Source organism: Mesobacillus zeae (assembly GCF_003570705.1).
Taxonomy (GTDB): Bacteria; Bacillota; Bacilli; order Bacillales; family Cytobacillaceae; genus Mesobacillus_C; species Mesobacillus_C zeae.
Genome location: NZ_QWVT01000016.1, coordinates 1 through 57,671, shown reverse-complemented (window position 1 = coordinate 57,671; position 57,671 = coordinate 1). Strand labels below are relative to the sequence as shown.

The 57,671-nt window shown below is 43.4% G+C and carries 59 protein-coding genes, 2 pseudogenes and 1 riboswitch; of the genes and pseudogenes, 25 read left to right on the top strand and 36 right to left on the bottom strand.

The window, feature by feature from the left end:
- The first annotated feature begins 87 nt into the window (after positions 1-87).
- Positions 88-672, top strand: a complete 585-nt coding sequence (locus D1970_RS10485; RefSeq protein WP_119112813.1) for a hypothetical protein — start codon at positions 88-90, stop codon at positions 670-672.
- Positions 673-802: 130 nt separating this feature from the next.
- Here D1970_RS10485 and D1970_RS10480 read toward each other — a convergent pair whose 3' ends face one another.
- Together D1970_RS10480 and D1970_RS10475 are read right to left on the bottom strand one after the other, a co-directional pair.
- Positions 803-1,120, bottom strand: coding sequence for an HAD family hydrolase (locus tag D1970_RS10480; RefSeq protein ID WP_119112812.1), 318 nt, complete (start codon positions 1,118-1,120; stop codon positions 803-805).
- 272 nt (positions 1,121-1,392) lie between these two features.
- The gene (locus tag D1970_RS10475) at positions 1,393-2,685 is read right to left on the bottom strand and encodes an AbiJ-related protein (protein WP_119112811.1); all 1,293 of its coding nucleotides are present in this window, start codon (positions 2,683-2,685) and stop codon (positions 1,393-1,395) included.
- 216 nt (positions 2,686-2,901) lie between these two features.
- Between D1970_RS10475 and D1970_RS22985 the strand changes: the two genes are divergently transcribed.
- Genes D1970_RS22985 through D1970_RS22970 form a run of 4 tightly spaced genes read left to right on the top strand, consistent with a single transcriptional unit; the run spans position 2,902 to position 4,311 of the window.
- Positions 2,902-3,129, top strand: a complete 228-nt coding sequence (locus D1970_RS22985) for a recombinase family protein (RefSeq protein ID WP_259339660.1) — start codon at positions 2,902-2,904, stop codon at positions 3,127-3,129.
- Between the two features lie 35 nt (positions 3,130-3,164).
- Positions 3,165-3,494, top strand: a complete 330-nt coding sequence (locus tag D1970_RS22980; protein WP_259339658.1) for a recombinase family protein — start codon at positions 3,165-3,167, stop codon at positions 3,492-3,494.
- Positions 3,495-3,498: 4 nt separating this feature from the next.
- Positions 3,499-3,642, top strand: a complete 144-nt coding sequence (locus D1970_RS22975; protein WP_259339657.1) for a recombinase family protein — start codon at positions 3,499-3,501, stop codon at positions 3,640-3,642.
- 12 nt (positions 3,643-3,654) lie between these two features.
- Positions 3,655-4,311, top strand: a complete 657-nt coding sequence (locus D1970_RS22970; protein WP_259339656.1) for a recombinase zinc beta ribbon domain-containing protein — start codon at positions 3,655-3,657, stop codon at positions 4,309-4,311.
- A 47-nt stretch (positions 4,312-4,358) separates the two neighbouring features.
- On the opposite strand, the gene rlmD is transcribed toward D1970_RS22970, so the two are convergent.
- Complete coding sequence (gene rlmD / locus D1970_RS10465; RefSeq protein WP_119112837.1) at positions 4,359-5,747, bottom strand: 23S rRNA (uracil(1939)-C(5))-methyltransferase RlmD; 1,389 nt, start codon at positions 5,745-5,747, stop codon at positions 4,359-4,361.
- Positions 5,748-5,859: 112 nt separating this feature from the next.
- Positions 5,860-6,726 carry a DNA-3-methyladenine glycosylase family protein gene (locus tag D1970_RS10460; protein ID WP_181213451.1) on the bottom strand — a complete coding sequence of 289 codons (867 nt, stop codon included), beginning with the start codon at positions 6,724-6,726 and terminating at the stop codon, positions 5,860-5,862.
- A 196-nt stretch (positions 6,727-6,922) separates the two neighbouring features.
- On the opposite strand from D1970_RS10460, the gene dsdA reads away from it, so the two are divergent.
- Positions 6,923-8,260, top strand: a complete 1,338-nt coding sequence (gene dsdA / locus D1970_RS10455; RefSeq protein WP_119112810.1) for a D-serine ammonia-lyase — start codon at positions 6,923-6,925, stop codon at positions 8,258-8,260.
- Between the two features lie 22 nt (positions 8,261-8,282).
- On the opposite strand, the gene pdaA is transcribed toward dsdA, so the two are convergent.
- The 10 genes from pdaA to D1970_RS10405 form a co-directional block, all read right to left on the bottom strand.
- On the bottom strand, positions 8,283-9,083 hold the full coding sequence (gene pdaA / locus D1970_RS10450; RefSeq protein WP_119112809.1) for a delta-lactam-biosynthetic de-N-acetylase: 801 nt from the start codon (positions 9,081-9,083) through the stop codon (positions 8,283-8,285).
- Positions 9,084-9,187: 104 nt separating this feature from the next.
- A complete protein-coding gene (locus D1970_RS10445) occupies positions 9,188-10,744 on the bottom strand; it encodes a fumarate hydratase (protein ID WP_119112808.1) in 1,557 nt (518 codons plus the stop codon).
- 198 nt (positions 10,745-10,942) lie between these two features.
- A complete protein-coding gene (locus D1970_RS10440; RefSeq protein WP_119112807.1) occupies positions 10,943-11,908 on the bottom strand; it encodes an NAD(P)H-dependent flavin oxidoreductase in 966 nt (321 codons plus the stop codon).
- A 372-nt stretch (positions 11,909-12,280) separates the two neighbouring features.
- Complete coding sequence (locus D1970_RS10435) at positions 12,281-12,466, bottom strand: SE1561 family protein (protein ID WP_119112806.1); 186 nt, start codon at positions 12,464-12,466, stop codon at positions 12,281-12,283.
- A 171-nt stretch (positions 12,467-12,637) separates the two neighbouring features.
- Positions 12,638-14,326 carry a gamma-glutamyltransferase gene (gene ggt, locus D1970_RS10430; protein ID WP_119112805.1) on the bottom strand — a complete coding sequence of 563 codons (1,689 nt, stop codon included), beginning with the start codon at positions 14,324-14,326 and terminating at the stop codon, positions 12,638-12,640.
- A 496-nt stretch (positions 14,327-14,822) separates the two neighbouring features.
- Positions 14,823-15,695, bottom strand: a complete 873-nt coding sequence (locus tag D1970_RS22370; protein ID WP_181213448.1) for a hypothetical protein — start codon at positions 15,693-15,695, stop codon at positions 14,823-14,825.
- Positions 15,696-15,852: 157 nt separating this feature from the next.
- The gene (locus tag D1970_RS10420) at positions 15,853-16,674 is read right to left on the bottom strand and encodes a YfkD famly protein (protein WP_119112804.1); all 822 of its coding nucleotides are present in this window, start codon (positions 16,672-16,674) and stop codon (positions 15,853-15,855) included.
- A gap of 86 nt (positions 16,675-16,760) precedes the next feature.
- Positions 16,761-17,378, bottom strand: a complete 618-nt coding sequence (locus D1970_RS10415; RefSeq protein WP_181213453.1) for a YczE/YyaS/YitT family protein — start codon at positions 17,376-17,378, stop codon at positions 16,761-16,763.
- A gap of 103 nt (positions 17,379-17,481) precedes the next feature.
- Positions 17,482-18,537: a calcium/proton exchanger gene (cax, locus tag D1970_RS10410; protein ID WP_119112803.1), complete on the bottom strand. Its 1,056-nt coding sequence runs from the start codon at positions 18,535-18,537 to the stop codon at positions 17,482-17,484.
- Positions 18,538-18,626: 89 nt separating this feature from the next.
- Entirely contained in the window at positions 18,627-19,019 is a 393-nt protein-coding gene (locus D1970_RS10405; protein ID WP_119112802.1) for an OsmC family protein, read from the bottom strand.
- Positions 19,020-19,201: 182 nt separating this feature from the next.
- Between D1970_RS10405 and D1970_RS10400 the strand changes: the two genes are divergently transcribed.
- Together D1970_RS10400 and D1970_RS10395 are read left to right on the top strand one after the other, a co-directional pair.
- A complete protein-coding gene (locus D1970_RS10400; RefSeq protein WP_119112801.1) occupies positions 19,202-20,383 on the top strand; it encodes an MFS transporter in 1,182 nt (393 codons plus the stop codon).
- Positions 20,384-20,575: 192 nt separating this feature from the next.
- Complete coding sequence (locus D1970_RS10395; RefSeq protein WP_119112800.1) at positions 20,576-22,495, top strand: heavy metal translocating P-type ATPase; 1,920 nt, start codon at positions 20,576-20,578, stop codon at positions 22,493-22,495.
- Positions 22,496-23,249: 754 nt separating this feature from the next.
- Here the strand turns inward: D1970_RS10395 and D1970_RS10390 are convergent.
- Genes D1970_RS10390 through D1970_RS10380 form a run of 3 tightly spaced genes read right to left on the bottom strand, consistent with a single transcriptional unit; the run spans position 23,250 to position 24,937 of the window.
- Entirely contained in the window at positions 23,250-24,065 is an 816-nt protein-coding gene (locus D1970_RS10390) for a YihY/virulence factor BrkB family protein (protein WP_310648618.1), read from the bottom strand.
- 26 nt (positions 24,066-24,091) lie between these two features.
- The gene (locus D1970_RS10385; protein ID WP_119112798.1) at positions 24,092-24,445 is read right to left on the bottom strand and encodes a YtxH domain-containing protein; all 354 of its coding nucleotides are present in this window, start codon (positions 24,443-24,445) and stop codon (positions 24,092-24,094) included.
- Positions 24,446-24,466: 21 nt separating this feature from the next.
- Positions 24,467-24,937, bottom strand: coding sequence for a low molecular weight protein-tyrosine-phosphatase (locus tag D1970_RS10380; RefSeq protein ID WP_119112797.1), 471 nt, complete (start codon positions 24,935-24,937; stop codon positions 24,467-24,469).
- Between the two features lie 243 nt (positions 24,938-25,180).
- Here D1970_RS10380 and D1970_RS10375 point away from each other — a divergent pair, with 243 nt between their 5' ends.
- Entirely contained in the window at positions 25,181-25,405 is a 225-nt protein-coding gene (locus tag D1970_RS10375; RefSeq protein WP_119112796.1) for a DUF1128 domain-containing protein, read from the top strand.
- 488 nt (positions 25,406-25,893) lie between these two features.
- Here D1970_RS10375 and map read toward each other — a convergent pair whose 3' ends face one another.
- Positions 25,894-26,652, bottom strand: coding sequence for a type I methionyl aminopeptidase (gene map / locus D1970_RS10370; protein WP_119112834.1), 759 nt, complete (start codon positions 26,650-26,652; stop codon positions 25,894-25,896).
- Positions 26,653-26,850: 198 nt separating this feature from the next.
- Positions 26,851-27,366, bottom strand: a complete 516-nt coding sequence (locus tag D1970_RS10365; RefSeq protein WP_119112795.1) for a type 1 glutamine amidotransferase domain-containing protein — start codon at positions 27,364-27,366, stop codon at positions 26,851-26,853.
- Between the two features lie 234 nt (positions 27,367-27,600).
- Between D1970_RS10365 and D1970_RS10360 the strand changes: the two genes are divergently transcribed.
- A complete protein-coding gene (locus D1970_RS10360; RefSeq protein ID WP_246370301.1) occupies positions 27,601-27,876 on the top strand; it encodes a late competence development ComFB family protein in 276 nt (91 codons plus the stop codon).
- A 73-nt stretch (positions 27,877-27,949) separates the two neighbouring features.
- Here D1970_RS10360 and D1970_RS10355 read toward each other — a convergent pair whose 3' ends face one another.
- Complete coding sequence (locus D1970_RS10355) at positions 27,950-29,638, bottom strand: methyl-accepting chemotaxis protein (RefSeq protein ID WP_259339659.1); 1,689 nt, start codon at positions 29,636-29,638, stop codon at positions 27,950-27,952.
- 345 nt (positions 29,639-29,983) lie between these two features.
- Here D1970_RS10355 and D1970_RS10350 point away from each other — a divergent pair, with 345 nt between their 5' ends.
- Positions 29,984-30,310: a helix-turn-helix domain-containing protein gene (locus D1970_RS10350; protein ID WP_119112793.1), complete on the top strand. Its 327-nt coding sequence runs from the start codon at positions 29,984-29,986 to the stop codon at positions 30,308-30,310.
- Between the two features lie 88 nt (positions 30,311-30,398).
- On the opposite strand, the gene D1970_RS10345 is transcribed toward D1970_RS10350, so the two are convergent.
- A complete protein-coding gene (locus tag D1970_RS10345) occupies positions 30,399-30,554 on the bottom strand; it encodes an anti-repressor SinI family protein (RefSeq protein ID WP_119112792.1) in 156 nt (51 codons plus the stop codon).
- Between the two features lie 27 nt (positions 30,555-30,581).
- Positions 30,582-30,665: riboswitch (cyclic di-GMP riboswitch) on the bottom strand.
- Positions 30,666-31,331: 666 nt separating this feature from the next.
- Between D1970_RS10345 and srtD the strand changes: the two genes are divergently transcribed.
- The gene (srtD, locus tag D1970_RS10340; protein WP_119112791.1) at positions 31,332-31,949 is read left to right on the top strand and encodes a class D sortase, LPxTATN-specific; all 618 of its coding nucleotides are present in this window, start codon (positions 31,332-31,334) and stop codon (positions 31,947-31,949) included.
- A 263-nt stretch (positions 31,950-32,212) separates the two neighbouring features.
- Here the strand turns inward: srtD and D1970_RS10335 are convergent, their stop codons facing one another.
- The 9 genes from D1970_RS10335 to D1970_RS10300 form a co-directional block, all read right to left on the bottom strand.
- Positions 32,213-33,430: an MDR family MFS transporter gene (locus tag D1970_RS10335; protein WP_119112790.1), complete on the bottom strand. Its 1,218-nt coding sequence runs from the start codon at positions 33,428-33,430 to the stop codon at positions 32,213-32,215.
- 168 nt (positions 33,431-33,598) lie between these two features.
- Positions 33,599-34,354: a flagellar motor protein MotB gene (motB, locus tag D1970_RS10330; protein ID WP_119112789.1), complete on the bottom strand. Its 756-nt coding sequence runs from the start codon at positions 34,352-34,354 to the stop codon at positions 33,599-33,601.
- Positions 34,347-35,141 carry a flagellar motor stator protein MotA gene (motA, locus tag D1970_RS10325; RefSeq protein WP_119112788.1) on the bottom strand — a complete coding sequence of 265 codons (795 nt, stop codon included), beginning with the start codon at positions 35,139-35,141 and terminating at the stop codon, positions 34,347-34,349. Before motA ends, motB begins: the two co-directional genes overlap by 8 nt.
- A 904-nt stretch (positions 35,142-36,045) precedes the next feature.
- Positions 36,046-36,420 (bottom strand): DnaJ family domain-containing protein, encoded by a 375-nt coding sequence (locus D1970_RS10320; RefSeq protein ID WP_119112787.1) that lies wholly within the window; start codon positions 36,418-36,420, stop codon positions 36,046-36,048.
- Between the two features lie 123 nt (positions 36,421-36,543).
- The gene (locus tag D1970_RS22965; protein WP_259339655.1) at positions 36,544-36,783 is read right to left on the bottom strand and encodes a GNAT family N-acetyltransferase; all 240 of its coding nucleotides are present in this window, start codon (positions 36,781-36,783) and stop codon (positions 36,544-36,546) included.
- The gene (locus tag D1970_RS22960; RefSeq protein ID WP_246370302.1) at positions 36,771-37,049 is read right to left on the bottom strand and encodes a hypothetical protein; all 279 of its coding nucleotides are present in this window, start codon (positions 37,047-37,049) and stop codon (positions 36,771-36,773) included. The genes D1970_RS22965 and D1970_RS22960 overlap by 13 nt, the downstream gene beginning before the upstream one ends.
- 132 nt (positions 37,050-37,181) lie before the next feature.
- The gene (gene cydB, locus D1970_RS10310) at positions 37,182-38,210 is read right to left on the bottom strand and encodes a cytochrome d ubiquinol oxidase subunit II (RefSeq protein WP_119112786.1); all 1,029 of its coding nucleotides are present in this window, start codon (positions 38,208-38,210) and stop codon (positions 37,182-37,184) included.
- A complete protein-coding gene (locus tag D1970_RS10305; protein WP_119112785.1) occupies positions 38,200-39,555 on the bottom strand; it encodes a cytochrome ubiquinol oxidase subunit I in 1,356 nt (451 codons plus the stop codon). The genes cydB and D1970_RS10305 overlap by 11 nt, the downstream gene beginning before the upstream one ends.
- Before the next feature lie 230 nt (positions 39,556-39,785).
- A complete protein-coding gene (locus D1970_RS10300; RefSeq protein ID WP_246370310.1) occupies positions 39,786-40,388 on the bottom strand; it encodes a redoxin domain-containing protein in 603 nt (200 codons plus the stop codon).
- 138 nt (positions 40,389-40,526) lie between these two features.
- Between D1970_RS10300 and D1970_RS22365 the strand changes: the two genes are divergently transcribed.
- Positions 40,527-40,688 (top strand): hypothetical protein, encoded by a 162-nt coding sequence (locus D1970_RS22365; RefSeq protein ID WP_181213449.1) that lies wholly within the window; start codon positions 40,527-40,529, stop codon positions 40,686-40,688.
- Positions 40,689-40,800: 112 nt separating this feature from the next.
- Here the strand turns inward: D1970_RS22365 and D1970_RS10290 are convergent, their stop codons facing one another.
- Positions 40,801-41,205, bottom strand: a complete 405-nt coding sequence (locus D1970_RS10290; RefSeq protein ID WP_246370312.1) for a GNAT family N-acetyltransferase — start codon at positions 41,203-41,205, stop codon at positions 40,801-40,803.
- A gap of 84 nt (positions 41,206-41,289) precedes the next feature.
- A pseudogene (locus D1970_RS10285) lies at positions 41,290-41,715 on the bottom strand (NUDIX hydrolase); the annotation flags it as partial.
- Between the two features lie 146 nt (positions 41,716-41,861).
- Here D1970_RS10285 and D1970_RS10280 point away from each other — a divergent pair.
- The gene (locus D1970_RS10280) at positions 41,862-43,958 is read left to right on the top strand and encodes a DNA topoisomerase III (RefSeq protein ID WP_119112783.1); all 2,097 of its coding nucleotides are present in this window, start codon (positions 41,862-41,864) and stop codon (positions 43,956-43,958) included.
- Between the two features lie 644 nt (positions 43,959-44,602).
- On the opposite strand, the gene D1970_RS22360 is transcribed toward D1970_RS10280, so the two are convergent.
- Positions 44,603-44,758 carry a hypothetical protein gene (locus D1970_RS22360; protein WP_181213450.1) on the bottom strand — a complete coding sequence of 52 codons (156 nt, stop codon included), beginning with the start codon at positions 44,756-44,758 and terminating at the stop codon, positions 44,603-44,605.
- A gap of 196 nt (positions 44,759-44,954) precedes the next feature.
- Here D1970_RS22360 and D1970_RS10275 point away from each other — a divergent pair, with 196 nt between their 5' ends.
- The 9 genes and pseudogenes from D1970_RS10275 to D1970_RS22955 form a co-directional block, all read left to right on the top strand.
- A complete protein-coding gene (locus D1970_RS10275; RefSeq protein WP_119112782.1) occupies positions 44,955-46,226 on the top strand; it encodes an MDR family MFS transporter in 1,272 nt (423 codons plus the stop codon).
- Positions 46,227-46,331: 105 nt separating this feature from the next.
- Positions 46,332-47,564: an aminopeptidase gene (locus D1970_RS10270; RefSeq protein ID WP_119112781.1), complete on the top strand. Its 1,233-nt coding sequence runs from the start codon at positions 46,332-46,334 to the stop codon at positions 47,562-47,564.
- Between the two features lie 166 nt (positions 47,565-47,730).
- The gene (locus tag D1970_RS10265) at positions 47,731-48,003 is read left to right on the top strand and encodes an acylphosphatase (protein WP_219915766.1); all 273 of its coding nucleotides are present in this window, start codon (positions 47,731-47,733) and stop codon (positions 48,001-48,003) included.
- A 111-nt stretch (positions 48,004-48,114) separates the two neighbouring features.
- Positions 48,115-48,504, top strand: a complete 390-nt coding sequence (mscL, locus tag D1970_RS10260; protein ID WP_119112780.1) for a large conductance mechanosensitive channel protein MscL — start codon at positions 48,115-48,117, stop codon at positions 48,502-48,504.
- Positions 48,505-48,565: 61 nt separating this feature from the next.
- Positions 48,566-49,201: a Bax inhibitor-1/YccA family protein gene (locus tag D1970_RS10255; protein ID WP_119112779.1), complete on the top strand. Its 636-nt coding sequence runs from the start codon at positions 48,566-48,568 to the stop codon at positions 49,199-49,201.
- Between the two features lie 850 nt (positions 49,202-50,051).
- Positions 50,052-50,534: a DUF2975 domain-containing protein gene (locus D1970_RS10250; RefSeq protein ID WP_119112778.1), complete on the top strand. Its 483-nt coding sequence runs from the start codon at positions 50,052-50,054 to the stop codon at positions 50,532-50,534.
- Positions 50,535-50,545: 11 nt separating this feature from the next.
- Positions 50,546-50,761, top strand: a complete 216-nt coding sequence (locus D1970_RS10245) for a helix-turn-helix domain-containing protein (protein WP_119112777.1) — start codon at positions 50,546-50,548, stop codon at positions 50,759-50,761.
- A 47-nt stretch (positions 50,762-50,808) separates the two neighbouring features.
- Positions 50,809-52,056, top strand: coding sequence for a DUF4153 domain-containing protein (locus D1970_RS10240; RefSeq protein ID WP_119112776.1), 1,248 nt, complete (start codon positions 50,809-50,811; stop codon positions 52,054-52,056).
- A 698-nt stretch (positions 52,057-52,754) separates the two neighbouring features.
- A pseudogene (locus tag D1970_RS22955) lies at positions 52,755-52,844 on the top strand (hypothetical protein); the annotation flags it as partial.
- Positions 52,845-52,901: 57 nt separating this feature from the next.
- On the opposite strand, the gene D1970_RS10230 reads toward D1970_RS22955, so the two are convergent.
- A complete protein-coding gene (locus tag D1970_RS10230) occupies positions 52,902-53,840 on the bottom strand; it encodes a magnesium transporter CorA family protein (protein ID WP_119112829.1) in 939 nt (312 codons plus the stop codon).
- A gap of 258 nt (positions 53,841-54,098) precedes the next feature.
- On the opposite strand from D1970_RS10230, the gene D1970_RS23595 reads away from it, so the two are divergent.
- Both D1970_RS23595 and D1970_RS10220 read left to right on the top strand, forming a co-directional pair.
- A complete protein-coding gene (locus tag D1970_RS23595; protein WP_119112775.1) occupies positions 54,099-54,374 on the top strand; it encodes a YbyB family protein in 276 nt (91 codons plus the stop codon).
- A 59-nt stretch (positions 54,375-54,433) separates the two neighbouring features.
- Entirely contained in the window at positions 54,434-55,135 is a 702-nt protein-coding gene (locus tag D1970_RS10220) for a TrkA C-terminal domain-containing protein (RefSeq protein ID WP_246370303.1), read from the top strand.
- Between the two features lie 89 nt (positions 55,136-55,224).
- Here the strand turns inward: D1970_RS10220 and D1970_RS10215 are convergent, their stop codons facing one another.
- The gene (locus D1970_RS10215; protein WP_119112773.1) at positions 55,225-55,674 is read right to left on the bottom strand and encodes a DUF1284 domain-containing protein; all 450 of its coding nucleotides are present in this window, start codon (positions 55,672-55,674) and stop codon (positions 55,225-55,227) included.
- Positions 55,675-55,740: 66 nt separating this feature from the next.
- The gene (locus D1970_RS10210; RefSeq protein ID WP_119112772.1) at positions 55,741-57,072 is read right to left on the bottom strand and encodes a polysaccharide biosynthesis protein; all 1,332 of its coding nucleotides are present in this window, start codon (positions 57,070-57,072) and stop codon (positions 55,741-55,743) included.
- Positions 57,073-57,671 lie beyond the last annotated feature (599 nt).

Genomic DNA, 57,671 nt, shown 5'->3' with positions numbered 1-57,671 from the left:
AAAGGAAATTATCCATTGTTCCATCCTTTATACTTGCATGGTTTTCAAAAACTGATTACAAATTCAAAAGGAAAAGGAGGACTATAAATGAAAGAAATCTTAAAACACCCAACTGTTTCTGCAATAATTGGAACAGTGGTTGGAACCCTGATAGTAGCATATATAAATAAGATAAATGTAATTGAAGCACTTATTTTAATCTTTAATTGGCTAAAGGAAATATTAACATCTGTTTTATCCTTTGAAATTCAATTTTGGATAATCTTGGTTGTATTATCCATTTTTTTATTTAGTAAGAAAATCGTTGAGAAAGTAAATTCGAATAGTTCAGATTATATCGGGCAATCTATAGTAACTCATTACAGAAAAGATAGAATAGATAACATTTTATGGATATTCGAATGGTATCGTGGGTTTGACGGGAGGTTAACTTTAACAAATAGTTCACCACATCCCATTTGCCCAGATTGTATGAATGATCTTGTACTTTCAAATAAATCACCAGAAGGCTTTTATTCAAACCGTCCTACAAGATTTGTATGTGAGAATTGCAGTTTCTCCCAGAGGTTAGAAAATGATCCTGAAGATTATATATTAAAAATTAAACGGGAAATCGTTCGAAGAATAAGAACAGGTGAATGGCGTAAGTCGCAACAAGAGCATTCTTCATAGCCATCCTTTTTGAGTAAGGGACGAGGGTATTCTGTTTTGAAATTAAATTATATGTTGTTTCCGTTACTATCCCTCGTTCCCTTATGCTCTTACGATTTGTTCTTTTTATTTTTACAACGGGGTGTAACCGCTAAACTAGAGAGAGCAGTTTATCACAATTAAGATAGAGCGCTTTTCCACAAATAAGATTGACCAGTTTCCCGACAAAATATGACACTTTTGACAATAGTACCTTAGTGGCATAAGGTCGTGGAGAATTTGTAACTATTCCTAACTTTAAATTTTTATCCTCTATAATAGATGATAGTTCTTCACCAAAAAGAGCAAAGGTTTTAGTAGGAATATATCTATAACATTCGCTCCAGGGCCTTCTGCGTAGTTGTTTTATTTGAGCAGTATCTATAAGTGTATCATCAAGATCAAAAATAATTGCTTCAATACTCGACATCAAACTCCCCCTTTACTACTAGGTTAATTTTACCATATATCCCGAGTCAATAGTCAGATTTTATTCAATAAATACAACAATTGTATAATTATAGTTAGGTTTATTGTGTTTATTGAATAGTGTAGATAATGGAACTAATGGATGTCTCACAAAGGGTTGTAAAAATAAATATAAGTTTGACTTTTGCCATAGGATATAGCGCCCGTACAAATAATGTATATTTAAAAGGCAATCTCAATGTAATAACTTGAGATTGCCTTATTTAATATATATTAAATTACTCCTCCATTATCCAAGTATTGAATAGCAGTCGTGACTAAAGAAAGGCAGCGTTTATAAAAATAATCGTAATGTTTATTATCTTCTATATCGACTTTTGTGGTTTCATGATGACGGATTCTAAAGTTGTTTCCGATTTTTGTAAGCTCGTAGAATTCTCTATCGAATAATTCTTTAAATGGCTCATTGTTGCCACTCATACTTTCAGTGATTCTATTTACTGATTTTTTCTTATCTAGCGTTGGCGAATAATATGTTTTTAGTCTTTCAAAAGCATCCCAGAGTTTCTCAACAGCAATATTCAAATTCTCTTTTTCGTAGTACCTACTAGCTTCCTGAAGTAGTTCTTTCAGTCCTACCTCGCCAATCGAAGCCAATGAACTGTTTGTTATATGACTAGTTACTATGCTTTCAATTTTTCCATTATTTAATTTCAGGGAAATACCATTTAGATTAAATATTGTATTAATATCTGCTGCTAAGTCATTATTACAATACTTACCGAAAAACTCTATCGCATCTATCACATTATAAGGCAAAGTGAACAAGATAAAATCCTTGAGACTATCAGTTTCAACAAATTTATTCTCTTTATTAAAGCACTTGGGAGTATAAAACATCTTTATATCTTGAAGAATTTCTTCACTTACTAAAACATCATCCACCCATCCTGTCTCGCTTGTTTTTCTAAATCTAAAATCATATTTTTTAAAGATTTGATAAATTTGATTTCTTACTTCACGCTTAATTCTAAGTACTATTTCTTTCTGTTTTATCGCTTTCTTATTTCTTTGAGAAAAAGGAACAAACATCTCATTTTCTGGTTGATATAATCTCCAACTATACACATCACGGTTGGAAATTTTCTCTGCAGGATATAGTTCATATCCATCATGCTGTAATAGTTTATTTATCTCGGTAAGAAATTCCATCCAGTATCCTTTTTCTGATCTAACTGCCGGATGAAATATCTCACAAATAAATCTCAAGTATATTTCATCGTTTCCATTTTTCAAATGAAATCGTTCGTCTTCAAATACCCAACAATATGGGTAATCATCATTGTTAATCGTGTGCTGCCATATATCACCTTCAGCATTTGAGAATCTACAATCAGAACTTGGCATACTTTCTAAATCATATAATCTCTTAAGAAATTCAAGCTCATCCATTTGTCCAAAATAATAATAACTTACTTTTTTCGTTTCAAATACTTCTTCTAAATCCATACCGTTTTGAAATAGATCAAGAATATCACGCTTTGTAATCTCGCTAATTCGGTTCACGATTCCAAATCATTCTCCTTTCAATAATATCCAATAGAAAACCACTTATAAGAAAACAACTTCAAACAATATCTTCTAATAACCTTTACAGAGAGATTTTCAAAAAAATCATGCTCGAACCTTATAACTTTGATTTTTTAGTAATAGCTTCTGTACAATTATATTACAGTCCAAGCAAGCACAAAACCTTTACCTCGTGCTCCCCCATTGGATTGAATAAAACATCAGGATAAAGAAGAACAAAAACAATCTTTCTATTTAGATATCCAATCTGGTACAAAAACAAAAAAACACCCCCAATTAAAACGAATGATTGAGGATGCAAAAAACAATAAGTTCGATATCATCCTAGCAAAAGAACTGTCACGGTTAGCCCGAAACGGACAACTTTCTTATGAGATTAGAAATTTAGCTGAAAACCGTGGTATTCATATCTTACTTTAGATGGTGCCATTGATACTTTAACCGGAAATACTCAAATGTTTGGTTTATATGCATGGATGTATGAACAAGAATCACAAAGAACAAGCGATCGTGTAAAGTCAGCATTATCAGTAAGAGCAAAGAACGGAAAATTCAAAGGATCAAACCCACCTTATGGCTACTATGTAGAAAATGGGCATTTAAAAGTAAAAGATAATTTTTCACCTAATGTAGTTCGTCGAATATTTAGTTCTTATCTTTCTGGTCAAGGGTTTGACAGCATTGCTAGAGAGCTTTTAGAAGAACACATACCTACTCCGTCTATTGTTGCAGGAAAAAAATGCTACTTCTATCTGGCATGGCTCTTCCGTATGAAAAATACTTAAGAATATGCATTATATCGGTGATCTTGTCCAACAACGTGAAATAACAATAAGTGTAGCTACTGAAAAACGCAAAAAAAATAATCCTGCTGATTATGTAGTTATTGAGTCTACACATAAAGCCATTATCTCCAAGGACGATTTTTATTAAGCTCAACAACTAATGAGTGAAAGAAAACGAAAACGACCACATGTTAAAAGGCACTTGTTCTCAAATATTGCGTTCTGTGCTGATTGCGGTAAGAGCATGCACTACAAATCAAGTCGTAGAGGCTATATTTGTGGAACATTTAATAAGCATGGACGTACACAGTGCTCAAACCACCATATAGAGGAGAATGAATTGATTAAGATCATTCAGATTAGCATTAATCAAATGGTGTCAAACTTGTATTTAAAGTCTGTCCAAAGAGATATCGAAAAGAAGATAACAAAAGATATGAAATGTGATCAGAAAAGGCTTGATATGGTTTTCAAAGAGATTGAGAGTTTAAAAAATGATAAAACAGCAGCACTTCGGCTAAAGATTCGTGGTGAAATTCAAGATGAGGAATACAAAATGCTTATAGATGACAACAGTGTTCAGATTACGGAGCTCAACGAAGAAAGAGTCACGTTAGAAAAAAGGTTGCTTCATCAAAGAAAAAACGAGGACCTCCAAAAGCTGATTCAGCAGATTAAAGAATTCACCCAAAAACCTGTCTTAGATAAAAAAATGGTTCAAAAACTTATAGAACGAATAGAAATAAAAGAAGATGGGAATCCGAGATTCTATTACAGATTCTCGGATCACTATATGTCTTCTTTTTTTGCCCAATGATTCTCACAGATTCTGGTTCTTCTGTAAGTTTTTTTATTTAATATTGATCATTCGTCGTTTAGTACAAGCAACACACAGCACTCCACATGTGCAGTATGCGGGAACATATCCACGGGCTGGATGTACTCTACTTTGTATTGCTTGCTCAAGGTGTCGATGTCTTTTGCCAAGGTTGACGGGTTGCAGCTGATGTAGACGATCTTGGCTGGCTTCACCTGCTGGATGGTTTGGAGAAGCGCGTTATCAAGGCCGGTCCGCGGCGGGTCGACGATGATGACGTCCGGTTTCCAACCTTTTTTGACCCATTTCGGCAATACTTCTTCTGCTTTTCCGGGCACGTATTTGGCGTGAGTGATGCCGTGACGCTTGGCGTTTTTCTTGGCGTCTTCAATGGATTCGGGGATGATGTCCATCCCTCGGATTTCCCCTGCCTGGTCTGCGAGCCAGAGGCCGATTGTTCCCACCCCGCAGTATGCGTCGAGCACTTTTTCCGTTCCCGTTAGCGCAGCGGCTTTTTTTGCCTCGTTGTACAGCTTCACGGTCTGCTCAGGGTTCAGCTGGAAGAACGTACGGGCTGAGAGCTCGAATTGCAGGTCTCCTAGTGTTTCCTGGATGAAATCATTTCCTTCGAGCGTTTCTGTCTCTTCGCCGAAAATGAGTGATGTTTTTTCGCCATTGATATTCTGTACAATTGAAACCACTTCAGGCAATTGCTCTTTGATATCGGCAATAAGCTCTTCCATGTTCGGCAGCTCTTTTTTCGTCGTGACGAGAACGATCTGCACCTCTCCAGATGTGACACCAGTACGCGCAACAATTGTCCTGACAAGGCCTTTTCCTGTCTTTTCATTGTAAACTGTGATGTTGTGTTTTTGCAGGATTCCTTTAATCGCTTCTGTCGCCTTCACCGTTGCTGGGTGCTGGACTGCGCACTGCTCGATATTGATGAGTTTATGCGAGTTCATACCGTAAAGGCCAGCAAGGATCTTGCCTCCCCGCTCGCCCACCTGGAACTGGCTTTTGTTCCGGTAGCCCCACGGGTTGTCCATGCCAATCGTTTCCCTGATGTCCATTTCTGCTACAGGCAGCTTTGTGTGCCGCTCGAGCGACTGGATAACGATATCCCGCTTTTCCTTCAGCTGTTGAGAGTAGTGCAAATGCTGAAGCTGGCAGCCACCGCACTCTTCATACACAGGGCAGACAGGCTTGATGCGGTGCTTCGAAGCCTTCCGGATCTTCTTGATTCTCGCCTCGGCGAAATTCGGGAGCACCTTTGTAACCTCTACCACTACTTCTTCTTCAGGCAGAGCACCAGGTACAAACACGACACGGCGCTTGAAGTAACCTACACCTTCCCCATTGATCCCAAGCCGCTTGATCGTCAGCGGAAAAGTTTGGCCCAATTCTATTATGACAGGCTTGCTTTTTTCTTGAATCCCGCCTTGTTTTCCCGCCCTTTTATGATTTTCAAATTTTCCTTTAGGCTTGTTTGTTCTTCCGTTCAATATGGTTCACTCCAATTTATATCGCTGCCTGCAAAAGGCAGCATTATTCAATGCTCCTCCACAAATAGAGGGAGGCATAGCTTAAGTAAGGTTCCCACGGCTTGCTCCATTGCTCCATTTCCGGAACGGCCGGTTTTTGTTCGAGCCCATAAACCTTTTTGAGGGCATTTTGAATCCCAATATCCGCCACCGGGAACAGATTATTCCGCCCGAGCCCGAACATGAGGAAGTTTTGGACCGTCCATGGGCCGACACCCCGGATTTTGATCAGCTGCTTTTCGATTTCAGCATCACTGCTGTTCTTCATTTTTTTAAAGTCGAGCGCTCCCTCGGCAGCAAGCTTGCCAATCCCGATCACATACTCCGCTTTCCGGCCGCTGAACTGCATCTCCCTCAGCTGCTCCACAGTCAGAGCTGCAACGGTTTCAGCATCCGGGTAAAACCAGACTCCATCCACTTCCTCGCCGTACGCATGAACAAACCGCTCTGTCAGCCTGATAGCAAAAGCCATGTTCAGCTGCTGGTGGATGATGCATTTTAGCAGACAGCCAAGAGGCTCAAAATCAAGCACGAGCGGCGTTCCGTAATGTTCATCGAAAATTGGCTTTAGGTCGGTTGTCTGGAAATGGGCATGAATATTGATGAGCTCATCGTCCCAGCGGAAAATTTCAGCCACCCGCCCGATTGCTGCCTCTTTCAGCTGTTCATCCCTTCCCCTTACAACAAAGGAAGGATTCTCAAGTGTCCCGATACTTTTCACTTCAACCGCGAGCCTCTGTCCGTCTGTCACAACCGGAACTTTGACCGACTTATTTTCCAAATCTACGGCATGCAGCGGATCGAGCTGCAGCCTGTCCAGCGCAAGATCAAAATCATAGGGTCCCGGAACGGAAACCGTCTCCTGCCACACAAGCATCCCGCCTTTTACATAAAAAATAATTGTAGGCACTCTAGATGATTTCCCCGTATTATAGCAGATTCCCTGCCTTTTTACTAAAAGAGGGCGCCTGGCCATTGACGATGTTTTTGCAGGAATTCCCGGGCCCTTTAGCAAAGAAGATAGAATGAACCCTACAGAATCATTGCGGCAAAGGAGGAGAATCACGATGAAAACTGTTCAAGATTGGATAAACGACAATCCTTTAATAGAAAAATTAGTACAAACAAAGGAGGTATTCTGGGTTAATCCTAAATATCAAACATCACAGACTGATGTAAAACTTCCGCTTAACGAGGAGAATGTAAAAGATGCCGAGGAAAGATTGCAGCGTTTTGCCCCTTACATTGCCAAAGTTTTTCCCGAGACAAGAAAACTAGAAGGAATTATTGAATCACCTGTCATACCAATTCCGGCCATGCAGCAGCAGCAGCTGTCACATATGCATGGGAACACATTGGAGGGCAGATTTGTATTGAAATGCGACAACGACCTCCCCATTTCCGGCTCCATTAAAGCACGCGGAGGCATTTATGAAGTGCTGAAACACGCAGAGACTTTGGCTATTCAGCATGGGCTGCTGGCGGAAAATGATGATTATTCCATTTTCGCCAGTGAGAAATTCAGGACCTTCTTTTCACAATACTCGATTGCGGTTGGTTCGACCGGCAATCTGGGATTAAGCATCGGGATTATGAGTGCAGTATTAGGCTTTCAAGTAACGGTTCATATGTCTGCTGATGCAAAGCAATGGAAAAAAGATCTTCTGAAGAGTAAAGGAGTAGAGGTAATCGAGTACCAGGATGACTACAGCCTAGCCGTCAAAGAAGGACGAAAGCAGGCGCAAAGTCAAAAGAATTGCCACTTTGTCGATGACGAAAACTCCCGCGATTTATTTTTGGGCTATGCAGTAGCGGCTTTTCGCCTGAAGAAGCAGCTGGAAGACCAGAATATTATCGCAGACGATGACCATCCGCTATTTGTGTATCTCCCATGCGGGGTTGGCGGCGGTCCTGGTGGAGTCGCTTTCGGCTTAAAACTCGTCTATGGGGACAAAGTCCACTGCTTTTTTGCCGAGCCCACCCATTCCCCGTGTATGCTGCTCGGACTGGCAACAGGGCTGCATGATTCCATCTCCGTCCAGGATTTTGGGATAGACAACCTCACAGCCGCAGACGGTCTTGCCGTCGGAAGGCCCTCCGGATTTGTCGGCAAAACGATCGAGGCCTTATTGAGCGGAAGCTATACAATAGATGACAATGAACTATTCAGGCTATTAAGCGTCATGGCCGATCATGAAAACATCCATCTTGAGCCTTCTGCAACAGCCGGACTCATCGGCCCAGTTAAACTGATGACCGAGAACGAAGGTAGACAATACATCCAGCATCATCACTTGGCAGATAAAATGAAAAACGCCACACATCTCATTTGGGCAACCGGCGGAAGCATGGTGCCGGGAGACGAGATGGAGAAGTATTATAAGAAAGGAAAAGCATTGCTATGAAAAACCACCCCAAATGGAGTGGTCAATAAAGCATCGGCTCTTTCAATGTTTCGCCAAGCATGTACTGGTCAAGACTTTTAAACGTGTAGCCCTGTTTTTTCAGATCTTTGATTACTTTTTCAAGGGCATCTGCATTGTCTTTTGAAACAGAATGAAGGAGAAGGATGGCACCAGGATGGATCTGTCTCATGATATTTTCGTACGAATAGCGCCAGCCCTTTTGGGAGTCGGTGTTCCAGTCGACATACGCGAGCGACCAGAACACATGGGTATAGCCGAGCTCCTTCGCAAGGTTCATTGTCCGTTCACTGAAAACGCCGCGGGGCGGGCGAAGATAGACCATCTGCTTGTTTCCCGTCAGCTCCGCGGTCTTTTCCCGGACGCTTTCCAGCTCTTTCTTCAGCTTGGCATCGCTTGTTCTTGTCATGTCCGGGTGATGCCACGAATGGTTCCCGATAATATGGCCTTCTTTTGCCATCCGGTAAACCTGTTCCTCCGCCGTCTCCAAGTAATGGCCCGTCACAAAAAAGGCCGCAGGCACTTTTTCTTTTTTCAGCACATCAAGCACTTTGTCGGTATAGCCATTCTCATAGCCGTTATCAAAGGTTAAATAAATTTCCTTTCGTTCCGGGGACCCTTTGTATACAGCTCCGTGCTTTTCAAGTATTTTTTCAAGCGGTTTGCCGGCATCTGCCTGCCTGCCTTCCTTTGCTTTTTTGAAACCCCAGTGGATCGGCTTATTGGAATATTCCGCATGGGCCTGAGTGGAATAACCAGGGACTATCATGGCGATTGCAGCAATCAATACTATCATCAGTCTCATGTTGTCTTTTTCCTCCAAGGATTTTTCCTTAGTGTTTGTCTTTCAGTGAAAAATAATCAAAAAAAAGCAGGGAAACTTTCGCCCTGCTCTCCTTTGCTGCTTATTTAAAATACACGATCTTTAAAAGTTGAGAGTTTTTCAAGTGAAGTCATTTCCACATCCCTGTGCAGGCTGTTTCCATGCGAATCCATTGTTACGACTGCGGTAAAATCCTGCACCTTCAAATGCCACATCGCTTCCGGAATCCCGAAGTTCATCAAGTCGACTCCTTCGACACCTTTGATACAGTCAGCATAGTACTGTGCCGCTCCGCCAATTGCATTCAAGTAAACCCCCCCGTGCTCCTGAAGGGCAGCAAGCGTTTTTGCGCCCATTCCGCCTTTGCCGATGACCGCACGGATGCCGAATTTCTTCATGATATCGCCCTGGTAAGGCTCTTCGCGGATGCTTGTTGTCGGGCCAGCAGCCTTCACATGATATTGACCTTCATCGTCTTTCAGCATGACCGGGCCGCAGTGGTAAATGACCTGCCCGTTCAAATCTACAGGCGCATCGTTGTCCGTGAGGTATTTATGGATCGCATCGCGCCCTGTATACATCATGCCGGTAATCTTCACGACGTCGCCGACTTTCAGCTGGCGGATTTGTTCTTCTGTAATCGGTGTAGTCAAAGTGATGGCTTCCTGTACTGAGGGTGCTTCAACAGCCGCAGCAATTTCCGCTCTTGCAGGCTGCGCTTCTTCAAAACTGATTTTCTCACCTTCCTGGTAAAGCCAGTCCATCACTTCGCCTGTTTCTGGAGAGATTTTCACGCCAAGACGGCGGAAAGCCCAGCAGTTATACGCTACCGACACAAAAAAGCTTGCCGGAATCCTATTCATCACGCCAACCTTGCAGCCAAGAAGGGTGGTTTCCCCGCCGAAGCCCATCGTTCCGATTCCGAGCTCGTTGGCATTGTCCATAATATAATCTTCAAGCTTGCGAAGATCCTCATGCGGGTTGATATCGTCAACCGACCGGAATAGCTGCTCCTTCGCCAGCTCATAGCCTGAGGAACGGTCCCCACCGATACCGACACCGATGAAACCAGCACTGCATCCCTGCCCTTGTGCCTGATAGACTGAATGCAGGACACACTTGCGGATACCGTCAAGGTCCCGTCCAGCACGGCCAAGGCCTTCCAGCTCGCATGGCAGGCTGTACTGGATGTTCTTATTTTCACAGCCGCCGCCTTTTAAAATCAGGCGCGCATCTATATAATCATTTTCCCATTGCTCAAATTTGATCACAGGCGTGCCTGCGCCAAGGTTGTCTCCACTATTCTCCCCTGAAAGTGAGTCAACCGAATTCGGGCGCAGCTTTCCGTCCTTTGTCGCTAGTGAAATAGCAGAATAAATCGCTTTTTTCATTTCGATCTGGTTCGCAGTTACAGGCACCTTGATTTTAAAAGTCGGAAGCCCTGTATCCTGGCAGATCGGCGAAACGTTCTCATCCGCCATCCTGATGTTTTTTGCAATCGTTGCAAGGCTCATTGCAGAACGCGTCCCCTCATTTTCGCGCTCCTTTGCAGCAAGGATTGCCCGCCGTACATCCTTAGGCAGGTTAGTCGAAGTTTCAACAATCAGCTTGTACATGCTATCCTGAAACTTTTCGATATTCATTTGTATACCCCTCTCCCTGTATCTCCCTTTGTTCGTCAAGCCCTGTTTGTGAAATATATATAACATTTTCCGTTTCCAATTATACTCCTATCATCAGGGTATTTAAAGATATTTGATGTAATCGTTTGCAGGAAAAACCAGTAACGAAAAAAGAAACCCTGCAGGAATACAGGATTTCGCATATATACATATTCATTTTTACAAAGAAGGAGAAACAGCCACAGTGTATTCGTCCACAATTCTTTCGATGATCTTTTTGACCGGCAGTATTTCTTTGATTTCCCCTACCCGTGCCCCTGCGAAAACAAGCCCTTTTTCTACATCTCCTTTAAGAGAACGGAAAAGTGAATCGAGCGTACAGAAACGGTAAGAACAATTTTTCAGGCAATCAAGGCATTTATCAATTTTATACTTGCCGTCATTTTCGATCAGATCTGTGAAGGTGTTGCGGATCGCCCTTCCCTGAAGTCCGACGGTTGTTTTGACGAGAACAAGATCTTCTTCGGCTGCCTCCACATATTTTTGCTTGAAAGCGAGAGGTGCATCGCACTCTTCGCTGGCAACAAACCGAGTGCCCATTTGGACACCGGATGCTCCAAGGCTGAATGCCTTTGCGAGGTCGGCCCCTGTCATGATTCCGCCTGCTGCAATAACCGGAATCGTCACTGCTTCAACCACCTCTGGCAAAATTTCAAGCATAGGCCTGTCCGTTCCAAGATGCCCCCCTGCTTCAAACCCCTCCACGACAATAGCAGATGCTCCAAGTCTTTGAGAAAGCCTTGCTAATTTCGCGGTTGAAACAATAGAAAGCACCGGTATGCCTGCTTCTTTTCCCCATGCGTACATATCCCTTGAAATTCCTGCGCCCGAAATGATGAAATCCACTTTTTCTTCAAGCGCAGCCTTCATTTTTTCCGAAAAATCGTTCATCGCAAATAGAACATTAACCCCTATATAACCATTACCCCCTGATAGTTCCCGTGCACTTCGGATATGGCTTCGCAATTCTTCAACTGTAATGCCTGTTCCCGAAATGATTCCAATTCCTCCAGCCACAGCAACCGATGAAGCCAGCCTGCTTAAGGAGATCCCTACCCCCATTCCTCCCTGAATGATTGGATATTTAGGGGCCATATGGCCGATTTTTAATTGTGGCAGCTTCATCTTGATTTCCCCTTTTCTTGTAAGATGTAGTTTCTTTTTTATTTTAGCTTGTCTCAGAAAAAAAATCTATGACTTTTGTTACCTGGTACTAAAACTTATTATTAATTTCTGGTCATGTTTAAAATTCAAAAGAAAAAGCCTGAATAATAGGCTTAAATCGGCTTCTGTCCGTTCACCGTTTTGTCACAAATACTTGACTTATTTCAAAAATCAAGGGATATCGCATCTAAATTGTGGCATATCACGTTCGCATCCCAAAATATCCGCCCTATGCCAGAGCCGACAATGGCAAAATAAAAAAGTCGCCATTACCAGTTAAGTAATGACGACCTCTTCTTGTTTTCGCAATAATCACGGCCTATTAAACGACTTCTAAATTTCGCGGTTTTTAAACTCGCGGCATTTAGCATCCATTTCTTCGACGATTTCAATCATGCGGTCGATATCATCCAAATCGGTTTCTTCCGGATCGATTGCTTCCAGAAGATCCATGAAGGCATTCAGTCTATGCTTTAAAAAAACGACCTGGCTGTTTGAATCTTTAATCGGGCTTCCCAAAATAACTCTCTCCTTTCACTTCGTTTTCATCCTACCGAAAACTATGGCTTCCTGCAATATTAATCAAACGTTTGATGAAGAAAAAACGGGGCCTTTTCTTCTTAGTATGGCCCTTTATGCAGAAAAAATATGGGATAGGAAGGGCAGACGGAATCCGCCTGCCTATAGATCTTATTGCAATCCCGCAGCCTTTCCTTCCCTGCTCGAGTCGGCAGCCCCTGTCATTGTATTTGTTTTCTGGTCAATCAGGATGCCCTGGACATTGCCGATTGGAAAGGCTTTTTCAATAAAGGAAAAGCCCATTTCTTCAAGCTTACCCTTTGCCTCCATGCTGACCCCTTTCTCCCAGCCAATCAGCGGGCCTGTGCTGTTAAAAATCCGCGGCTCTTCAATTGCTTCCTTCAAATCCATATTAAAGTCAAGCACATTGACTAATGTCTGGAAAACAGAACCGACGATTGTAGGTCCTCCTGGAGATCCTAGTGTCAGGACAGGTTCGCCGTCTTTGAAGACAATGGTCGGTGATTTACAGCTTACGGGCCGTTTACCGGGGCCTGCCTCATTAAGTCCTCCTGGAATTGCATCAAAGTCAGTCAGTTCATTGTTCAACACGAAACCATGGCCCTTTACCATGATTCCGGAACCGAAGGGGTGCTCAACAGTGGAAGTACAAGCAACAATATTCCCCCATTGATCAGCAACCGTAAAATGTGTAGTCTCACTTTGCTCCCTTTCAGGCTCGTACGGCTGGCGTACAACCTTAATCTCTTCTCTCCCGTCATAAGCCCACGGATTGCCATAATCAATTTCCGGATTCCTGCTTTGAAAGTTGATCAATTTCCGGCGTTTCGCGAGATAGTCCGGATCAAGCATTCCATTTAACGGAACGGGAGAACTTTCAGGATCACCCGAGAACGCAATCTTATCAGAAAACGCAATGCGCATAGCTTCTGCGAACAAATAGTATTTCTCCCATGACTTTGCATCATATTTACTAAGGTCAAACCCTTCGAGAAGTTTAAGGATTTGCAGAACGACCGTACCGCCCGCACTTGGCATATTGGAAGATGCCAGCCGATATCCTCGGTAGTCTCCCCAGACCGGCTCGTCTATCGTCACTTTATAATTTTTCAAATCATCAAGCTCCATAAAGCCGCCAAGCTCTTTTAGCGTCTCAACGATCGCTTCAGCAATTTCTCCTTCGTAAAATGCACGTATTCCTTTCTTCTGGAGAATTCTGAATGTCTTAATGAGGTCGTCCTTAAAAAAGGTATCACCGTCACAAAGGCATTTCCCTTCAGGCATAAACAATTCACGCGCGTGGTCGCCAAGACGGTATTCAAAGTTCTTCAGGCTCTGGTCCATCACCCAGTTAACCTTCACACCTTTTTCGGCAGCCTTTATTGATGGCTCGATTAGATCTGCCAGCGGCATTGTGCCTTTCTCCTCCAAAGCGTGCTCCATTGCAGCAAGTATACCTGGCACTCCAACAGCCGTAGCCCTTGTTGAGCGGTCGCGGAATGGTATGACTTCGCCATTCTCGTCCAAAAACATATCCGCATGTGCTTTCATTGGTGCCCGGGAATGGCCGTCATATATTTTGGTCTCTTTTTTCTCCTGGTCATAGACCATAAAAAAGCCGCTTCCCCCGATTCCCGTCATCATCGGTTCTCCAAGATTCAGAGCGAACTGAATGGCGATCGCGGCATCAACCGCGTTCCCGCCTTCCTCCAGAATCTTCTTCCCGATATCCGAGGCAACCGGATGGGCGGACGCAACCATCCCTTTCATGCCAGTCGTCGTTTCTCTTTTAAAATCGCTGTTATCTGAACGGGTTATCATTTCTTTTTTTGCGGACATATTGTTTTCCTCCTGTAAAAAAGCATTCATTTATATAATGTGAGTACTTTTTTACTACCCAAGCCTTCAGGTTGCGAAACAAAACAAAGAAACCGGGAACCTATTGTCCACGGCAGGAGCCTGAAAAATATTATTAGCTAAGACGATGCCATTTTCATGGTTCTGATGAAAAAATAAGGATCTGTTCTTCCTAATACAAGCGATTTTTAATAGGAAATCGCGCTGTGACCGGTTACCGAACTGCTTTTATAAAAGTTGCTGTTCCTGAAAAATGATTTATTCCCGCTAAAAGGGAGGATATTCCCTGCTAACACCCGGATATTCCCGATTACAAGGCAGATATTCCCGTTTAACTCTTATTTATTCCCAGTAGCTGTAATCCCGTACCATTAATGTGATTTTAATGGAAATTAAAAACTCACTCTCCATCCACGGCAACCAACAGCAAAAAAAAGCCAGCCGCAGTTCAGCGTGGGCTGGCTTCCTTCTTTCTCTTTTATCGGTTGTTATTGTTTTTTTGCTTTTTAGGTGAAACGAATTTTGTGTTCCCTGTACTAGTGGAAGTTGACATATCGGAAACGCTGTTTCCTAGGTCCATCGAGTATGATCCTGCTTCCGGAATTCTGTCTGTTCCCTGGCCATTTGTCATGCCAAAGCCGCTGTTTCCTGAGGCAGCGCTGCCGAATCCGTTAGAGGTTACGCCCATACTGCCTGATTGAGTTGTTGTGCTGCCAGTTGCATATGTGCTTCCAGAGCCATTGGATGAAGCGCTGCCAGTTGCATATGTGCTGCCAGATCCATTGGATGAAGTGCTGCCAGTTGCATATGTGCTGCCAGATCCATTGGATGAAGCGCTGCTTTTTGTACCTGCAGCTTCAGCGAATGGGTTTTCCATCATTGTCGAGCCGGCTTCCTTTACTTTCGAACCAATGTCTTTCAGTCCATCTTTAGCTTCCATGGCTGTATCCATTGCGTGGCTCGTCAGTTCTTTTACTTCACCCATTTTGCCAAACATATCGTTATTCAGGCGTTCGTAAAGGTTCTGGGCATCGGAAACCGCTTCCTGAAGTACTTTCAAAGCTTCCTTAAATGAGCTGACCATTTGATTCTTTACATCACCAGGATTGCTCTTTACTTCGCTAATCATATTCATGGAAGAATCCTTGACATTGACAGCCGTATCCTTGATTTTATTCCTCGTTTTGGAATCAAGCATAGCGACCACTCCGCCGATTACTCCGCCAATGACTACACCGCGAAGCAATTTGCTATTTCCAGTTAAATTGCTGCTTCTCATGGAAGAGCCTGTGTATGCATCCGAATTGTTATAGTGACTATTCGTATCGTACGTTGAGTAATTTTGTGACATTCTATTTCCTCCTCTTGAAAAATATTGATATTGATTATTCATATAGGTTTGTTTCCCTTACAAGCCCTCCAGTAAACAACCTTTTGTCAAGATGGAAAATTTACCTCGACCTTCTTTTCAAAAAAAGCGGCGGAATCCAAAGGCTCCGGCTCTTTTATCACCGAGGCTGGTTGCTGGATGTGAACCCAAAAGAAATATGGTTTTCAAGAGGAATCCATGCCCCGATTTCCTGGGAAGCAACGTTCTTCGTGACGATAAACTTCTTGTTGCCTTTCAGCATCAGGTAAACCTCACCATACGTCACTTTTCCTTTTTCATGGATTGCTGGAGCATACGCATAAAGATAACCAAGCTTGCTCGGTTGGACATTATAGATCTGGTCTTTCTTTGTTCCTGCTCCAACCGTTGTTTCAAAAGTCAACGGCAATCCTGTGCTTTTTACAGCTGAGCGGAGAATCATTTTCTGCACGCTTTCAGCTTTATTCACTTTGGCAGTCAAGCCGCCTTTGATTTCTTTTTGCTGTTCCTGCACATAGTGGATTTGGTAGAGCTGATCCCCGCCCCGGTTATCAAAGTAATTCGTGTTGATTTTTTGGAATTGCCAGTTCGGGGATGTTTCCGCTGATTCATAATTTAGCGGCCACTCACCTAAATACACAATGGCCCTGTACCCAAGAGCGAATGGAGTACTGTTGACCGAAGACTCATTTAAAAGCCTGATCAGATCCGGGTTCTCGATTTTAACCCTTGATGAATCTGTCAGATTTTTTGTAAGCTCGCTTGGATGCAGCTGCGGCAAATCTTCTGAACGATTAGGGTACGTGTTTTCCTTCGTAATATTCATGACTGAATCCGGCAGTGCGTATTTTTGCTTCTGTACCGAAGAATCCGGTTTTTTTTCATCCTTCCCGGCCAATGCAGGCGCCATGAAAGACAGGATAGAAATAAGGCATATCAGGACCATAGTATATTTCTTCATGGTGTCGGACTCCTTTCACACTTGAAACTCAAAAGTTTAAGGATAGTTTTTTCGGAGGAGCCCTAGATTATGCCTGCTTTTATAAATTACCAGGTGTGTCCAGTCAATGATTTAAGCAGCTTTTCGGTATAGGGAAAGAATACTTGTATAAGCGGGCCGATGGAGAACGTGACGATAACTGTACCAATGCCAATGGGTCCATTCAGAAGCCATGCTGCACTAAAGGCAATGATTTCCCCAATCGTCTTGGCTGTCATCAAACTGACTCCAAGCCTCTCCCGCAAGGCAATCATCAAGTTGTCAATCGGGCTTAAAGGGAACTTCGCAGGGATATAAATGGACAAGCCAATTCCCATTGTTAGTATGCCCGCCAGCAATACAAGAATCTTATCCGTCCACGTTTGCGGTGCAAGATTCAATAGAGCTTTCATCAGCCAGAAGTCGATCACCGCACCAATGAGAAACAGTGTAATAATCGCTGTAATTTCCGGCCTCTTTTTTAAAAGAAAACTGTTAATGATAATCAGGAGGATTCCTACTATTACAACCCATGTGCCCGGAGTCAGCCCAATAGTGTTGGCAAGCCCGACATTGAGCGCGTCCCAAGCCCCTGAGCCCAAACCCGACTTAATTGACAGACTTATCCCAAGCCCAAGAACTGTAATCCCGGTAATGAAAAAAAGTATTCGATAAAACAACACCATCACAATCCACTCACCTTTCCCCTTTGCCTTCATAATCCTATCGCTTCTCGGCTTTTTTTTTGCATAATATTACCCTGTCCCAAAAGGAACAGGGTATGTCTAATTATAAAAGATAAAAACCAATGCCCATAATCAGGTAGGCTGCCAGTAATGTCAGCCCTTCGAACCAGTTTGTTTCACCATCATTTGAAATAATGATTGTAAGCAATACTGCCGTTACCATCGCAATCAATTCAGGCATTGTAAACACGAGCGGCATTTTTGTATCGAATAGAAGTGAGATAAGAACGAGCAGTGGAGCAACAAACATGGCAATTTGCAAGGTGGACCCGACAGCAATTTCAACGGCAATATCCATCTTGTTTTTATAAGCCATTAGAATGGCGGAAGCATGCTCCGCTGCATTACCGACAATCGCTACGATAATGACACCGATGAACAGCTCTGTCCAGCCAAATGATTCTCCAACTGTTTCAAACGTATGAACAAGGTTTTCAGAAACATAAGCAACAGCAAGAGTCGCAAGTACCAGGATGAGCAAGGATTTCTTTTGGCTCCACTCCGGCTCTTCCTCGTGCTCATTCCCGCCTTCAGAATGCTGGTAGACCCCACGGTGTGTTACTAGCTTAAAGAACAAAGCAGCAAGGTAAAGGGCCATCAGAATGATCGAAATGCCGACGCTCATGCTCAGCGTCTCACCCTTTGTCATCTCATAAGAAAATACTTCTGGGATAACAAAAGCTACAATGACCGCAAACATTAAGAGACCGGAATTATGCCTTGCATCAAATACGTTAAAGGACTGGCGTTTGAACTTAACACCGCCAACGAAGAAAGAAAGTCCCGCAACCAGGAGCAGGTTTCCCAGTACCGAACCAGTTAGGGACGCCAGGACAACACCTACAAGACCTGCTTTTAACGCAAATATGGAAATAATCAGCTCAACCGCGTTTCCGAAAGTTGCATTCAGCAATCCGCCAATACGCGGACCCGCAACAATGGCTAAACTTTCAGTCGCTCTCCCCATGAAGCTTGACAATGCTACGATTGTCAGGCAATAAATGATAAACATAAGGATGCTTGACCAATGCATCAACGTACCGATCACTGACAGTGGGACACCCACAAATGTAGCGATCATAAAAATTTTATTCACCATAATATTTATCCTCTCTTTTTACAAAAATATAATTGCTTAATAACTCAGAGGCTGCTGGCTTTGAGCCTGTACATTGCATTTTTCCCCTTTTAGCCTCCATCCACGATTTCAAACGTCTTATCGACCTCAATGCTTCCTTGCAATGATTGGACAATGGGACAGTTTCTCGTCGTGAACTTCATGGCTTTTTCGATCTTTTCTGTGGGCAGGCCGATCCCCTTAATAATGAAATGAAGTTGAATTTTTTCTATCGGCGATCCAACTCCCCCGCTTCTTTCTTCCCTGGCGGAAATATGTATATCGCTGAACGCCAATCTCATTTTTTCAAGCACTGTCCTTAAGACCCCTCCGCTGCAAACTGCTACCGACGAAACTAGAAGCTGTGAGGGCTTGAATCCTTGTTGTGCACTGCCGGCCACTTCAAGCCGCCCATACTCAAGGTCAGTATAAAATCCTTCTGCCTCCTTCAAATGAAACTCCATGCCATCCCACCCTTTGGCTTTCACTGTAATACTGTACTTGGTAAAATGTGCCTTGCCTGTCTACATAAAGAGATTACACTATTTTTTCCCTCATTTAAACAAAAAAAAACATTCCTTTTCCTTGCCAGTTATATTTATTCTCGATACCATCAAAGAATAAACACTTTGTCAGGAGAACAATTATGGATCAAACTCAAAAATTTCGTTTTTGGATATTAGTCACGATTGTATCCATTTCAGGATTTTCCCAAGGAATGCTCCTGCCGCTGATCGCCATTATCTTTGAGCAGGACGGCGTCTCTTCTTCGTTAAACGGCTTTCATGCTACAGGGCTTTATATCGGCATCCTGCTTGCCTCTCCTTTGATGGAGGCTCCCCTCAGGCGGTTCGGATACAAGCCTGTCATTTTGGCAGGAGGGCTGATGGTTGCAGCTGCGCTCGCTCTCTTTCCCGTATGGAAATCCTTTTGGTTCTGGTTTCTCCTAAGGCTGCTCGTAGGGATCGGGGATCATATGCTTCACTTCGGGACACAGACATGGATCACCTCGTTTTCACCAAAGGAAAGGCTGGGAAGAAATATATCCTTATATGGGCTTTTCTTTGGCCTTGGGTTTACAGTCGGCCCCATGCTGGCATCACTGGTAAAAGTAAACGAAGCCCTTCCATTTATCATTTCCGCTTCCATTAGTCTCGCTGCCTGGCTCTTTTTGTGGGCATTGAAGAATGAGTACCCGGAACACGATACGGATCAAAGCTCTTTTCCCGGGACAATGAAGCGGTTCGGAAAAGTGCTCAAGTACGCATGGATTGCCTTACTGCCGTCATTTGGCTATGGCTTTCTCGAAGCCTCATTAAATGGAAACTTCCCTGTCTATGCCTTAAGATCAGGAATTGACGTAGGGGCGGTAAGCTTAATCCTCCCTGCGTTTGCAGCCGGGAGCCTTATTTCGCAGCTTCCCCTTGGCATACTAAGTGATCGGTTTGGTCGGAAACGAGTCTTGACGATCGTCATGCTCGCCGGTTTCATCTGCTTTACACTGGCCGGGTTTGTCCAAGAGTCGGCTGTTGGCCTGTTCATTTGTTTTATTTCCGCCGGCATGCTTGTAGGCTCTACGTTTTCATTGGGAATCAGCTACATGGCCAGCCTGGTGCCAAGGCAGCTTCTCCCTGCAGGCAATTTAATGTGCGGAATATTTTTCAGTTTTGGAAGCATTACAGGGCCATTCATCGGAGGCCTTGCCATACAGCATTTAAAAGGTCCGAGTTTTTTCTATGTACTAAGTGGCATGCTCCTGCTCATTTTCATCGCGCTTGTTGCATTCCGCCCAGCAGAACCGACAGAAAATCAGGCTGCTTCAAGTTAATTTTCCCCTATATTGCTTATCACTTTTAAAAACCATTCAACACATGGTAAAATAGAGATAATAAAAATTACTAAACCAAGAATTACTGCTGTCATCGCCTAGATGGCAGCTTTCGTGCTTTTTTAGGGGTATTGATTGTGATTCTTTTTCTCAATTACGAGTTAACAAATGATAATAAGGGAGGAGAAAATAATGGCAAGTAGCGCAAATATGGCTGTTAACCAAAAGATAGAAGATCATACAGGCCCACTTGATAAAATAAAACCGCATGCTGAACTGATTGCGGCAAGCATGAGCGGAATCCTGATTGCGGCAGGGTGGATACTTGAGAAAACAGAGATGGGAACACTTTCGGTCGCACTCTTTCTTTTCGCCTATTTCATCGGGGGCTTTGCAAAGGCAAAAGAAGGTATCGAGGATACCATCGAAAACAAGGAACTGAATGTAGAACTTTTGATGATTCTTGCAGCAATAGGCTCTGCTGTCATCGGCTACTGGACAGAAGGCGCCATCCTGATCTTTATTTTCGCGATGAGCGGAGCGCTTGAGACGTATACAATGAACAAAAGCCATAAGGAAATTTCTTCGCTGATGGAACTCCAGCCTGAGGAAGCCGTGCGGATTGCTGACGGCAGAGAAGAGCGGGTCCATGTTTCCGAATTGGCTATCGGAGACTTTATCCTTGTTAAACCAGGGGAACGGATTCCTTCTGACGGCAAAATCGCCAAGGGTCAAACGACGATTGACGAAGCAGCCATAACTGGAGAGTCAATGCCATCCTCCAAAAATCCGGGTGAGAATGTGTTTGCGGGTACAGTAAACCTTACGGGTTCGATGACAGTCGAAATCACAAAGCCGAGCAGCGATACGCTGTTCCAAAAGATCATCCTGCTGGTACAGTCTGCGCAGAGCGAAAAATCACCTTCGCAGCTGTTTATTGAAAAATTTGAGGGCACCTATGTCAAAGCTGTCCTTGCAGTTGTCGTACTCATGATGTTCCTTCCGCATTTCCTATTGGGGTGGAGCTGGAATGAAACCTTTTACAGGGCGATGATTCTTCTTGTGGTCGCATCCCCATGTGCACTTGTCGCATCGATCATGCCTGCCACCCTTTCCGCCATTTCAAATGGTGCAAGGCACGGAATTCTTTTTAAAGGCGGCGTCCATCTTGAAAACCTTGCTTCACTGCAGGCGATCGCTTTTGATAAAACCGGGACACTCACAAAAGGGAAACCGGAAGTGACAGATATTGTCGTAAGAGAAGGCCTTTCCGCCGAAGAAGTCCTTTTGAAAGTCGCTTCAATCGAAAGCCACTCCAATCACCCTCTTGCAAGCGCGATTGTTGGCCATGCAAAAGAAACACTTGGACAGGAGCTTGTACATCCTGAAAGTATAGAAGATGTCCCGGGCTGGGGAGTAAAAGCCCATTATGAGAAGGAAGACTGGAAAATCGGAAAAGCGGCGTTTGTCGGAAAAGAAAACAGCGAACAGTTTGCAGACGGAGCGGCCATCAAGCTTGCCAGCAAGGGGAAAACAACTGTTTTTGCCGAGAGGAACGGGGAACTGGCAGCTGTCATCGCACTGAAGGACGTCGTCCGCGAAGAAACAAAACAAGCGATTGACCTCCTTAAATCACAAGGCATCCACACAGTCATGCTGACAGGCGACAGCGAGAAAACTGCAGAAGCTATTTCTGCTGAAAGCCATGTCAATTCCTATATCGCTGAGTGCCTGCCGGAAACTAAGGTGGAACACCTAAAGGAACTCCGAGAAAAGTTCGGAACGGTCGCCATGGTTGGGGATGGTATCAATGACGCGCCTGCCCTCGCGACAGCCAATGTCGGCATAGCGATGGGGGAAGGCAGCGATGTGGCGCTTGAAACGGCCGACATTGTCCTAATGAAAAACGACCTGCCAAAAATTGCAGAGGCAATCGACCTTTCAAGGAGAATGAACAAGATTGTGAAACAAAATGTGGTATTCTCCATCTTAATCATCATGATGCTGATCGCCTCAAACTTTATGCAGTTCCTCGACCTTCCATTCGGGGTCATCGGACACGAAGGCAGCACTATCCTTGTTATTCTTAATAGCCTTCGCCTGCTTAAGTAAAATGTGAAACGGATGATACTAGTAACGGTGATGTTTGAGATTACTTGCCTCCATCTGTTTATATGCGAAACGCCCCTGTTTTTGGGGGCGTTTTTTTTAGTGCGCTCGTGCTAGCTGCTGAAGAGACGGGGGGATTTCGATTTTTTGGGATAGTGTGGTGCGGTGGATAGGATGTGTGAGTGTGACATTGCAGGATGTGGTACTTTAGGTGTTCAGCGGCCAGCGACTTGTTGAGTTGACTGAACACGCGATTTCATTTTTTAGTGCGCTCTAGCGACTTGCAAAACTGGGCTTATGGAACATTTTTACTGTAATTGTAGATAGAATGCCCGTTACCGAAGATATAACGCCCATAACCGTAGATAGCCTGTTTTACGATGTTAATCCTTCTTTAAAATGGTCTTGCGGAACCGGTTACAGGTATAACTAGACAAGTTAGCACGCGGAAAAATGGAATAAGAAGCTCATTTCCCTCTCAAAACCAATAAAAAAAGCTGCCGGAACCTCGGAAACTGCCATAAAACAAAAAAGGCGACTTTTTCCAAGAAAAAATTAGCTGTCAAAGACAACCTTACCTCTACGGCTCCGTCGATGTACTCCCGTCTATAACTCGCTGAACAGACGCTTACCCACGCCTCGCTTTGTCCAGATGGCGAGGTGCAGGACATCCTAGTGCCAAGCGCGTTGTCACAGGGATGCGGCAACATCCAGGTTCAATTTAACTAGCGGACGCCGCTTTAGCAGCCGCTTCCTCTTAGCAATCTTCCTGCTTCTCACTGAAATAGGCATTGACTTCCCCGCCAAGGATGATGATGTAGGCTGTTAAGTAGAGCCATAACAGAAGAATGATGACTCCTGCAATTTTTCCGTACAGCGCGGCATACTGACCGTAGTTCTCCACGTAAAAGGAAAAGAGCCAGGAGGCAGTTACCCAACCTACAGTGGAAAAGAGAGCGCCAGGAACGACGCTGATGCATGTTAATTTTTTATTGGGGCCAATCCAATACAGATTGGTAAAGACGAGGAATAGCACGGAAAAGCTGATGAGCCACCGCAGTGTATTCCAAACCTCAAGAAATTCACTTTTTAATCCAAAATGAGAGAATGTTATTTCACCAATATGTTTACCAAATACCGGCAGCACAAGGGCTAAAATAAAGACAAAGATCATAGCAATGGTGGCGACCAGACTCATCATTCTCTCTTTTAAATAAGATCTCGTTTCTTTTACACGATACGCCTTATTAAAGGAACGGACGACTGCATCGATGCCTTTCGATGCTGTCCACAGTGTAGCAACGGCACCAAAAGAAAGTAGCGTAAAGTCTTTTCCCATCACATCTGTCAGATTGCTTTCAATAAAGGCTGCTGTCTCCCCAGGAAAATAACTCCCTATGAATGATATAAAGTCCTGATCTGTCAAAGGAAGATAAGAAATAAAGGAAAACAGGAAAATGAGGAGCGGAAAAAGGGACAGCAGGAGGAAATAGGCAAGCTGCGCAGCAAGCGCAGGCACTTCATCCTCCTGTATTCGCGTCCACATTTTCCGTATAAAAGAAAGATCAACCATTCTCATTCCCCTGCCCTTCGCCTCAACTACGCTTGCTGTTCCTGATTGTTGGCTTTCTCGCTGATTTTGCCAATCGCTTCCTTTGTCTCTTTCATGATGTCAGCTACCTGTGGCGGAACATCTCTGATTTCGTCCACCTTCTCAGCAATAAAGGCTACATCGTCCACAACCTGCTCAACTGCCGTCCGGACTTTGTTCACAGAGTCTTTTACTTCACTGGCAAAGCCTTTCGGATCTTTGGCTATGTACATTGCCGTTCCAGATACTTTGCCAAGGTCCTCTTTAACCGATGCTCTTGTTGTCTTATCGCATAAGCTTAAAGCCGCACCTACTGCTGCTCCAATTCCCATCCACATCCAGAACTTTTTAGAGTTTCCCATTTTGTCCCTCCTTGGTAATTATCATGATTGAATTTTCGTTTTGATGTCCGTAAGCAATGCCTCGCAACCCTGCTTGACTAGCTCGTATGTCTCATCAAAGTTCCCGGTGAAGTAAGGGTCTGGCACGTCCTCCATGCTGCTCCCTTCCACAAAATCTAGCAGCCGTGAAACGACAGTACCCTCCATCTCTCTCCCCAGACTTTTAATATTCTTCAGATTTTCACTATCCATTCCGATAATATAGTCAAAATCCTGTAAATCGCTTAAAGTGATTTGACGAGCCTGAAGACCTTTCCCGCTGATGCTGTATTTCTCAAGGATTTTCCTCGTCCCTTCATGGGGTGGATTTCCTTCATGCCAGTTGCCCGTTCCGGCCGAATCAACAGTAATTTCCTGCTGAAGACCTTCCTTTTCCACCATATCCCGGAACATCGCTTCAGCCATCGGTGACCGGCATATGTTCCCAAGGCAGACAAACAATACTTTTATCATGTTTTTCACCCCTCTTCTCTACATTTTCCACGATTCCCTCACTATCATGCAAGCTTAACTCTTTTTTATAAAAAAAGAGTGCAATATCTTATTAAGTCCATCTCTTCCCAAACTTGATTTTCAATTGACAATTGGACATTTACATGGAAAGATGAGAATACACTAATTTCACTTTTATTATAATGCTTCTCAGGAGTTAACCCCATAAAAATCATTGTCATTATTGCGAAAGGGTGACTGGAAATGGATCTATCGAAAAAGTCTGTTGAAAATGTTGAATATATGATTGAAAAAATTAAAGACAAGCTGAATGTACTCAATATGGGAGCAATCAAACCTTCCCACTTTGACGAAGAAATGTATGAAGAGCTTCGCGATATTTATGAATTGATCATGAAAAAGGACAACTTCAGCATCAATGAAATGCAGGCCATTGTCGAAGAACTCGGTAGCCTAAAAAAAGCGTAAGAATCTTAACCATGCTTCAACTTTCTTACCGGGCAGGCGGTGTAAACCGTCTGTTTTTTGTTTTGAAAAATTCCACCATTCATAGGCCGGATCTTCATTTTACATAAAGTTACAAACAAGGAGTCTGAATACAGATAATTGGAATAAATGTGCTCCGATCGGGAATATATCCTGCGTAATCAGGAATATCCTGCCGCTGATCGGGAATATCTTACCCGTAAACGGGAATATCTTATTTTTTCGAGGGATGTCCCTTTTGAAATTGCAACTCTGTGGTTAACTATTAACAAGAGAACAACTGATGTGATTCTTTGAGGCTCCAACACATTACTTTTTTCCTGAACTTGAAGCGAAAATCACCGTTTTTATCAAAAAACTTACTCCAAGGACCTCTAAAATCAAAAAAAACGCCGCCCCTCAGCCAGCCAAGATTAGCTGAGGGGCGGCGACCTTCCTACTTCATGTTTCTAAAACATCATTTCTGATTTTTAGTCCTCTTCCCCTTGGTCTGTTAATATGACAGGGCCGTCTTTTGTGATGGCAATCGTATGCTCATACTGGGCCGAAAGACTCCCGTCCATTGTACGTGCTGTCCACCCGTTGTCGTCCATTTTTGTCGGCCATTCCCCGATATTGACCATTGGTTCAATAGTAAAGACCATGCCTTCCTTTATCCGCGCACCCTTTCCAGGCAAGCCGAAATGCGGCACATCAGGTTTTTCATGGATTACTGAACCGATTCCATGGCCGATAAATTCACGGACCACTGAGAAGCCTGCGGACTCGACGTATGTTTGGATCGCATGTCCGATATCCCCAATCCTGTTGCCTGGAACTGACGCCTCAATCCCGCGGTAGAGAGATTCCTTCGTTACCTGAAGCAGCTTCACCGTTTCCTCTGGTACATCGCCAACAGTGTAGGTCCAGGCAGAATCAGCAAGAGCGCCATTTAGTTTGACAACCATATCAATTGTCACGATATCGCCGGACTTCAGCGCTTCTTTCCTCGGAAACCCGTGGCACACTTCATCGTTAATGCTTGCGCATGTCGCATACTCATAGCCCCGGTATCCTTTTTGTTCAGCCGTTGCACCATGTTCCTTAAGAAATCGTTCAACAAACTGGTCAATTTCCCATGTGGTAACTCCGGGCTGCATCATTTTCCTGATTTCTTTATGGGTTGAAGCCAGAACCTTGCCTGCTTCCTTCATCTTTTCAATTTCTCGTGCTGATTTTAATACAATCATTTCTTCATCTCCCTGCAGTGTTGTTCCTGCCTTATACAATAGATTATACCTGAACCCTTACAAAAATCACTCCCCACGCAGCCCATTTTCGCCTCTGCCGGGAAGCCTTTTCCCCAATTAAAATGCCCATTTGCAGCCTACTGCAAATGGGCTATACACTTCTATTTTACCATACGCATCCCGCTTTAACCGTTTCGCTTACTTTAGAAGATTCAGCGCTTCCCTGTTAAATACTGGGATATCATCAGGCTGGCGGCTTGTAACAAGCTGGTTGCCACAGACAACAACAGCCTCGTCCTTGAAGTTTACGCCTGCATACTCCATGTCGACTCGAATGGATTTATATCCAGTTGCCGTCCTTCCCTCAAGGGTTTTTGCTGTTATAAGAAGCTGCGGTCCGTGGCAGATAGCAAAAACAGGTTTCTTTTCATCCATGAACGCGTTGGCAAATTGGACGAATCGATCGTCTGCCCGAAGCTGGTCAGGGGAAAAGCCGCCTGGAATAAATAGGGCATCGAAGTCATCAGGGTTTACCAATTCAATGCCGGCATCGATTTTTGTGGTGACATCCCCATTCTTGCCCTTTACTTCCTTGCCTTTTTCTTTTTCAATTGAAATGACTTCGTGCCCTGCTTCCATAAAGGCTCTGGCAGGTTCAATATACTCAGAGTCCTCGAAAAGATCGGTAATGACACATGCAATTTTTTTACTCATATTATCTTCCTCTCCTTTCAATACATCACTCTATTCAACATTCCCTCTTTGTCTGCTGTAAAACATCCAGAAAGGTGAAACATCTTGACGAACTTTTAATCATATTGAAAAGTGGATAACATTTCATAATAATTGAGCCTTTTGACTCATTTTTGCTTTAATCGTATTTTCAACGCTCTATCTCTTATATTTGTATCTATAATACTAGTAGACAACATTGAAAGAAGGCTGCCGATGAACAAAGGATATGTCAACGTAATGGAAGAAGTAGTCGTGACTCTGGTCAATGTTTTGATGATGAGCCCTGACTACCAGACTTTCTGCAATTGCCCCAAATGCAGAAATGATATTGTCGCCCTCAGTTTGAATACACTTCCAAGTCACTATGTAACGACAGATGACGGACGAAAAATGGTATTCGAACAATTAAATACAAAAGAAAACCTAAATTGGATCAATAAGCGGATCATCAGCGCAATCCACCTTGTAGGTAAATATCCAAAACACTAAAAATGGTAAAATAAAGCTGCCGGAAACATTCCGGCAGCTTGTTTTATCTAAACTATTTAGTTGTTAACCCAATTTATACTTTAAACCTGTTGACAGAAGTCCTGAGATCTTCAGCAAGCGTACTCAGGCTTTGCGAAAAGGCATAGATTTCTTCCATCGATGCGCTCTGTTCCTCTGTTGCAGATGCGACAGATTGCGTTGCGTCCGATGATTGGTGGATTTGCCCAACAATCTGGCCAAGTACCTCAAGGATCACTTCTGTTCCTTTGTCCATATCGAGCACCGCACCAGACATTGTATCGATTTGGCCGCTGACAGCTTGTATTTGGCTATTAATGTTGTTGAAAGATTGCTCTGCTTTGACCGAAAGCTCCATTCCTTCTTTTATCGCCTCACGCCCAAGGTCCATAGACTCGACAGACAGAGATATATCTTTCTGAATGCTTGCAACAAGGTTTCGAACTTGGCTAGCCGAAGAATTGGATTGTTCAGCAAGCTTCCGAACCTCTTCTGCAACAACCGCGAAGCCACGGCCATGTTCACCCGCTCTCGCAGCTTCAATCGCCGCATTCAGAGCCAGGAGATTTGTCTGGTCTGAGATGTCTGTGATTAAATTGATGATTTTATTGATTTCTTTTGATTTTTCATTCAGTTGGTGAATGGATTGGGATGCTCTTTCGGTCATATCATTGATGCTTGCCACTTGTTTTCGAGTCTTCTCCATGACTTCAGCTCCAGCAACAGCCGCTGCTGCATTACCTTTAGTTGCCTTCTGGACTTCTTCTGCACCGCTAGCCATTTTTGCGATTTCCTCCGTCATACCTCGTACCGTTTTGCTCAATTCATTGGTTTGTTCGACCTGGTTATCCGCATTTACGGCAACCTCCTGAATAGAATTGGCTATCGAGTCTGTTGCCCTTGCAGTTTCTTCTGCTCCTGCACTCAGCTCTTGAGAAGATGCAGCCATTGTTTCAGCAGCCTCCCTCAACTTTCCAATCAATTCAGCAAGGCTCTCCCTCATTTTTTTATAACTATGTGCAAGCGAGGTGAGCTCGTCTCCACCACTGTCCTCCACCAACGCAGTGAAATCTCCATTTCCTGCCTGCTCCAGAGCTTGCTCCAGCCGGCTTATACGTTTTTTCAGCCCGTTTGTGAATGGACGGAGGAAAAAGTAAGAAAGAACAAGCATTACGGAAAGTGTGGCAGCGAGTACGATGTTGACGTGCCTGATGGCTTTATCCACCATGTCTGCAGGTGCACCGACATACCACATACCGATAATACTTCCTGCTGCATCTTTCACCGGCATGTAGGCTGTCTGGTACTGATGCCCGACAACATTAGCCTCGCCGTAATAAGTTTTACCTCCCTCAAGTGTCCTTTTTACAACTTCATCGCTAGCCTTGGTGCCCACTGCCCGGGATCCGTTACTGATGACGTTTGTTGCGACCCTCTTATCCTTAAGAAAAATAGTAACAGTGCCGCGAGTCATTTTAGCCACTTCATCCACAAGGTCATTATTGTCGTTGATCAGCATGTTCCCTTTATAAAGGTTTCCTTCATTAACGCTCCACTCGCCGGGATACTTAAGGTCAATGATTTCATAGCCAAGCTTCAGGTCGCCTTTGGCCTTAGCGGTAGCTCCCTCTTTGATTGTACCTGTGACCACTGTGTTGAGAAGAATGGACACAATGACAGAGAAAAATACTAGCAGCGCTCCGGCAGTCATTAAAAACTTGGTTGATATTTTAAGCGCTTTCACTTTATCCAACTCGTAACCCCCCTATGTATGTTAAAAAGATTGTTTCAAATTCATAATCAAGGTACAATACATTTTAAAAAACTCCATATAATGTCCATAAACAAGCTGAAATTATGGGATTTATAACTTTTTCTCACAGACTTGTAGGCAAAATGGCGGTATACTTATTGATCAAACGTTTGATTAAATAGGGCAAATTATATACCATCTAGGGTTCTGTCTCTTTTTGCAGCAGCAATAATAGTTAGATGGTTTTATTTTTCCTAATGGTTCGTTCTTAATATGGAACTCTTCTTTTTTATTTGCTATGATAAAACTATACGTTAAAAAGGGTGCGTGAACTTCATGATTGGAGATAGAGTAAAAATGATGCGCCAAGAAAGAAAAATGTCCCTTTCAGAGCTTGCCGAACAGGCAGGGGTAGCGAAGTCATATTTGAGCTCCCTTGAGAGGAACCTGCAAACAAATCCATCCATACAATTCCTGGAGAAGATTGCTTTGGTGCTTGATACTCCCATAGACTATCTTATCCATGACAAGCCGGACGAAGAGGATGTTGATCCTGACTGGATGTTGCTTGTCCGGGAGGCAATGGACTCTGGAATTAGCAAAGACCAGTTTCGCGAATTTCTTGAGTTCAATAAATGGAAAAGCAATCAGAACAATAAATAGAGGAGCATTTGTTCCGAACAATGCCCTTTGCAAAATAAATAAAGCAGCTCATTAAATTGAGCTGCTTTTACCATTCCTTATGTAATGATTAATTCTCCAACACAACCGGCACAATTGCCTCTGTGCTTCTGCTGTTAAGAAAATCCCTAATTTCTTTTTTCTCTATTCCAAGTTCCAGCGCTTCGAGAATGAGCTGCATCCATTCTGAGTCAAGGTCAGCAACGCCCGTATCCTTATTCACCATTCTCCCCCCAAAATACTGTTTCGTATTCCAGGCAATCCGGCTGTCATAGGATTTCCCCTTAGACCCGTGATTTTGCGTCACTGCCTTTCGACAGGTTTGCCTTTATCTGCAATAGTTTGCTTATTTCCACTCCCCAATTATATTTTAACTGGTTTCTGGTAAGCATCGTGTAGTATTTTGTCAGTTGAAACAACACTAAAGAAGGTTTTTTTTGCTATATTATTACAAATAGAGTATATATTCTTTTTATAAACCATTATTTAGGTAATGATAAAGGGGAATTTTGTCGAAGTTCGTCACTTTTTGTTTAAATATTCTGATAAAATAACCCCCATAAATCAATTGGCCTTATAGAATTTTCCCAACCCGCCGTTTTTGTACGACTTGCTTGTTTTTATTGGACATACCTTGATTCGTTCAAATGTATCAGCATCAAAGCAAGGATATTTTGTTAGATTATTAGAACAAACCGGGCAAATCCACTCCCCGTTTTCGCAGCTGCTATAAGAAGGCCTCCCGCACTTATCGCAATTTTTCCTATACATTTTCACCATCCCCTTTGTTTCTGGTCATTTCTAGCCCCTTATATAAAATTATATTTTATTCACTCTATTATGAAAAAGTTGATAAATCACCAAATTTTCTCTTTAAAGAACGGATTTTGTTCTTTATCTAAGTATTTCTTCCGTTTCCATACATTTCTATATTTTTTAAATAACTTGAATGTTCTATATAATAGAAATGAGCAAGTCAATGGAAAGGATGGATTGAAAAGACATGAACACCAAGCGCCGTTTCCTGTTGTTTGCAGCCCTCCTCCTTACGCTTACAGGTGCTGCCCTGATCTACATTTCACTGAATGACTTGCAATCAACTAAAAAGAATGAAAGGAAGGCACTGTACGAAGCAAAACAAATGATTGAGGTGGAAAAGAAAACGCCTCAGCAGGCGGATAAAAAGACGGGGATTTCTGTTAAGCCTTCTGAAAGACAGCAGGGCGATGTGGTTGGAATTTTGGAAATCCCGCGTCTTAAAGCAGAACTGCCGATTATTGAAGGAACCGATGAAGACGATTTAGCAAAGGGAGTCGGCCACTACAAAGATACTGCCCTTCCCGAAGGAAAAGACCAAATCCTACTTTCCGGCCATCGTGATACGGTCTTTCGAAGGCTTGGTGAACTCAAAAAAGGCGACATACTGAGGATCAGGATGCCTTACGGCGATTTTGATTATAGTATCAGCGATTCCGAAATCGTGGAAGCAGACGACCGTTCGATCATCAAGCCTACTGCCCCTGATGAAATACTGACACTTTCCACCTGCTACCCCTTCTCATTTGTCGGAGACGCGCCTCAGAGATATATCCTGACAGCCTTCAGAAAAAAGGCATCATAAAAAATCAGCTCAGATGCTGATTTTTTATGATGCTTATTAAATTCAGAAAATTATAAATTCTATATACTCATGTTAGCCCTTTCCTAATATACTATAAATACCATGTAAACATGAAAGGGGTTAGGAAAGTGACTGCATTGCACCTCATTAATTTTGCAGTTCCCATTGTCTTGATGGTCGTCATTGGCTTTGCGGTGGATAAAATGTGCCAGCCTGATGCCCAAAAAGACCAGAAGCGGGGTAAATAAATTCTCGCCGAGATCCTAAACGGAGAAGTTTGTTGGCTGCTCCACTTTGGAGACTGCTTTGTTCCCCCTTGAGAAAAAGAACAGGCTGCAAACAGTAATTCCAGCGATGACTGGAAAGAGCAGCAGTGCCCCTCCTTCTCCAAGCAGAAATCCGCCTGCAATCGGGCCAGCGAATTGTCCGATTTTCCTGAACTGGCTTGCGCCGAAGTAAGTCCCGCGTAGCTCTTCTGGTGCAATCTGGTCAACAAGCATACTGCTTGAGGGGAAGATCAGTATTTCCCCGACTGTTACTAGCAGCACTGCGATAATAGCGATGATCCATCCCTTTGCAAAGCCAAAGCATAGCAAGCCCGCTGAAAGCAGGATCGCACCAGCCATCATCACCTGCATCGTCTTGAATTTTTCACTGTAAGCGCTGAGGGGCATTTGCAGCAGGACGACCATGATTGCATTGATTGACAGCAGGACGGAAAAAACGAATACCCCTTCTTCCATTGTTTTCGTTAAATGCTGCGGTAGGGTGGACTCAATTTGGGAATACCCCAGATTGATCAAAATGCTTCCCAGAATCAGAAAGCGGAGACCTTTGTCCATTGCCATGATTTTCAGCGATCCCTTTAGTGACATGGGATTGCTGCCCTCATCTCTTCCAGGTACGGAATATTTCTTCATCATCAGAAGCAATACGACGGAGTAAGCGAGGTAAATAAGTCCCGTAATGAGAAACGCTGATTTAGCAGACACAACTGCCATGTAGGCGCCTGCCAGCGGACCAACTGATGCTCCAATGTTGATGGCAGTATATCGAAGCGAAAATGCCTTCATTCTATTTTTCTTTTCAGTGACATCTGAAATCAGTGCCTGTGAAGTTGGCTCAAAGAAAGCAGTGCAGAGTCCGTTCAGGGCATTAAGCAAAATAAAGGCGCTTGGTGTTTCAGCGAGAAAAAAGCCGAAATAGACCAACGATGTGGCTCCTAATGCGAGCAGCATGACCGGTTTTCGGCCGAAGCGGTCAGAAAGGTGGCCGCCAATGAACCCTCCAAGTGTCCCTGTCAGCGGGCTGATTCCAATAGTAATGCCAATCATGATGGGATGGAGATCCATTGTTTTTGACAGGTAGACAGCCAGGAAAGGCAATGTCATGAATGCCGATCCTCTCGCAAGTATGGTCCCGGACAGCAATACCCACACAATAGGATGAAAAATGCCCAGTGACTGTTTCAGTTTCCTCATTAGAATCTCACCCCCGAATAGTGGAATCATTAAATGATACCAAAACTGCCAAATATTTAAAATAGTTAAATAAATATTTTATCGGATTCCACCAATTAATTGTGAACCATAAAAAAACCGGACTTGGTGGGGTCCGGTTTTTTTATGATTCTATTCAAATTCTGGAGCTTAATCAGAAATCCGCGGGAGAATGAGAATTTCAACTCTTCGGTTCAGTGTTTTTCCTTCTTCCGTGTCATTTGTGGCAATTGGCTGAAACTCTCCAAATCCTTTTGCGCTGAACCAGCGGGGGTCTAGCCCTTCATTTTTCAGGATGATTTTCATGAATTCCACTGCTCTCATAACACTGAGCTCCCAGTTCGATTCAAAATTGGAATTCCTGATTGGGACATTGTCTGTATGCCCGCTGATGATAATGTTTCTTGGAGGATCCATGACCAGCAAATCAGCTATTTCATTCGCTGTCTGGATATCCGTCTCGCGAATCTCTGCTTTTCCTGACTCAAACAGGACATTATCCCGAATTGTAACAAGCAGCCCTTCATCAGTAAGTGATGTTCCAAGTTTCTCAGACAAGTTCTTTTCCTTAATGTAGGCATTTACTTTCTTCTGGAGCTCCTGAAGCTCACGCTGTTCCTTCGCAATCGCTTCTTTATCATTTTTTTCCTGATCTTTTTTCTCTTCGTCTGGGGAAGCCATCTGGCTTTCAGGCATTGGGCTCTGGAACTCAAATGCCCCTGTGCCTCCAGTGAACGCTTCATTGAACGCCTTTGAGAGCATCTGGAATTTCATCGCGTCAACCGAACTCATCGCGAAAAGGACAATGAACAGGGCAAGGAGCAATGTCAGCAAATCCGCGTATGGGATCAGCCAGGATTCATCCATATGTTCCTCATGATGAGCTTTTTTCTTGCGCCTACTCATCCTGAGCCACGACACTTTCTTCTAAAATCCTGCTACGCTCACCCGCTGGAAGGTAAGAAGCCAGCTTTTGCTCAATGACCCTTGGCGCTTCTCCTTCCAGGATGGAGAGGATTCCTTCAACCATCATATATTTCACTTTTGCTTCCTGCTTTGATTTTCGCTTTAGCTTATTAGCAAATGGGTGCCACAAAACGTATCCTGTAAAGATACCGAGCAGGGTTGCCACGAAAGCAGCACTGATGGCATGTCCCAGGGCTGTTGTATCTTCCATTTGTCCTAATGCAGCAATCAATCCGATTACAGCACCCAATACTCCAAGTGTTGGCGCATACGTACCGGCCTGTGTGAAAATCCCAGCGCCAGCAAGATGGCGTTCCTCCATTGCTTCAACTTCTTCGGAGAGTACATCACGGATATAATCGGCGCTTTGGCCATCGACGGCAAGTGACAGCCCATTTTTCAAAAACTCATCCTCAATTTCCCCTGTTTTCCCTTCAAGCGCCAAAAGACCTTCTTTCCGGGCAAGCTGGGCCCAGTCTGAAAACATCTTGATCAATTTAACAAGGTCGACTTGCTTTTGTTCCTTAAAAACCACGCCGAAAAGCTTTGGCACTCTTTTCAGTTCATTCGAGGGGAATGCGATTGTGACAGCGGCCACTGTCCCAACGATAATTATCATTATCGCGGCCGGATTGACGAGGGCAACCGGGCTGACTCCCTTTAAGAACATTCCTACCCCTACCGCAATAATACCAAGGATTATACCGATGATTGATGATTTGTCCATGTATGATTCTCCTGTCTGCATAGAGCTGTCTCTAAATATCTTATTAAGTTCACTATGTGTCACTTTTTATTTCGACATATTTAAAAAAACCTTTAGGAGTACTTGCGAAAATATCATGTTTTTTGTTCCCAAATAGCGATATATAGGCCAAAAGAAGGAGTCCGCACTTCCGCTCATTAAATAAAAAACCGGAAATGGCTGAAAAACCAAATCCGCTTAATGAACATTGGGACAGCTGTTTTACCAGGGGTTAGATGGACACTTTGAAAACTGTTTTGCGGGAGTTCGATGGACAGTGTGGATACTGTTTGGACGGGGGCTCGATAGACAGTGTGGATACTGTTTGGACGGGGGCTCGATAGACAGTGTGGATACTGTTTGGACGGGGGGCTCGATGGACAGTGTGGATACTGTTTGGACGGGGGCTCGATGGACAGTGTGGATACTGTTTGGACGAGAGTCTGATGGATTCTCCGAATAATTGCTTGACCTGGCAGGAGCAGTTTGAAATGATTTATTGATCTTTTGGGTTGGGTTGCTATGGTTTTAGGGCGGTCTGGGACGGTTTCAGACTTAAAAATTGTGATTGGAAGGCTAGTTTGGCTCAGATGCAGGTAAACTAGTGGATTGATTCGGGTAATTTAAGGGAATGGTTTCGGGAAATAATTCTATACTCTCGGGAAATGACGTGTTTCTCCTAAAAACAAGCTTGATTCGGACAGAAAACGATTTGATTAAGACAAAAAGACGCGTAATTCGGACAGAAAACTAGCTGATTCGGACAATTAGATAATATATGTAAAAAAATAATCAACATCCATGAAGTTGAGCAAGAATCCGAACCATATATAATTAAAAAACTATAATAAAAGCCGGGCATCATCCCCGGCTTTTCACTCTTTGCTTACAGTAGCTTATCCTCTATCTTTTGGTGATAATTTTTAAAAATAGAAGAGTTGGTTTGTAGGCCTCGGTTTGAAACAAGGTTTTGATAACTGACCAGCTTCTCATTCAGCTTCTGTTGTAATTCTTTGGCTTCTTCTCCCTCAACCCCGCTTCTAATTAAGTCTTCGATTGACAATATTTCCTGCCTGATGGCGTTTTCCTCAGGTGAATAGCCTGCATTCTTCATGATTCGGTATGCCATTCGAAGCTCTTGTGGTACCGAAGCAAGCTCATCCGGCTTGAGAGGCTTGCCAAATCCAGGCAAATTTTCGAACTCCCCATCATCATAAGCCTTTTTAATTCTATCCTCAGCAATGATCAGTGAAAAATCCATCAGCCCCACCCCTCATTTTTCCGCATTGTTACTATCATTATAATCCATTTGGTATCAGGAAAAATCATGGTGAAATTAGGATTTCACCTACACCTGCACCCATCTTTAACACTCACTCTTTTATCAGATTTCCCGCCAATATCTCAGTGAAACGTACTCTTCATTTTCTTTGCTTTCATATGTCTTTTGCTCTTCTTCAAACTGAAAGCTCCTGGCTTCATAAAATGGTATTCCTTTGTGGTTTCCTTTTGAAACTGAGACCCATTGCCGGGCAGCACCTTTTGATTTTTGAATGTCTGTTAAAGCGTTTAACAGAAGGGTGCCTATTCCTTCCCCACGCCGTTTAGGGTCTAAGTACAGCACAAATACCTCGCAGGAGCTTTCTCAGTTAGTCCCCCGCCGATTGCCCCAACTACTTTAACGTTTTCTTCAGCGATATACCAGCCATCCCAGCCTTCCCCGCTGCTCAGTACGTCTTCATAGATTCGGTCGTAATGATAAAACTGTTTGATGACTCTTTCTATGTATTCTTCAGAGTGAGTCTCACAGTATGTATCTCTGTATCCGTCTGTACAGACTTGGATGATGCCTTCGATATGCTGTGTACCAGCCTTTTTTACTTCAAACAAGAAAATTCCCCCTTTGTTATTGCTAAAATCATAATTCTATAGTCAAACATTTATTTCCTGCAATTTTAACAACGCGAAAAAAAGACCAAATCACAATGTGATTTGGTCTTTTCTGTCATTATGAGGTTTTGATCACTGATAGCCTTTCGCACTTTCCTTATGGATTTTCTCTTTAAACAACGAGTAGCTCCACAGCTGATAGCCAATGACAATCGGAACGAAGATGATCGCTACTGTGAACATGATGGTAAGGTTCAGCTTGCTGCCTGCCGCATCGTAAAGATTCACGCTGTAGGCATTGTCAATTTTAGATGGAAGCATGTTCGGGAACATCCCGATAAATCCAAAAGCCATTTTTGTAAAAATTGTGATACAGACAGCAGTGAAAGCGAGTCCGATTTTCTTCTTGAATACGAACCTCACGGCTGCAAGCATTGCAACAAGCGCAAGGAGCGGTACAATCCAAAGAATAGGATAGTCGGCATAATTATCGGTAAGCGGTGTCCGATTGGCTGTTGCCAGGAAAAACAATGCGAGCATGGCTGCTGCGACTCCTGCAATCGGCCGAGAAAGCTTCGCAGCTCTCTTTGCTGTTTCTCCTTCTGTCTTCAACTGAATCCATAGGGAACCCGATAGAAGGAACAAAGCGACAAACAACAAGCCGCCTAGCAGGCCATAAGGGTTCAGGAGGCTCAACAGATTCCCTTCGTATCCTTCTTTTCCGATGAGAAGGCCACGATAAAGGTTAGCGAACGTCACACCGAACAGGAGGGCAATCAGGAAGCTTCCAATGGTGAATCCCCACTTGCAGGCTGACTGCCATACCGGATGATCATCCTTATGCATGAATTCAAGGCCTGCTGCCCTGAGGAACAAAGCGATCAGAACAAGGAACAATGGCGTATAGAGAAAAGAGAACATGTCTGCATAGACGGCCGGGAATGCGGCAAATGTAGCTCCTCCAGCGGTAATCAGCCAAACTTCATTTCCTCCCCAGAAAGGTCCGATTGCTTCTTGAATCTGGTTCCTCTCCTGCCGATTCTTTGCAATAAACGGGAAAAGCATCCCGGTGCCGAGCGAATAGCCATCAAGGATAAAGTATATCGTCCAAATCAAGCCCCAAAGCCCAAACCAGATAATTGCAAGCGTATCATGAGACATGCTTGATTCCTCCTCCTTCTGTACCAGCCGCAAGCTCCGTACCAGGTCCCTTCCTCGCGAATTTCACGATCAGGTACACATCTGCAATCAGCAAAATCGTATAGAACAGGACAAGGGAACCTAGCGAAAAAATGATTTGCGACAGGCTGATTGGCGATACACCTGCTGAAGTTTTCATTAATCCGTATACCGCCCAAGGCTGGCGCCCCGCTTCCGCCACAATCCACCCTACATTGATTGCAACATATGGCAGCAGGACAGAATATAGCATCATTTTCAAATACCTTTTAGAGTTTTCGAGTTTATTTTTCCGATACAGATAAACTCCGTACCATGAAGCAAGCATGAAGAATGTCCCAAGCGCAACCATGATCCTGAAAGAATAGAACACGAGCGGAACATTCGGGCGTTCATCAGCCGGAATATCTTTCAGGCCTGTAACTTTTCCGTCAAATGTATTCGTATATAAGAAGCTTCCAATCCGTGGGATGCTAAGAGCTTCGAAGGAATTCTTCTCATTCTCTGCATCAGGGAACTGTATGATGTGGAAAGGCATTTTTGACTGTGTTTCCCAGACAGCCTCAAGGGCTGCTCCTTTGGCCGGCTGTTTTTCAGTTGCATACACCCCCGACTGGTGACCGATGAACGGTGTCACTGTTGCAGCGAAAACTGCCAAAACCAGGCCATACTTAAATGATTTTTTGAAAAACGGTGTCTCATTTTTACGCAGCAGATGATAGGCACTCACTGCCATTACAAAGAAAGATCCTACGATATAACAACTGATAACTGTATGGAAGAACATATGCCATGCATAAGGGTTTGTGATGAGCGCTGTAAAACTTTCCAGTTCGGCTCTGCCGTCCCTTATCACATAGCCCACCGGGTTTTGCATGAAACCGTTGGCGGTAATGATCCAAAGTGCTGAAATATTGGTGCCAAGGGCGACCATCCACATCGAGAAGGCACGAAGTTTCGGCGAAATCTTATCTTTGCCGAATAGCCAAATCCCAAAGAATGTAGATTCAAGGAAGAATGCGAGCAAAGCTTCAATAGCCAAAGGCGAACCAAAAATATCGCCCATGTACTTCGAGTATTCTGACCAGTTCGTACCAAACTGGAATTCCATCGTGATACCGGTGATGACACCGAGTACAAAATTTATAGTGAAAAGCTTACCCCAGAAATCCGCCATTCTTCTATACAGGCTGTCTCCAGTCTTTGCAAATCTGGTCTCCATGATAGCGACTAAAATAACAAGCCCGATTGTGAGCGGCACAAACAAAAAATGGTAGATTACCGTAACCGCAAACTGGATCCTGCTGAGCACTAGGACCTCATCCATCTTGTTCTCCTCCTAAAAAGTAATCATTGATTTAAATACCTTTAATGCTATTGTAAGAAAATTTTGTGTGGTAAATAGAAAATATTTGAGACAACTATGTGACAAAAATATTTTTTTCTGTGATTATTGTCACCTAATTTCCACAGCTTCTGTCAGAGATCCATATTTAGGGACTTTTTTTCTAAAACAAAAAAAGCCCCTTCTCCATAAAAGAGAAGGGACTGCTGGCTTTATACCTTGTCGATGTACGAAGGAGCCATATTTATTCCCGGATGACCCGGAATCCAGTTGGCCGGTACGCCCTTGCCGGTTTCTTTTTCAAAAAAGAACGCTTGAAGGAGCCTGAAATGTTCCGGAATATTCCTGCCGATTTCACGAGGATAAATGAACTTGGCGTGGATAATCTGGTCTGGGCTTATGAACACAGAAGCCCTTACAGTTGCACCAGCCTTCCGGTCTAGTACCTTGTATGCATTGCCGATTTCTTGGTTCCGGTCGCTCACTAAAGGAAATGCGGCATCCTTCAGGGGAGGCGATGTCTGTTTAAATGCATTATGAGCATAGATGCTGTCAGTGCTAATGGCCAGGAGTTCTGCACCTGCAGCTTGAATATGAGGGTAAACAGCGGCGACCGCCGCCAGCTCTGTCGATCAGACAGCTGTGAAATTGCTCGGATAGAAAAACAGGATAACCCATTTCCCTATATAGTCCCCTAAAGACAGCCTGGCAATCTCATTTTTCCCGGAAACTGCCTCGGCAGAAAAAAGCGGTGCAGGGTCATCCCTTGTTGCTAAGAACGATGCACCTGAATTGCCTCTATATTGTTGATCCATCATTTGCCCACTCTCCTTTATCAACCTGCTTTCTTTAATAACTATGCAGATGCAGCCATAACTTTCATGATGGGGAAGAAGTTCATAAACAAACTTTGTTGCGGGAAAGCTAACAGGCAGCGAAAGGAGGTCATGACCATGTCACGCGGAGTTGGATTCAACCATAAAAGAAAAGGCCACCCGGGAAAATTGCCGGAGGGCACAATTGTTGAAAGGCATACGACAGAAGCCCAGGAAGACGAGGAGCTGCTCGTCACACAGGAAGCCTTCAAAAACCGGATTGAAGAAGAAGAAAAATAGTGTAGTTGGTGTTTGTGTAGTTGGTGTTTTTGGTAGCCTGTCTGTGGTGCCTGACCCCCTTTAGCAGGATAAAGGGGGTCAGGCACGCTTTAACGATTCACCGCACTGGGGGTCAGGCACGCTTTGGTTTGGTGAAGTGAGCGAGCCGGATTCCGCCACCTACGATTGTTTCGCCTGCCGGTTTAAAGCCGTGCTTCTTGTAGAGCGTGACTGCAGGCTGGTTGTCAGCTCCTGTTGAGACGATGAATTCCTCAACGTCTGATACACCTTTTTCAAGCCGTTCCAGCAGTTTCCGTGCAATTCCTTTTCTGAAATGGCGGGGGTCTACAATAAGCCTGTGGATATCCACCACTCCTCCACTTTGTTCATAGGAAAGTGCACCGGCCAATTCTCCTTGTTCGAAAAAGCCGATAAACGTCTCTCCACAGGATTGCAGTTGGTCGAACGTTTCTTTAAGTGGCGGGATCTCGTCCGTGCCGATCAGTTCCGCTTCCACCCGATAGGCTGACCGCTGCATCTCCAACACTTTCGCCGCTGTCATGTTGTCAGCCATACTAAGCTGTCTTATTTCCGGAAACAAACCATACCCTGCCAGGTTGTCCACAATCCTTTTTGGATTCCCCTCCAAAGCAGGTAAATTGTCCATCGGGAAAAATCCGAGTTCAAGGCTTTCATCATCATTGATTCTCGGCGTACCCTCCCAATCTTTCACACCATATAGTGCGATACAATTATAGATCTCGTCACCATTCGGGTATTGAAAGTAATACTCTTTCCCAGATAACAAATCGAGAAACTGCAGCTCAACAGCTCTCAGCCCAGTCTCTTCATATAGCTCCCGCCTTGCCGTTTCCTCTAAGCTCTCACCTGGTTCCATTGCGCCTCCAGGAATTCCCCACTTTCCAGTATCCGCCCTTCTTTGGAGAAGGATTTCATCTTTCCTATTCAATACAACCACTGCAGAACCAGCCAAAATGAAAGGCCTGCTTCCAATTCTTTCGCGTATTTCCTTGATATAGTCGTCCATCTCTCCATACATCCCTTTCGCTTTAATACTTTAAACCACACTCGGGTGCCTGACCCCCTTTAGTGGAGTGCAGGAATACAAATTTCTTTTGTTATCCATTATACTTGATTAAGTAGAGCAAAACCCAGTTATTGAAAGGAGCACGTATGAAATCACTTGTCCTTGCAGAAAAACCGAGTGTTGCCCGCGAATTGGCGAGAGTTCTCGGCTGCAATCAAAAAAATAAAAGCTATATCGAAGGCAGCAATTATATTGTCACATGGGCACTGGGACACTTAATCGAATTGAAGATGCCCGAGCATTACGATTCCAAATACACGACATGGCGTTTGGAGGACCTTCCGATTGTCCCTGAAAAAATGGGGCTTAAGGTCATCAGGCAAACTACCGGTCAGTATAAAGCCATTGAAAGCCTGACAAAACGAAAAGACGTCAAAGAAATTATCATCGCAACGGACGCCGGACGTGAAGGGGAGCTTGTGGCCCGCTGGATCCTTGAAAAGGCAGGCTGCCACAAACCCGTTAAACGCCTCTGGATTTCTTCTCAGACCGACAAGGCGATCAAGGATGGCTTCAAGCATCTGAAGCCTGGGAAACAATTCGAAACACTGTATGACTCAGCTGTATGTCGGGCAGAAGCAGACTGGCTGATCGGCTTGAACGTCTCGCGTGCGCTGACGACTAAATACAAAGACCCGCTCTCAGCAGGGCGAGTTCAAACACCTACTCTGGCCATGATGATCGAGCGTGAAAAAGAAATCGCCTCGTTCGTGCCAAAAGAGTATTTCACCATCACTGCTGCAGCCGGCCTACTGGAGGCTGAATGGGAGCATAATGGAGAAAAACGTATTTTCTCTGCTGAAAAAGCAGAAAAAATCAAAGCAAAGCTTCAAGGACAAAAAGCGATTTTAACCGCTGTAGTCCGTAAAAAGAAAAGCGAGCCTCAACCGATGCCTTATGACCTGACAGAATTGCAGCGTGATGCCAATAAACGCTTCGGCTTCTCAGCGAAAAAAACTCTGAATGTGCTGCAGGGATTGTACGAACAGCACAAACTTGTCACATACCCAAGGACTGATTCCCGCTACCTGACAACCGACATGGAAGCAACAATGATAGACCGGCTCCATGGCATTTCATCAGGCTACAGGGACGAAATCCGCCCTGCTCTCGCAAACAAAGGCAAGGTTCAGGCCCGCCGGGTATTCAACAATGAAAAAGTAACCGACCATCACGCAATCATTCCTACCGAGGAACACTTGAACCTCGGCAAGCTGGATAATGATGAGCGTAAGCTGTACGACATGATCGTCCGGCGCTTTCTTGCCTTATTCTATCCTGCGTATGAATCCGAAATCATTCATGCCCAATTCGAAGTGAACGGCGAAAATTTAAGCGCCAGAGAAACAAACGTCCTCGAACCAGGATTCAAACAAGTTTCTGGCAAAGATGATGAAAGCAGCATTCGCCGCCAAAATCTCGGGAATCTTGCTAAAGGCAAAGCTTTCAGCATTGGGGAAGTCACCCTCAGTAAGAAACTGACGGAACCTCCGCTGCGTTTTTCCGAAGCTGACATTCTCGGAAGGATGGAAAAATACGGACTTGGCACCCCAGCTACAAGGGCGGACATCATCGAGAAACTGATTTCCGCGGAATCGGTAGAACGCCAAAACAGCCGTCTTTACCCTACGAAAAAAGGGAAACAGCTGATCGAGCTTGTTAACGATGAACTAACCTCCCCTGAACTGACGGCAAAATGGGAAAAAGAGCTTGAAGAAATCGCCCGGGGCAAAGGCAATGCGAAAGCATTCAAAGCGAAGATTCGGAAGCAGACAGACCAGCTTGTCTCCGAAATTAAAGCAAGCGACAAATCGTACCGTGCCCACAATCTGACTGGCTCAAAATGCCCGGAGTGCGGGGAATTCCTGAAGGAAAGAAAAACAAAAGAAGGCAAAATCCTTGTCTGCTCCAGCTTGGATTGCGGCTTCCGCAAACATAAGGATCCTAAACTTTCGAACAGGCGCTGCCCTCAGTGTCACAAGAAAATGGAGATCCACAACGGCAAGGCAGGGGCCTACTTCCAATGCCGCCGCTGCAACATTGTTGAAAAAGCGGAGGAACGGAAGAAAACCGTTACCAAGCATGAAGAACGTAAGCTAAAACAAAAATACAGCCCAGATGAAGGATCGTTTGGCAACAGCCTCGGTGACCTGCTCAAAGCGGCACTTGAGAAAAAAGACTGATCACAAAGCCATAATTCATGCCGTTTGAAAAATAAACATGAGTTTCCGGAAAATGGGGCCGCTCTCAATGTGGGAGCGGCCCCTTAGACTGTAGAGTAACCCCTATTTTTTATTACTGATTTTGAAAATGGGAGTTTTTGAAGTTTTATTATCTCTCGGACCAATATATAGAAATTAACCTAAGACTTAAACCACAATATATTGTAGTGTATTTATTTTAAAAAGCTGTCGAGACTTTCTCGACAGCCTGTGGGGCCGCTCTCAATGTGGAAGCGGCTCCTTTTTTAGTTGTATAAGCATGGAGTGCCACAACCGATTTACAATAAATCACATTTATAGTACTGTAATACAGCTACTTGGAATATACCGCTCTTAATCGGGAATATATCAGTCATTACCGGGAATATCCGACCGCTGATCGGGAATATATTGCTCGCAACCGGGAATATCCTATTTCGCAGATCAAACTTCCGCTAATAGCCTTCCGGTAACTGGGCTCAAACACCAGCTTCCCCATCGGAAGCATTTTTCTTTTCGAACATTAAGAGAATTTATCAGTTTCATCCCACATAATCACCCCTTGTACACCTAAAAACAATCCAGGAGCAAAAAAACCGTCCAACCTTTTCCACCCCCTCCTTAACTTAAAAAACGCCGTCCAGTTCACTGTACTTTCCCACCACCGCCGTAACGGAAAACAAAAATCTTGCCAGTTGCTGTTCTTTTTCTTCTCCTAAACGAAAGCTAAGAACCGACCAGTTCCCTGTTCTACCTCTCCATCTCCTCAAAAAAACTGCCACCCCACTTCCCTCCTTTCCATCTCACTAAATTTCCCCTCAGCAAACCAAAAATCCGGGCGCGCATCGCTTTAATTCCCAATCCGAAAATTTCGCCTGCCTAATTTCCTTGTGGAATTTTCCGAAAAAATAGTATTATATCAATCAAGGAGACTTATAAAATTATAAATGGGCTGAAAACCAGATAAGGAGCATAGTTATGCGGATACGGGATTGGGACAGGAATTTAAAGGTCCGCCTTTTTGGCGAGGCCCTTATGAATATTACATTTTGGATGTTTTTCCCCTTTTTAACAATTTATTTTGCCGAAAGCTTCGGGAAAGGTCGGGCGGGGATGCTGCTGATTTTCTCGCAAATCTTTTCGGTTGCCGCAAACCTCATGGGAGGCTATTTTGCAGACCAATTCGGCAGGAAAAGAATGATGGTCATCTCGGCCTTCGGGCAGGGTGCGGCGTTCCTTGTATTCGCTTTATCGGTATCTCCCTGGTTCAATGAGCCAGTCGTCGGATTTATCGCTTTTGCCGTTGTCGGAGTTTTCGGGGCCATATACTGGCCGGCCAGCCAGGCAATGATTGCCGATGTGGTTAAAGAAAAAGACCGGAGCAGCGTGTTTGCCGTCTTTTATACGTCCATCAATATCGCCGTCGTAATCGGCCCAATCCTCGGGGCGATCTTCTACGTCAAATACCGCTTCGAATTGCTCGTCGCCGTTGGGATTATCTGCATCCTCCTAGCCGCAGTCCTGTGGAAGTATACACGTGAAACGCTTCCGCCACGCACTGAAAACAAACAGAAGAACGAAAAATGGTATTACTTCTTAAAAAGCCAGATTGCTGACTATAAGGTCATCATCAAGGACCGGATATTCCTCCTGTTTATTATCGCAGGGGTCCTTGCTGCACAGACATTCATGCAGCTAGACCTACTCTTTCCCGTCTATACGAAGGAAAAAATTATGGACCAGACCTTGTTGGAAATTGGCAGCAAAGCCTTCTCTGTGAGCGGTGAGCAGGCATTCGGCCTAATCCTTTCTGAAAATGGTTTCCTTGTCGCTCTTTTCACTGTATCCGTGACAAAATTGATGACTCGGTATAGAGAAATAAATGTATTTGTCCTTTCATCGATTATCTATGCTGTTTCCATCTTCATGTTTGGCCAAACAGAATGGATTTGGGGGCTCATTGCTGCCATGGCAGTCTTCACCCTGGCAGAATTGATGACTGCTGGATTGCAGCAAAGCTTCATTTCTAATCTGGCTCCAGAGCAAATGAGAGGACAGTACTTTGCCGCAGCAAGTCTCAGGTACACTCTTGGCAGGACCATTGCGCCGATTTCGATTCCTTTGACAGTCTGGATTGGCTATCGCTGGACTTTCTTTATTCTGGCTGTCCTTGCCCTTTTAAGCGCTGGATTGTACTGGGTTATGTTCAGGATGTATGAGAGGCAGAAAGCTTCCATAGTGCAGCAATAGTCCATTACAGGAGTACTTGGATGATTCTGCCGCCAAAATCGTATCTTTTTTTCAGAAAAATGGTTAGAATGTAATATATGAAGATTCAGAAAAGGAGACCTGTTTATGAATGACTTTCAAAATTCCCTTGAAAAATATGCTGACCTTGCCGTAAAGGTTGGCGTTAACGTCCAAAAAGGCCAGACGCTTGTGGTCAACACATCTCTTGATGCAGCAGTGCTCGTCCGTCTTATTGTAAAGAAAGCCTATGAGGCTGGAGCAGCCAATGTAGTCGTCAACTGGAACGACGATACCGTATCAAGGACAAAGTACGAACTCGCTCCGAGTGAAGCATTCTCCGAGTATCCACACTTTCGTGCAAAAGAAGTGGTCGATTATGCTGAAAAAGGTGCAGCCTTCATGTCCATCGTGTCTTCAGGCCCCGATTTGTTAAAAGGAATTAACCCAGAGCGGATCTCAAACTTCCAAAAAGCAGCCGGAACAGCTCTGGAACAGTACAGACAATACATACAGTCAGATAAAGTCAGCTGGACAGTAATTGCCGCGCCTTCAGAAGCATGGGCCCAAAAGGTATTCCCGGAAGCATCCGCCGAAGACAGCGTCGCCCAATTATGGGAGGCCATTTTCAAGGCAGTCCGTATCAACACCGAGAATCCTGTGGAAGAATGGAAACAGCATGACCTAACACTGCATGAGAAAGTGGACTATTTGAACAGCCGCCATTATCAAAAGCTTCATTACAAAGCGCCTGGAACCGACCTGACAATCGAGTTACCTGAAAAACATATTTGGGTCGGAGCCGGCAGCGTCAATGAGCAGGGCCACGAATTCATGGCGAATATGCCGACAGAAGAGGTTTTCACGGTTCCGCTTAAAACTGGTGTCAACGGTCATGTTTCAAGCACAAAGCCGCTCAGCTACGGCGGAAACATCATTGATGGCTTCATGTTGACCTTTGAAAATGGAAAAATTACAGAAGTGCAGGCAGAGGAAGGCGAAGATATTTTAAAACGCCTTGTGGCAACGGATGAAGGCTCACATTATTTGGGTGAAGTGGCTCTAGTGCCATTCCATTCCCCTATCTCACAGTCTAACGTCCTGTTCTTCAATACCCTATTTGACGAAAATGCTTCAAACCACCTTGCAATTGGCAGCTCGTATGCCTTTTGTCTCGAAGGCGGGAAAAAGATGTCCCGTGAAGAACTGGAAGCTAATGGGTTAAACACAAGCATTACACATGTTGATTTCATGATTGGGTCTGCCGAAATGGATATTGACGGTATTACAGCCGATGGAAAATCCGAACCTGTTTTCCGGAACGGAAACTGGGCTTTCTAAGATCCCTTTATTTTAAAATCGTAACAGGACAGCTGTTTTGCAGCTGTCCTTTACCATGCCTGTAAAAATATGGATGAAGTTTCATCTATACGCTCATATTCTTTGTTGATATAATGAAAACATCTAGGTGAAATTGCACTATCTATCAAGTTCTGGGGGCGACATCTTGATTCAATTACAAATTGTTGTATCAGGAAGAGTTCAAGGAGTGGGCTATCGTTACTATGCCCAGATGAAGGCCATTCAGTATGGCATAACAGGGTGGGTAACGAACCAGGCTGACGGAGCCGTTAAAATCATTGCAACAGGGACAAAAGAGAACCTGAAAGTTTTTATCGAAGACCTCCGCCGCGGCAACCCATTCGCCAGTGTAGACCGTTTGGAATACCATGAATGTGAGCACGCGGATACCTGGCAATCCTTCACAATAAAGTACTGAACAGAAGGCAAAGGGAATTTCCTCTGCCTTCTGTTGCTTTTATGCTCCGGCAAATTCCTCCCCACAAAAACACTATATCAACGTTGACAATCGTATCAGGAGGAAAGCATTATGTGGAATGAATTTAAGAAATTTGCATTAAAGGGCAATGTACTCGACCTTGCAGTCGGTGTCATTATCGGGGGGGCATTCGGGAAGATCGTCACTTCTCTCGTTAATGATATGATCATGCCGCTGTTTGGTATTTTGCTTGGCGGCATTAATCTCTCCAAGCTGTCGTATCCATTTATTGACGCGAATATTAAGTACGGAATCTTCCTTCAAAACATCATTAACTTCTTCATCATTTCTTTTTCAATCTTTGTCTTCATACGCCTTGTCTCCCGTTTCCGGCATAAAGAAGAAGTAAAAGAAGAAATACAGCAGGATATAAAAGAAGAGCTTTTAAGAGAAATTCGCGACCTTCTGAAAGTCCAAGCAAAAGAAAAAGAAAATTTGTGAAACCTGGCAGGTCCTTATCCGTATTATTAAACATCATTAAGAATCAGAGGTGGTCCATTACATGTACTCACATGCAGAAAGCCCATATATGCCTTCGGTAATCAGGACATTTGCTCTTTCACTGGCCATTGCTTTCATTGGAATGGCATGCGGCGTCTTTATCCCGCCTGCACTGTTCATGCCACTCGCCATCCTTGAACTTGCCATGCTGCTAGGAGCTTTCTTCCTAAGAAAGAAAAAGACTATATCCTACACGTTCCTGTATATATTTACGTTCATTTCAGGAATAACCATGTACCCAATCATCAATTACTATGCAGCCGCAGCAGGTGCAAATGTTGTTCTTATGGCACTCGGCACCACAACCTTTGTGTTTACTGGATTGGCCGTATATGCCACTAAAACGAAACGTGACTTCGGTTTCTTACGAGGTATGCTGTTCGCGGCACTGCTGGCGTTGATCGCCATCTCTATCTTTAACATGATTTGGCCGCTCAGCTCCACAGGCATGCTTGCCTTCTCGTTCATCGGAGTATTGGTCTTCAGCGGCTATGTTCTTTACGATTTCAATATGATGAAACGCTATGGTGTCTCTGCTGAAGAAGTCCCATTGATGGCGCTGAATCTGTATCTTGACTTCATCAACCTGTTCATCAGTCTTCTCCGTATTTTTGGGATATTATCAAGCGACGATTAAAGCTTAGATGACCTTATTGTTTTCCATAAGCATCCTAATGTTCCAATATATTCAGAATAATAATGTGTTTTACTGGTTTTCCTCCGGGTAAATGAAGAGTGCAAGGCCAAACACAATATGAAGGGACTGGTTCAAGATGGAGAACATAGCGACTTCAGAACTGGACATTGGCATTGCATCCGGAGGGAGATTTGCGGAACTTGCAAAAGGGACGCTTGTCTTAAATCGATATATTTAAAATCGATTTAATTCAAAATCACTCTCCTCTGTCCGTCTTATAAGGCGGACTAAGAAAGGTACAGGCTAAGTGGCCTGTACCTTTTTTAATGTTGTAGGCTCTCAATGTGCTCACTGCGGTTTCTCCTCCTTCCTGGCAGGCTATTAAATAGATTAAAAGGAGGAGATGAAGATGGAAAAAGAACATATGATCAATAAAAACGGCGAAGTAGCCACCAGCAAAGTAGAAGTTGTACAGAGATAATAAAGTTGTTTAATTTACAATAAAGTCGTTTAAAACATAATAAAGTTGTTTAAAAAACGCCAGTCATGTTATTCAACAATCGGGCCATTTTATGGAATAACACTTAATAAGAAAATTAGATATTTCTGTTAAAGCATATAGAGAATATTGTGAAGAAACGTACTTAAGCTAACTGGCAGGTTAGCTGTACAAGTTATAAATTTAATGGTTTAAAGTTATAGAGCATTTCTTTGAATGAGGAATGCTTTTTATTTTTGCTTGAAACAAAAACCTACAATAAAAATGTTATTTAAATTAATAAAAATTTATTGCAAAACGATAAAATATATATTAAAATCAAAATCAGAATAAATAAGTGAGGTACTTTTTATGGAAAAAGTAACAACGTTGGTTTTAAAAATAGCTGTTATTCTTTTAGGAGTCCCAGTTCTTGCTCTGTGCATCTTTTTGGTGCCTGAGATGGCGAATCTTGCAGCAAAATTGCTTCCAGAGTTTGCTTTTATAAAATATCTCGTTTTCATCGCTTTTGATGCATCGGCGATACCTTTTTACTTTGCTTTGTATCAGGCTTTCAAACTCTTACGCTATATTGACAAAAATAAAGCTTTCTCCGATTTATCTGTAAAAGCTTTAAAGAAAATCAAATACTGTGCCATCAAAATCAGTATTTTGCATGTGCTAGTTTGGCCTCTCTTCTATATCTTTGCGGAAGTAGACGACGCACCAGGAGTTATCTTTGTCGGATTGGTTGTTCCTTTTGCTTCGATGGTTATCGCAGTCTTTGCGGCTGTTCTCCAAAAACTTTTACAAGAAGCAATTAATATCAAATCAGAAAATGATTTAACGGTCTGAGGTGAATAACAATGGCAATTATAATCAATATTGATGTGATGTTAGCAAAAGGGAAAATGAGCGTAACAGAACTTTCGGAGAAGGTTGGAATAACAATGGCGAACCTTTCTATATTGAAAAATGGAAAGGCAAAAGCGATTCGATTATCCACTTTAGAGGCAATTTGTAAGGCTTTAGAATGTCAGCCTGGAGATATTTTAGAATACAAAAGTGACGAAGATAGTTAAATGAATCAAGGAAACTTAATATAACAATTATTAGGGGAGGTATAACTATGAACATTAACAATTTGATTATTGAAAATATTACTAACCCTCATGAGCTGGAGAGAATGTATAGAAAAGACCCGAAAACTTTTAAAAAGTCATTCTCACACGCATGGGAACAAAATCCTGATTCTCAGGTTCTTGGCGTTTGGTATGAAAGATTGCATTTCAAGGAGACGGCAAATACAGAAAAATCTTCCTTGCTTCAAAAAGGTTTCTTATTCATGGGCATTTTAGCCATTCTGGCCGGGATAAGCACCAGGATCATTTTCCATTTTGTCGAACAGGAAGCAATTGCTTCAATTAACCTGGCATTTGGTATAATTCCCTTTATTGCTGCCTATTTTGTTTACAATAATACTCCGAAAAAAAGTGTTATTTATTCCCTTGCAGCGTTGTTCCTAATTTCCGGGTTTTATCTTAATATGCTGCCATTAAATTATAAAGACAGTATTATCCTTGCTTATTTACACTTTCCCATATTCTTATGGGTATTGGTAGGGCTTGCATTTACAGGAAATGAATATTCAAAAGGCAGTACAAGATTAGCCTATATTAAATTTAATTTGGAATATTGTATTCTCTACGCCAGCATGGCAGTTAGCGGAATGGTACTAGCAGCATTAACCATGCAGTTATTTAGCTTTGTTGGCTTGGATATAGAAGAATTCTATTTTAGTAATGTCGTTTTATTTGGTGCTGCCGCTCTCGCTATTGTGGCTGCATACCTGGTATCAATGAATCTTAAACTTGCTAAGAATATTACACCATATATAGCTAAAATTTTTAGTCCTCTTGTCCTGGTCACATTGTTGGTCTATCTTATAACGGTTATATGGGTCGGAAAAAATCCATTCTTGGACCGCAATTTCCTGATAGCCTTCAACGGAATACTCCTTGGTGTATTGGCCGTTACCATATTTTCCATTACCGAGAGCGACTCAGACGAGAAAAAGAACATTTCAGATTATATAAATTTTGCCTTAATTGTTCTTGCGCTTATCATTGACAGTGTGGCTTTGTCAGCCATCGTGTTCAGACTTTCTTCTTATGGGATTACGCCTAATAGACTTGCTGCTTTAGGAGTAAACATACTTATCTGGGCAAATCTAATTTGGATTATGCTCTCCTATATGCGTTTTCTACAAAACAAATCCGGACCTTCAACTATCCAAGATGCCGTTACTAAGTATTTGCCGGCCTACGGACTTTGGGCAGCTTTCGTTACATTTACTTTTCCTATAATTTTTAATTAGAAAGGCTCTGTTAATGTAACGAAAAGCTAATCTTCTATAACGTATAAAATCCTTAGAGCCGATATTATGCAGCTTTTTGTACAGAGTTGCATAATATCGGATTATTTTCATTACTAAAGTTAAAAAGAGGGTATTCAAACTAGAAGACATAATATATTGTTGCAACTGGATTCTTTAAAATATGTCCAGTTTCATGTGCCCAACGAAAAAGGACTTCAGAAACGTATTTGATAAGCAAACTTGCAGGTTTTAAGTTTGAGTTTGATTTAGATTAAATGTGAAAAGATGTACTTACACTAAAGGGGGCTTTTCTTCAATAAGATTTGAATAATGATCTTTAATAATCAGGCGCTATTGTTGAATAAACCTTAGATTTTCAAACGACTTTATTGTTATATTTTTAAGTGCAGTGAAGTATCTTATATCGAAAATTAAACAACTATATTTTAACCCCGTCCTAAATTTAGAACGGGGTTATGCTTGTTTTAGGTTTTAAAATTAAATAACTTAATTGTCTTTTTACAGAAGTAACTCTTGACCGTATGGACAGCGGACGCGCGGATGAAATTCAATTTCGGAGAATTCAAGTCCTACCTCCATAAGCGAATCCAGCTTGGAAGAACGGCTGGGCTAAATGAAGAACAGTTGCCGCGACTGCGCAAAAGGTTGCCGGCTACCTTGCAGAGAAAGTAGAGCCGCGAAACCGCGAAGAACACCTTTTGAGAGAATTGTGGAAAGCGGTACAGAAGAAGAACAGCACAAGTTTGCACATATGCTCGTTAAAATAGCTGAATAAGGACAGTAAAAAATCGCCTGGAATAAAGGCGATTTTTTTTTACGGCTGCTTATTCAAAGAAAGAATTATTCTTTTTCCCTTTTAAAATATCCCCGATCCAGCCTTTCATTTTTAAATAGACATATAAACCGACCGTGGATAGGACAATCAATCCTATAGCTAAAACATAACCAAACTTCCATCCTAATTCAGGCATGAGCTTAAAGTTCATTCCCCATAAGGCGCCCCATGCCATCACTGGTGTAAACATAATCGTCATTACCGTGAGGGTTTTCATAATTTCGTTCCCTCTATGGGAAGAAACAACTTCCTCAAGATCAATCAGTGTGTCAATCTCCTGCTGATACTCCTGAATAACAATCCTCCCCCGAGTCAATCTCCTCGCTGTCCGTTTGAATTCACGCCCTTCGCTGATAGAATCGCCAAAAGCTTCCTCAGCAGCAAGCTTTAGTTCAGTTATGGGAATCATCAAGTTTTTCCATATAAGCAGTTCGTGCCTATTGTCATAAATTCTCTCGAGAATCTTGAGGTTGTTCTGTTTCTTCACTTTCCACAGCAGACCGTGGAGCCGGTCTTCGAACAAATCAATTCTGTCGAGATAGTCATTGAGAATCTCCCCAATCAGGATAAAAAATCCTTCCACCGCATTATCAGCGTGGTCCATTTGTTTCTGGACCTCTCCAAAGTCGCTTTTCTCCAAAAGAGGAAGCTTTAAATCGACAGTGATAAAGAAATCTCTAGTCAAATAAAAATGGAACAGATTATAGTCTTCCCTGCTCTCTACGTCTTGCTGGTACACGAGCGAACCCCAGATGAATTCTCCGCCTTCCACCCTTGAGTCAACTCTAAGACTATTGGATTTTCGATGTTCCACTTCGTTTATCCACATCTCGCAGCCTGGATGCTTTTTCATTAAATGATCGATTTCAGCAAGCTTATCTAGTGAAACATGATACCATTTCCATTTTCCCTGATTAAATGTACTCATTGTATTCCCTACTTTGCTTTCCATTTCTCATTATATTCCCCAGTTTATCATGAGATTAACATCCAGCTATTCCTATCAGGAACGGTTAGGGCCTGGGCGAACTGGACACGATATTTGTGAAACAAAGCTGTTACCTTATTTTAATGTTTCCCTGCTTGTATTCCCGGGTAAAAACAATAATACAAGACGGGAGAAGTCCCCTGATCCACACAGCATGAATGACCATTAGATAGGGTATTCAATAAAGGAGGAACAAACATGCAAACAAATTCACTTAAGCCATATGTTCTATTGGGAGTCGGCGCGGCAGCTATCTGGATGGCAATGAAACCAAAAGAGAATATAAATAAAATCAAACAGCTCACCACGAACGCAAAGGAAAAAGTAATGTCCATGAAATCAGGCAAAACAACTGTCCTTCCAGTCCAGAAGGCAGGAAACCCTGACCCTCTCGATGTAGAGGACAATAAGATGGTCAGTGAAGGTTCGATGTACGGAGTCAATTATTATAATGAAAACATTCAACAAAAGTAATCCTTTCCTGGGAGTAATCCTCCCGGGCTTCTTTATGTCCGTTCTAAATTGGAGGCACAATGATGGGTATATTATTCATGCTGATCTACTTTGCGATTGTCTTCGCAGTGATCGAAATCAATGTCATTCTCTTCATCGCGACAGGGCTTGACCACAACGTAGCAAGATTCCAGGTAATTTCTATGCTGACAGGTACCGGATTTACGACAGGTGAGTCCGAATTGATCATCGACCATCCCATCAGACGAAGGCTCGGGGCCTTCCTCATCCTTTTTGGCGCTTTTTCCCTCGCCGTTATCATTTCCGCAATCAGCAGTATGCTTTCGGATAACTTTTTTGCCATGGAAATTGGTTATATTGCTGCGGCACTGCTTGGCATCACACTTTTTCTTAAAATCCCCCGCATTAAAAAAAGGCTGGGAAAAATGTTCAAAAGCGAACTCAAAAAGAATTACAATATTGCCGATTTGCCAGTTTCAGATGTGATATTATTCGGTGAAGAAGATGAAATAGCCGAGATATCAGTACATGAAAATTCTGAATTAATAGAGCAAACATTCAGGCAGCTCATCGGGAACAGTAAAGACATTAATGTTCTCTTCATTGGAAGAGGCGACTTGAAGATACGGAATGAGGCTAACAAAACAAAGCTTCATCCCGGAGACAGGGCTATTCTGTACGGAAACCGGGAACATATCAGAGCGACATTCCCGGAGGAAATCATCAACCAGCAGGTTGGCGATGAGGGTAATTCTGGTTAATAGAATTCGCAACTTGTTGCCAGTCGCGGTCTTACTTGAAGTCTGCTGCAGCAGGCTTTTTATTTTTCCCGCCCTGCAGCAGATGAACTTCATGACCGCTCGTCAAACACCCCACCCTTGCTATGCTTCTTCCTTAAATCCGCAATTCCTTTCTTACAGACTCCATATGACAGCCATGAACAATTTGCACAAAGTGTGTCCAGATCATCAGGAATCACCTTTTCTGCAGTCAAAAGAATAAGTTCCGATTTCAAATAACTTTTTCCATGCTGAAGTCCTAAATGACGGAGCACTCTCCCATCCATCTCTAGTACATGCTCATTAGAACCTTCGCCTGCTTCACATTCTTCCATGCCCTGATGCGGACAGGCCATACAGGCATCATCAAATGCTTCCACTGTTTTTATATAAAAATCTTTGCTTTCATCTCTTATGTCAGCTACTATTTCAGCCATCCTCCTGACAAAGCCGGGACTGTATCCCATTCCCCGGAAACCGTGTACACATAGGAGATGGTGGCCTCTAAGAATCTTGTCCATAGCATCCCTCCTGACGAATGTCCTAGTGAATACTTTCGCCGCAAACAGAAAAAACCCTTTAAAGGGTCAAAGAGATGATCTCTTCTCAGAGAGCCTCAGGGTCCATGGCACGCCAATTTTTTTGCAAATGGTCATGTAATGAAGCATCGCCAGCAAAACAGTCCCTGCATTCATGCCAATAATAACACCAGGCATTTCCCATTCCAGCCTTGCACCAAGAAGATAGATGACCACAAAAGAAACAACGGTCGACCAAAAAGTATGAAAGAACGCATCTTTTATCAATCCTAGGCCTATCAGGAAGGCCTGCATCGGAATAATAAAATAATGCAACAAGAAATAGGGCCAAAGGAGCTGTAAGTAATAAGCTGAATGATTCGAGTGAAAAAACAGGTTCGTGAGCGGTTCTGCAAGGAAGTAAAATACCGTTACTGATGGAAGGCCATAAATAAGCGTCAGGAGCATGACCTGCTGCAGCAGCTGAAAAAGCTTCGAACTTTCTGCTCCCGCGTGCAGCTTGGCAACCGCAGGGATCAGCATGATCATAAAGGAATGGGCAATGAACGCCGGAAATGTGCCAATTGTCATAGCTACCCCGGCAACCATGCCAAACTGTTCTGTTGCCATTTCTGCAGGTACCCCAGCCTGGACTAACGCCCACTTGATTAAAAACGGCTGGGCTGCATGTGCAAGCGCATGGAAAATCCTTAGAGCTGTTGTCGGAATGGAGACAGCGGCAAGGCTCCTCCTCACCACCACCGGAGACATATTTTCACCCGGCATTCTTTTGATTTCCTGATAGGAAACGATAAATGAATAGATTAAATACAGGAAAACGGCCACTTCACTGGCAGCAAGTGTGCAAAATGCAATCAGGAGTGCTGTAGGCCGGTCAAATTCCAACACTTGATAAATGGATGCGAGCAGAAGCATCTGGACGATTCGCCTAAGCAGATGAGAGACAGCAATTTTCCCCATATGCTCTTTTCCCATAAAGTAGCCTCGCGCGATGGAGGAGAACGAAACGAGCGGGATAAGAAGCAGGACTACATACTTAAGCATAGGGTGAAAGTTTTGGAACAGAGGCACAAACGGAATGACAGCGGCAGCAACGGCAAACAGGCAGGCTGTAAAAATAATCGTCATCCTAAAAGCATGTTTGATCAGGCTGCGATGATACCGTTTTTCCTTTTCAGCAACGAGCTTTGATACCGATGCCGGAAGTTCAAAGCTTGCCAGAAGCATAATCAGGAAAATGGACGGAAGAATGGTCATATACTGGCCAATTCCACTTTCGCCAAGCTCCCTTGCCAGTATCATATTGATCAGGAACTCGGCGCACTCGCCAAGAAACATGGCCAGCACGAGAACCGCCAGCCCTCTTACTAATATTTTCATAACGGCTCCCCTTTTGTCTTTGCTTTGCTTTTCTATATCTATGAGACAAACCTGGGAATTATTAATAAGGGCATTACTGGCGGATGTGGAAGTCACACTTGGGGATATTGGAAGTAATTGGGCCTGATAAAGGTATAGGAGGCGTTTTAATCATGCTGGCATACGGGTAATAAATCAATAAAGGAGTGGGGCTATGCACAAAAAATTATACTGTCTGATTGCCAGCTCTGGATGTGCGACAAAATAAAGGAATATTTATCTCACCAACTAGCAAACGATAATTCAGATGATTCCAAGCCTGCGAATGAATTTAAGGAACGGGAAGTCATCTCCATTGCACTGAGCGAAATGCTTGTAAGACTCGATCGATATGACCCTCGGCTGAGACGGACAAACTAAAAGGCTAACGGGTTCACTTGTGAGGTGCAAAAACGTAAAGCACACATCAAATCACACCTCTAATCACAATAAATTCAATAATAAATTTCACAATATAATTCACACAAAAAAATGGCTTGGAAATTTTCCAAGCTATTTTAAGTATTTATTGTTCAACGAAGAACCCGTTAGCATTCCTGTAGATTGCTAAATATCGGCTT

Bases quoted from the DNA above. Each gene is read 5' to 3' on its own strand.
- D1970_RS10485 (WP_119112813.1), top strand. From the start codon at position 88: ATGAAAGAAATCTTAAAACACCCAACTGTTTCTGCAATAATTGGAACA.
- D1970_RS10480 (WP_119112812.1), bottom strand. From the start codon at position 1,120: ATGTCGAGTATTGAAGCAATTATTTTTGATCTTGATGATACACTTATA.
- D1970_RS22980 (WP_259339658.1), top strand. From the start codon at position 3,165: ATGTTTGGTTTATATGCATGGATGTATGAACAAGAATCACAAAGAACA.
- D1970_RS22975 (WP_259339657.1), top strand. From the start codon at position 3,499: ATGCATTATATCGGTGATCTTGTCCAACAACGTGAAATAACAATAAGT.
- D1970_RS22970 (WP_259339656.1), top strand. From the start codon at position 3,655: ATGAGTGAAAGAAAACGAAAACGACCACATGTTAAAAGGCACTTGTTC.
- dsdA (WP_119112810.1), top strand. From the start codon at position 6,923: ATGAAAACTGTTCAAGATTGGATAAACGACAATCCTTTAATAGAAAAA.
- pdaA (WP_119112809.1), bottom strand. From the start codon at position 9,083: ATGAGACTGATGATAGTATTGATTGCTGCAATCGCCATGATAGTCCCT.
- D1970_RS10445 (WP_119112808.1), bottom strand. From the start codon at position 10,744: ATGAATATCGAAAAGTTTCAGGATAGCATGTACAAGCTGATTGTTGAA.
- D1970_RS10440 (WP_119112807.1), bottom strand. From the start codon at position 11,908: ATGAAGCTGCCACAATTAAAAATCGGCCATATGGCCCCTAAATATCCA.
- ggt (WP_119112805.1), bottom strand. From the start codon at position 14,326: ATGTCCGCAAAAAAAGAAATGATAACCCGTTCAGATAACAGCGATTTT.
- D1970_RS22370 (WP_181213448.1), bottom strand. From the start codon at position 15,695: ATGTCACAAAATTACTCAACGTACGATACGAATAGTCACTATAACAAT.
- D1970_RS10420 (WP_119112804.1), bottom strand. From the start codon at position 16,674: ATGAAGAAATATACTATGGTCCTGATATGCCTTATTTCTATCCTGTCT.
- D1970_RS10415 (WP_181213453.1), bottom strand. From the start codon at position 17,378: ATGGTGTTGTTTTATCGAATACTTTTTTTCATTACCGGGATTACAGTT.
- cax (WP_119112803.1), bottom strand. From the start codon at position 18,537: ATGGTGAATAAAATTTTTATGATCGCTACATTTGTGGGTGTCCCACTG.
- D1970_RS10405 (WP_119112802.1), bottom strand. From the start codon at position 19,019: ATGGAGTTTCATTTGAAGGAGGCAGAAGGATTTTATACTGACCTTGAG.
- D1970_RS10400 (WP_119112801.1), top strand. From the start codon at position 19,202: ATGGATCAAACTCAAAAATTTCGTTTTTGGATATTAGTCACGATTGTA.
- D1970_RS10395 (WP_119112800.1), top strand. From the start codon at position 20,576: ATGGCAAGTAGCGCAAATATGGCTGTTAACCAAAAGATAGAAGATCAT.
- D1970_RS10390 (WP_310648618.1), bottom strand. From the start codon at position 24,065: ATGGTTGATCTTTCTTTTATACGGAAAATGTGGACGCGAATACAGGAG.
- D1970_RS10385 (WP_119112798.1), bottom strand. From the start codon at position 24,445: ATGGGAAACTCTAAAAAGTTCTGGATGTGGATGGGAATTGGAGCAGCA.
- D1970_RS10380 (WP_119112797.1), bottom strand. From the start codon at position 24,937: ATGATAAAAGTATTGTTTGTCTGCCTTGGGAACATATGCCGGTCACCG.
- D1970_RS10375 (WP_119112796.1), top strand. From the start codon at position 25,181: ATGGATCTATCGAAAAAGTCTGTTGAAAATGTTGAATATATGATTGAA.
- map (WP_119112834.1), bottom strand. From the start codon at position 26,652: ATGATTGTATTAAAATCAGCACGAGAAATTGAAAAGATGAAGGAAGCA.
- D1970_RS10365 (WP_119112795.1), bottom strand. From the start codon at position 27,366: ATGAGTAAAAAAATTGCATGTGTCATTACCGATCTTTTCGAGGACTCT.
- D1970_RS10360 (WP_246370301.1), top strand. From the start codon at position 27,601: ATGAACAAAGGATATGTCAACGTAATGGAAGAAGTAGTCGTGACTCTG.
- D1970_RS10350 (WP_119112793.1), top strand. From the start codon at position 29,984: ATGATTGGAGATAGAGTAAAAATGATGCGCCAAGAAAGAAAAATGTCC.
- D1970_RS10345 (WP_119112792.1), bottom strand. From the start codon at position 30,554: ATGGTGAATAAGGATACGGGCGTTGCTGACCTTGACTCAGAATGGATG.
- srtD (WP_119112791.1), top strand. From the start codon at position 31,332: ATGAACACCAAGCGCCGTTTCCTGTTGTTTGCAGCCCTCCTCCTTACG.
- D1970_RS10335 (WP_119112790.1), bottom strand. From the start codon at position 33,430: ATGAGGAAACTGAAACAGTCACTGGGCATTTTTCATCCTATTGTGTGG.
- motB (WP_119112789.1), bottom strand. From the start codon at position 34,354: ATGAGTAGGCGCAAGAAAAAAGCTCATCATGAGGAACATATGGATGAA.
- motA (WP_119112788.1), bottom strand. From the start codon at position 35,141: ATGGACAAATCATCAATCATCGGTATAATCCTTGGTATTATTGCGGTA.
- D1970_RS10320 (WP_119112787.1), bottom strand. From the start codon at position 36,420: ATGGATTTTTCACTGATCATTGCTGAGGATAGAATTAAAAAGGCTTAT.
- cydB (WP_119112786.1), bottom strand. From the start codon at position 38,210: ATGTCTCATGATACGCTTGCAATTATCTGGTTTGGGCTTTGGGGCTTG.
- D1970_RS10305 (WP_119112785.1), bottom strand. From the start codon at position 39,555: ATGGATGAGGTCCTAGTGCTCAGCAGGATCCAGTTTGCGGTTACGGTA.
- D1970_RS22365 (WP_181213449.1), top strand. From the start codon at position 40,527: ATGTCACGCGGAGTTGGATTCAACCATAAAAGAAAAGGCCACCCGGGA.
- D1970_RS10290 (WP_246370312.1), bottom strand. From the start codon at position 41,205: ATGCAGCGGTCAGCCTATCGGGTGGAAGCGGAACTGATCGGCACGGAC.
- D1970_RS10280 (WP_119112783.1), top strand. From the start codon at position 41,862: ATGAAATCACTTGTCCTTGCAGAAAAACCGAGTGTTGCCCGCGAATTG.
- D1970_RS10275 (WP_119112782.1), top strand. From the start codon at position 44,955: ATGCGGATACGGGATTGGGACAGGAATTTAAAGGTCCGCCTTTTTGGC.
- D1970_RS10270 (WP_119112781.1), top strand. From the start codon at position 46,332: ATGAATGACTTTCAAAATTCCCTTGAAAAATATGCTGACCTTGCCGTA.
- mscL (WP_119112780.1), top strand. From the start codon at position 48,115: ATGTGGAATGAATTTAAGAAATTTGCATTAAAGGGCAATGTACTCGAC.
- D1970_RS10255 (WP_119112779.1), top strand. From the start codon at position 48,566: ATGTACTCACATGCAGAAAGCCCATATATGCCTTCGGTAATCAGGACA.
- D1970_RS10250 (WP_119112778.1), top strand. From the start codon at position 50,052: ATGGAAAAAGTAACAACGTTGGTTTTAAAAATAGCTGTTATTCTTTTA.
- D1970_RS10245 (WP_119112777.1), top strand. From the start codon at position 50,546: ATGGCAATTATAATCAATATTGATGTGATGTTAGCAAAAGGGAAAATG.
- D1970_RS10240 (WP_119112776.1), top strand. From the start codon at position 50,809: ATGAACATTAACAATTTGATTATTGAAAATATTACTAACCCTCATGAG.
- D1970_RS10230 (WP_119112829.1), bottom strand. From the start codon at position 53,840: ATGAGTACATTTAATCAGGGAAAATGGAAATGGTATCATGTTTCACTA.
- D1970_RS23595 (WP_119112775.1), top strand. From the start codon at position 54,099: ATGCAAACAAATTCACTTAAGCCATATGTTCTATTGGGAGTCGGCGCG.
- D1970_RS10220 (WP_246370303.1), top strand. From the start codon at position 54,434: ATGATGGGTATATTATTCATGCTGATCTACTTTGCGATTGTCTTCGCA.
- D1970_RS10215 (WP_119112773.1), bottom strand. From the start codon at position 55,674: ATGGACAAGATTCTTAGAGGCCACCATCTCCTATGTGTACACGGTTTC.
- D1970_RS10210 (WP_119112772.1), bottom strand. From the start codon at position 57,072: ATGAAAATATTAGTAAGAGGGCTGGCGGTTCTCGTGCTGGCCATGTTT.